Below are 54,434 nucleotides of genomic sequence, written 5' to 3'. Positions count from 1 at the left end.
TGTTGAAAGCCACGCATCAGCATGGCAGGCAACATGTGCGGACGTAGCTCAGCTGGTAGAGCACCACCTTGCCAAGGTGGATGTCGCGAGTTCGAATCTCGTCGTCCGCTCCACATAAAGAAGCAGCTCTTCGGAGCTGCTTTTTTTGTGCCAATTTTTCGTTGAATTCCCATTCATCATTTGAAGTAACCGATACACCTCAGAAGAAGTCGCTTTATCTAATGTGATTGGGCTCGCATAATGTACTGCGAGCTCATCACCGTTCCACGCCAACCGGCAGGAGTACCCCCATGAACCAACTGACGGCATCCAAGTCCGTCCTGAGGCGCAAGCCCATTGACGATATCGAAGAAGAAAGCAAGCACAGCGGACTCTTTAAAAGTCTCGGCCTCTGGCAACTGACTGCCATCGGCGTCGGCGGAATTATCGGCGTCGGGATTTTCTCCCTGGCGGGCCTGGTGGCCCACGGCAGCGAGGGAAACCCGGGTGTCGGTCCTGCCGTCCTCTTTTCCTTCCTGATCGCCGGGCTGGCCTCGGGAGCGGCAGCGCTCTCCTACGCCGAATTCGCCGGCATGATTCCCCGCGCAGGCTCGGCCTACACGTACGGGTATGTAGCCCTCGGGGAGATCATCGGCTGGTTCATTGGCTGGGATCTTTTGCTTGAATACATTGCCATTGTGGCCGTTGTGGCCATCGGCATTTCCGGCTACTTCGACGCCTTCCTTTCGGGCATCGGAATCCACATGCCCACGTGGATGACCTCCACTGCAGACGAAGGCAAGGGCGGAATCATCAACCTGCCGGCCATCCTCGTCTGCCTCCTCGTCACCTGGATCCTGAGCCGGGGAACCAAGGCGTTCGGCAGGTTCGAGCTCGTGGCGGTCGCCATCAAGGTGATCCTGATCCTGTTCATCATCGGCCTGGGCATCTTCTACGTGAACACCGAGAACTACAACCCGTTCATGCCCAGTGGCTTCGGACCGGTCGTTGCGGGCGCCGCGACCGTCTTCTTCGCGGTGTTCGGCTACGACGCCATGAGTACCGCCGCTGAGGAGGCCAAGGACGGCAAGAAGCACATGCCCAAGGCCATCATCCTGTCCCTGATCATCGCCATGCTGCTCTACGTGGCCGCAACCCTGGTCCTCACGGGCATGCAGAACTACAAGGACATCAACCCCACGGCCGGCTTTGCCTCCGCCTTCACCGGCGTGGGACTTCCGGTCATCGCAACCATCATCTCGGTGTTCGCTGTCCTGTCAATCCTGACCGTGATGCTGACCTTCCTCCTTGGCGTCACCCGCGTGTGGTTCTCCATGAGCCGCGACGGACTGCTGCCCGGATGGTTCGCCAAGACCGACCGGAACGGCACTCCCCAGCGTGTTACCTGGATTGCCGGCATCGCCTCGGCATTCCTGGCTGGCGTCTTCCCCATCAAGGAAGTCGCCGACCTCACCAACATCGGCATCCTGGCCGCCTTCGTGGTGGTCTGCGTTTCGGTGATCGTGTTCCGCTACACCAAGCCGAATGCACCCCGTACGTTCCGTCTGCCGCTGATGCCCCTCGTCCCGGCATTCGGCGTCCTGGCTTCGGCCTTCCTGATGTTCCAGCTCCACTGGGAAACCTGGGTTCGGTTTGGGGTGTGGCTGGTCATCGGCTTGGTGATCTACTTCTCCTACGGCCGTAAGCACTCACTCATGAACCCGGACAGCCCCCGCCACAAGACGGTAACTACGCCCTCGGCGTAGTTTGTCCACAGGCCTGCGTTGAAGCCTTGGCACCTCTGTCAACTGGTGTTAGGGTCGGACGCGGAGGAGCGAACTGGCTCCGCGAAGGAAGGGAGGTGCCCGTGGGTTTAATTGACGACCTGAAGGGCAAGGCTCAGGGTCTCATTCAAGGCAACGAGGAAGCCATCAAGAATGGCATCGAGAAAGCCGGGGACTTCATCGACGAGAAGACAGGCGGCAAGTTCGCCGGTCAGGTCGATTCGGTCCAGAATGCCGCTTCCGACTTCGTGGCTAAAAATGACGGCGAGCCACAGGCTCCCGTCGCGGATGAGCCGAAGCAGCCGTAGCTGCCTGAGCCGCCGTACCAGATACGTCAAGGGGGCACCGGTCCCGCCGAGAGGCGCCACCGGTGCCCTTGGCGTTTAATAACTCCGATGGTCGGGTATTTTTGTGCCTATGCCTTCCCCTTCCCCGACGACCACTGAACGCCATGTCCGCAAGGAGGCCTTGGGACCGCCGGTGACCGCAGGAATTGTCACGGCACTGGTTGGTTTCACCTCATCATTTGCCGTCGTCCTGGCAGGGTTGAAAGCCGTCGGCGCCAACCAGGGGCAAGCGTCCAGTGGTCTGCTGGCGCTGACACTGACTTTTGGGCTCGGTATCCTGTGGCTCTCCTGGCGGTCCAAAATGCCGGTCACCCTTGCCTGGTCCACGCCCGGAGCAGCGCTTCTCGCCTCCGCTGGGATGGTCGACGGCGGCTGGCCGGCAGCCGTGGGAGCGTTCCTGCTGGTGGGGGTGCTGATCCTCCTGACCGGACTGCTCCCTGTCCTTGGCAGGATCATGGCAAAGATCCCCACGGCTCTGGCACAGGCCATGCTGGCCGGCGTTCTGCTTCCCCTCTGCCTGGCCCCGTTCAAGTCCCTAGGCTCGGCGCCACTGCTGGTCGCCCCGGTGCTCCTGTGCTGGATCGTCCTGATGAAATTTGCACCCCGCTGGTCTGTTCCAGGGTCGCTGCTGGTGGCCTTGGCCGTCATCGGCATCCACATCGCCTCCAGCGGTGCCAACATCCCCGCTGAGGGCCTCCTCCCCCGGCTTGAGTGGACAACGCCCGCGTTCACCGTGGAAGCTGCCGTGGGGCTGGCCCTGCCACTCTTCATCGTGACCATGGCCTCACAGAACATCCCGGGGGTGGCCGTCCTGAAATCGTTCGGCTACACCACGCCGTGGCGGCCGTCCATGCTGGTGACGGGGGCCGGAACCGTTGTTGGAGCCCCTTTCGGTGGCCATGCCATCAACCTGGCAGCCCTCAGCGCGGCACTGGCAGCCGGCGAGGAAGCCGGAAAGGACCACGATCGGCGCTGGGTCGCGGCCTTTGTCTCGGGACTGGCCTACCTGGCTTTGGCAGCTGGTTCTGCCGCACTCGTCACGATCGTGGCAGCGGCCCCGCCCGGACTGCTTGAAGCGGTGGCAGGGCTTGCGCTCCTGGGCACGCTTGCCTCCTCGATTTCTTCGGCACTGGCCGCAGCTGAGGAACGCATACCGGCGTGCATCACGTTCCTGCTCGCAGCGTCAGGCTTGAGTTTCGCGGGTGTGGGCGCCGCGTTCTGGGCACTGGCCGGTGGCATCCTGGTGCGGTGGATGCTGAAGAGCCGGACGCGGCTTCCGAAGGACTGACTCAGGCAGGTTCGTGGTTTTGTGCCTCACGGGCCAGCGCCGTGAGCCTGGAGACCGCCCGGAAGTACTTCTTCATGTAACCGCCGGTCATCATCTCTTCCGTAAAGAGCTGATCGAACGGGACTCCGCTGGCGAGAATCGGAACATCCTTATCGTAGAGACGGTCCGCGAGCACCACGAACCGCAGTGCAACGGCCTGCTCCGTGATGGTTTCGACATCGCTCCACACCACTGCCTCCACCCCGGAAAGCAACTGGCGGTACCGGCTCGGGTGGACCGCGGCCAGGTGGTTGACCAGGGTGCGGAAATCGTCGACAGCCACTGTCTTGCCGTCGAATTCGGCACGCATGCGGCGCTTGAGCTCTTCGGTCTTCAGGGGAGCAGGTGCCGCAGGAAGGCCGCGGTGGCGGAAGTCCTCGCCGTCGATCCTGACGACGTCGAACTGGTCGGCGAGCACCTGGATCTCGCGCTGGAAGTCGACGGCGGCAAAACGGCCTTCGCCCAGGGAACCGGGCAAGGTGTTCGACGTAGCCGCGAGCTTGACGCCGGCGTCCGCCAGTTCACGCATAAGGCGCGACATCAAGACGGTGTCGCCCGGATCGTCGAGTTCGAATTCGTCGATGCAGACCAGTTTGTAGCTGCTCAGCGCTTCCACGGTCTTGCGGAACGAAAGAGCGCCAACAAGGTTGGTGTACTCCACAAAGGTTCCGAAAGCCTTAGGCCCCGGTGAGCGGTGCCACAGCGACGCCAAGAGGTGTGTCTTGCCAACACCGAATCCGCCATCAAGGTAGATGCCCGCCCTGGTGGCAGGGGCCTTTTTGGCGAACAACTTCTTGAAAAGCCCACCACTATCGTCCGAGCCCACGCCATCGGCGAAGGCGGACAGCAGTTTCACGGCGTTGGCTTGGCTCGGCTGCGAAGGGTCCGGCCGGTAGCTGTCGAACGATACCTCTCCGAATCGCGGAGAGGGGTAGAAACCCTTGAGGAGTTCCTCCACGGAGACTGCCGGTGTGCGGGCAGCCAATTGTTCGATCTGTACCACTGTGATCCGTTCCTTCGGTTGTGGGTCCCCAGCAAGAATACCGGCATAAGGAACGGCAGAACGGCCACGTGACCAAAGCCATGTTTCACCATGTGACCGCTGGGGAAGCAATCGCACCGGGCCGTGGTTAGTGTTGGAAAGGCCGGGCGGCCACCTGATGAACCAAGGCCCGGCTCCGTCCGTTGTCAGTGAAAGGCCATCAAATGTCCTACCCCGTTGAACAGAATGAAAAGTTCGCCGCCTACGCGAACCCTGAACGCCTCGTCTCCACTGAGTGGCTTGCGGCAGCACTTGCCGATGGCGCCATCGCCGACGGCAAACTGGTAGTCGTGGAGTCTGATGAAGACGTCCTGCTGTACGAAACCGGACACATCCCGGGCGCAGTGAAGATCGACTGGCACACAGACCTGAATGATGAAGTCACCCGCGACTACGTCGACGGTGCCGCTTTCGCCGCCCTCGCCGCGTCCAAGGGCATCTCCCGCGACAGCACCGTTGTCATTTACGGTGACAAGTCCAACTGGTGGGCCGCCTACGCGCTGTGGGTCTTCACCCTTTTCGGCCACAGCGACGTCCGCCTCCTCGACGGCGGCCGTGACAAGTGGATCGCCGAGGGCCGCGAGCTGACCACCGATGCATCGCAGCCGGCCCCAGGCGAGTACCCCGAAGTCGAACGCAACGATGCTCCCATCCGCGCCTTCAAGGAAGACGTCCTGGCGCACCTGGGCAACCCGCTGATCGATGTCCGCTCCCCCGAGGAATACACCGGCCAGCGCACCCACATGCCCGCCTACCCGGAAGAGGGAGCCCTGCGCGGCGGCCACATTCCTACTGCTGCTTCGATTCCCTGGGCACGTGCCGCAGCCGAAGACGGCACCTACCGCAGCCGCGAAGAGCTCGAAGCACTTTACCTTGGCGAGGCCGGCCTTGAACCCGGTGACGACGTCGTGGCCTACTGCCGCATCGGCGAGCGGTCCAGCCACACCTGGTTCGCCCTGAAATACCTCCTGGGCTTCGACACCGTACGCAACTATGACGGCTCCTGGACTGAGTGGGGCAACGCCGTCCGCGTCCCCATCGCCAAAGGCTCCGAACGCGGTTCGGTTCCAGCGGCACTGGCCCGCAACTAGCGGCATCCCATGGCCCCCGTAGTGTTCCGGCCGGCACGATGCATTTGCCGTTGTTGTGCGTAAGCTGGAAGGGATGAGTACCCATACCTTGCCCGCCGCGCTGGCGGAAATCGTCGATGACTTCCAGGCCCTGACGGAGCCTGACCGCCTGCAACTGCTCCTTGAGTTCTCCAGGGGTTTGCCGGAGCTTCCTGAGCGCCTGAAAGACCACCCGGAGCTGCTGGAGCAGGTAGTCGAGTGCCAGTCCCCCTTGTTCCTGACCATTGAGTCGGAGAAGAACGGGGAAAACCCTGGCGGCCCCCGCGCCTACCGGTTGTTCTTCAAGGCTCCGCAGGAAGCACCCACAACGCGCGGCTTCGCTGGCGTGCTCCATGAAGGCCTGGACGGACTGACTGCCGAGGAGATCCTTGCGGTTCCGGATGACATGCCGGAGCTTCTCGGGTTGACGCGGGCCATCACGCCCCTGCGCATGCGCGGAATGACTGCCATGCTCGGCCGGATCAAGCGGAAGGTCTCGGCGGCGCACCGCCTGGAACACTGAAAGGCACCCTCACACGGTATGGCCAAGAAAATGGCTTCACAGGGGACGCCGGCCACTGCAGCGCTTGCTGCGGCCGGCGTCCCTTTTGTCCTGCACCCGTACGCGCATGATCCGTCCGCCTCCAGTTATGGACTGGAAGCGGCCGAAGTCCTGGGGATCGATCCCGCACGTGTCTTCAAAACACTCATGGTGGAGGTCGAGGGGCGTTTGGCGGTCGCCATTGTCCCGGTGTCCGGAAACCTTGACCTGAAGTCCGTAGCCGCCTCCCTGGGCTCCAAGAAGGCAGCAATGGCGGACCCCAAAGCGGCCGAACGCCGCACAGGCTACGTTCTCGGCGGCATTTCGCCGTTGGGTCAGCGCCAGCCCTCCCCCACTGTCCTTGACGACTCAGCCTTGGCTTTCGAGACCATCCTGGTTTCAGGGGGCCGAAGGGGTTTGGACATCGAACTTTCACCCGCTGACCTGGTCAGCCTGACCCAGGCCATTACCGCATCGATCGGCACGGGCAAGTAGCCGGGTTCAGTCGACCGGCCCTGGAACGGAGCCGTGCTCTGTTGAACCGCTCCGGCCGGGGTTGTTCCGGGGTGCCAGTTGCCGTCGCAGCCAGGACCGGACCAGCCGCTCCCAGCGTTCCGGATCAACGTTCCACTCCTTGGTGTGCCTGGCACCGTCAAAAGGCTCGAAGGTGACCATTTCCGGGTTCTTCTCGGCAAGGCTGGCTGATGGTCCGAAGGGAACGTAGTCGTCGTCGACGCTGTGGATGAGCAGGGTGGGCGTGCGCAGCTCAACGGCGCGTGCCTCCCAGTCCATCGCTTTCAGGTCCACCGGGGCCGCCAGTCCGGTGAGCCGGCGGCCCAGGGGGTGGGTCAACATCATCTGGCCGTAACGTCCCACGCTGTAGGGGATCCTGTTCATCTCGGCGTGGTGGGCCATCACATTTACCCAATTGATGACCGGTGCATCCAGCACCATCGCCCGGATAGCCAGGCGATGCTTGGACAGATCCGCGGTTTGCAGGCTGATGGCACCGCCCATGGACCAGCCGAACAAAACAATTTCACGTGCGCCGTTCTCCAGGGCATAGTCGATGGCGGCCTCCACATCGCGCCATTCCGTGGATCCCAGGCCATACCGTCCGTCCAGCGCCGAGGGAGCAAGCCCGTCGTTTCGATAGGAAATCACCAGGCTGTCCATTCCAAGTTCCCGTGCAACGGGCACCGCACGAAGTCCTTCAATGCGGGTGGCACCCCTGCCGTGGACCATGATGGCCCAGACCGGTGCCGGCACCGAGGCTTCGGCGCGGATCAACCACGCAGGCGCCTTGCCGCCGTCGATCTCTATGTCCACATTTTCGGCCTCAAGGCCCATGGCAGCCGGGTCCGGATAGGTAGCACCGCTCCACCAGGCCCGGCGGGCTTCGGAAAGCTCGCCGCTGTAGACTTCCTCGACTTCCCGCAGCACGGTTTGTTCGGCGGGCGAATACGAGACGATCCGCCCAATCCTCGCGTGCCCTGCACCCCCTGAAAAGAAGAGGCTGTAGGTGCCGTCGATGATGCTGTCCGGGGTGGCCGCAAGGATGACTTGGGGCCCGTCGTCACCGCGGATGACGGCCAGGACTTCCTGGTCTTCGTGACGTGCTGCGGGGGTAATGACCCGACGGGCAAAGTAGACGGCGAGCGCCGAGGAGCCTGCCCCCAGCAAGCCAGCAACGGTCCCGCCTGCCAGGAAGCCGCCAATGGCCCATTTGGTGCGGGGGGACAGTTTCTTCTCTGCAGCGTCGCTCGCTGACCGGGATGTCGATGCCATGGTTCCATTGTTGCCTTTTCAGGGCACCGTCCAGTGCAGGCAAGGACCGCGCGGCGTCCTGTTCGGGATGTTGGGCGCCGAAAGCCTGCGGGTCAGGTTGCCCGGGACTACGCTGTAGCCATGAGCGATCCCATAGTCATCCTGACGGAAGAGCCCCTTGGCCCCGAAGACCGTGTAAATATTTCCAAACTGCTCGACGGCGGTGACTCGCCATTGGTTGTGTTGGTCCCTTCCAATACCGAACGGCATCTCCTGGTGGACTTCCTGGAGAACCTCTCGTTGCTTGATATCGCCAAGGCGTTCCGCGACCTCACTGCGCAGTCGCCTGACCCCGAGGTGGAGCGGGCGGAGGCTTCGGAGACATTAGCGGCCTCTCTGGCGGCCTTGGCCGGCTTGGGCGGTGGCGTGACCGGGGAGGTAATCGACGGCGATGCCGTGGCCGGCTTGGTGTCGAAGGTGCGTTCGGTGAACGCTGCCCAGGCCGTTGTCGTGACGCGGCCGCATGCCATTGCGGACACCTTCCACACGGACTGGGCCAACAAAGCACAGGATCAGCTGGGCCTCCCCGTATTGCACCTGTACGCAGGTTCGGGATTTATCGGCGACTCGTGAGCGTTGGAGAAGACATGAACACTCCTGAGAACACCAGCAAGACATCATCTGCGGCCGTGGAGAAGACCGACGCCCAGTGGCGTGAGGAGTTGACGCCGGAGGAATTCCGGGTCCTGCGGCAGGCGGGTACCGAACGCCCCTACACCGGCGAGTACTGGGATACGCATACCGAAGGCGTCTATCAGTGCCGGGCGTGTGGCAGCCAGTTGTTTACCAGCAAGGAAAAGTTCGATTCCCACTGTGGCTGGCCGTCCTTCTGGGCCCCGTTGGCTGAGGGCACTGTCCGGTATCTCCATGATCGGACCATGGGGATGGACCGGGTGGAAGTACGCTGCGCCACGTGCGATTCCCATTTGGGGCACGTTTTCGATGGCGAGGGTTACGACACCCCTACGGACCAGCGCTTCTGCATCAACTCCATCTCGCTCCGCCTGGTAAATCCGGAAGAGAGCTGACCGGGCTCCGGACGGATCGCCGCGGCGGTCCGTCCGGAACTTCACTGGCCGGTTTCAACTCTTGTGTCCTTGATCTCAAATGCCTTTCACGGATGTCATGACCAAGAGTTTCTTACGCTCAGCCCATTTTTGAATTAGCAATACTTTTCGCTTGCTACGCTCGGCCCAGAAGCAATCACTACTTCGAAAGGGCCGAGTTCCATGACGATTACCGCCACCCCCACCCTCCCGCGTGTCACCGCCGACAACGCCGAGTGGACTTCACTCAAGGCTGCGGCCACCGCCCTGCAGGCGCACCAGGAACAGGACGGCTCCATTGCCGATCCTGCAGCCCACGGCGAAGCCGGCCGCCTCGTAGCCACGATCTCGGAGGCCATCACCGCACTGGCCCCACACTTTCCCCATGACGCCCGATACCTCCAACTGCTGGTCGAAGACTTCGGCCGGTGGGCAGCCGAAGGTTTCGGCGTACCGGACTTCCTGGACTCACTCCAGGCCTTCCAGCCGCAGGAGCAGCGCGTTGACGGCCTGCAGCACCTGGTGGTCTTCCCCATGTACACGCAGAACGGCAGCACCAACCGGCTGGTCGAAGCAGTCCTGATCGATGTCATTTGGCCGGAGTTCATTGGCGGCCTGGAAGCAGGCGACTACTCGAACAAGCTCTTCGTCCCCATCCGCTTCGTGGACTTCACCCCGGGCTACGACACCAACTCGGCGGTCCTCTTCCCCGAGACCGTCGCCGTCCGCGAGACGCCCACCTTCACATGGGGGGCCATTTTCGCCGACCGCGAGGCCGCCCGCTTCCGCCGCGTGCTCAAAGCCGCTGCCGAGACCACGTCCCTGGAATTGCCGGCTGACGCAGCCCAGCTGATCTCCGACCAGGAGCTCACCCAGCGGACGTTCGTGATGTGGGACCTGATCCACGACCGCACGCACATGCGCGGCGACCTGCCCTTCGACCCGTTCATGATCAAGCAGCGGATGCCTTTCTTCCTCTACTCGCTCGAGGAACTGCGCTGCGACCTCACCGCGTTCCGGGAATCCGTCCGCATAGAAAAGGACGAGACCGCCGATCCCGATGCCCGCAAGCACGCAAAGCTTGTCCAGTACGCCGTGATTTTCGACCGGATCTTCCGCTTCGCCATCACCGGCAGCCGTGTACGCAATTACGACGGACTCGGCGGCCAGCTCCTGTTTGCCTGGATGCACCAGCACCGGGTCCTGCACTGGACGGACAGCAAGCTCAGCATTGACTGGGACGAAGCAGCCGCCGTCGTAGTGGAGCTTGGCGCACAGATCGAGGAACTATACTGGCGTTCCATTGACCGTCCCAAGGCAGCGCACTGGCTGGCCGCTTACGAGCTCATTTCGAGCACCGTGACCCCGCACCCGGCGTCCGTTTGGGCGAAGGGCCCGGACGCCCTTCCCCTGGATGGAGCGCCGCGTGGCCTCACGGACCAGGTCCTGGACGATGAATTCCCGCTGTCCATGTTCTACGAAGCACTGGAGAAGAAAATGCGCCCCGTGATCGAATCCACCACCGGCATCACCGGTTCGACGGCGGCCTGATGACCGCATTGACCATTTTGGTGACGGGCGGCAGCAGCGCTTCGGGCGTTGCCGCCGCCCGTGCGCTAGCTGCAGCAGGGCACCGTGTCATCACGGTGGGATCGGATGAAGCCCGCATCAAGGCCGCCGCGGCTGAAACCGGCCAGGACGTCACCCCCTTGGTGTGCGACCTCGCCAGCCTTGAGGCGGTTCGCGAACTGAACTCCGATCTCGAAAAGCTGCACATTGGGGGCGTCGACGGAGTGATCCACCTCGTCGGCGGTTGGCGCGGCGCAAAGGGTATCGAGGATCAAAGCGACGACGACTGGGACACGATGGAACGCAATGCCGTCACGACCCTGCGCAACGTCTCCAGGGTCTTCTACGGCCAACTCGAAGCATCTGCGCACGGACGGCTTGCAATGGTGTCATCCACAAGCGCCTCGGCCCCAACCGCTTCAGCCGCCAGCTACGCTGCCGCGAAAGCTGCAGCGGAAGCCTGGACCCTGGCGGTAGCCGATGGTTTCCGCCGCGAACAGTCGGGCAACAAGGACGCTCCCACCGAGCAACACAGCGCCGCGGTGGTCTTCGTGGTGAAGGCCCTCGTCGACGCCGGCATGCGGGAGGCGCATCCCGAACGGCGATTCCCCGGGTACACGGACGTCGAAGACCTGGCTGCTGCCGCCGTCGGCCTTTTTGAACAAGCTGCCAGCGAACTGAACGGCCAGCGCATCCTGCTGGCCAAATAGACTTGAAAGCGTGAACGAACCAGTGACAAGCACAACAGAGGCAATCCTCAGCGCGCCCGGCACGGCCGGGCCGGTACAACTGCACGATCCGGCGGTCCGTGGATTTGCATCGGATAACTATTCCGGCGTGCACCCCGAAATTCTTGCTGCCTTGGCCGCCGCCAATGGCGGACACCAGGTTTCCTACGGCGAGGACGTGTACACGGCCAGGCTCCAGGAGGTCCTGGAGCAGCAGTTCGGGCCTGGTATCGAGAGCTTCCCCGTCTTCAACGGCACGGGCGCCAACGTCCTGTCCCTGCAGTCCCTGCTCCCACGGTGGGGCGCTGTTATCTGTGCATCCACCGCGCACATCAACATGGATGAGAATGGGGCTCCGGAGCGCATCGGTGGAATCAAGCTCCTTCAGGTGCCTACGGACGACGGCAAGCTCACTCCTGAGCTGATTGACCGCGAAGCATGGGGTTGGGGCGATGAGCACCGCGCCCAGCCCCTGGTCGTCTCCATCACCCAAACCACTGAGCTGGGTACCTGCTACACGCCCGAGGAAGTACGCGCCATTGCCGACCACGCCCACTCCAAGGGCATGAAATTGCATATGGATGGAGCCCGGCTGGCCAACGCAGCGGCTCACCTTGGGGTGCCCCTGCGCGCATTCACCCGCGACGCCGGCGTGGACATCCTCTCCTTTGGTGGCACCAAGAACGGGCTGCTCTTCGGTGAGGTCGTGGTGGCATTGAACCCCGAGGCAGCGGACGGCCTGAAGTTCCTGCGCAAGATGAACATGCAACTCGCATCCAAGATGCGCTTCATCTCCGCCCAGTTCATCGCCTTGCTCGAAGATGGACTCTGGCTGCGCTCCGCTGAACACGCCAATGCCATGGCGGCCCGCCTCCGCGCCGCCGTGGAAGAGATCGACGGCGTTGAACCTACCCAGGCGACGCAGTCCAACGGGGTCTTCGCCATCCTCCCCGAGGGCGTAGCCGACCGGCTTCGGAAGTCATTCGCGTTTTATGACTGGGACGCCGCCCGGCGCGAAGTCCGGTGGATGTGCTCCTTCGACACCACGCCAGAGGACATCGATGCCTTCGTTGAAGGGATCCGGCGCGAGCTTGGGTCCAAGTAACCCTTGCGCTTCGGGGCGGCGAGCCTGCACAGAATCGCCGCCCCGGACGCATAATCTGCGAGGGTGAACGCCCTCGCACAGGTTCCCGCGGATTTTCTCTTCGCCCTGGGAACGCTACGCAAAGCACAATGCCGCAGCGAATTGCGGCTTGAGGAGATCCCTGCCCCGGCCCGGCTGGCGCCCTATGCCGTGGCCTTGGGCGCGGAAGTGTTCAGTCCCACCGCGGCCACCCGGCAGGTTCCAGTCCACGGGCCAGCCGCCAAAGCTTTCGCCCAAAGCCACGCCAACAGTCCGTCCACGGACGACGACGACGAACTCGCCACGGGCCGCTTCATCCTCCTGCACGACCCCGACGGGTCCGCAGTTTGGGAGGGCGAGTTCCGCATTGTCACGTACATCCGGGCCCAAATGGACGCCGAAATGGGCAATGATGCCATGCTGGGCTCCGTAGCGTGGACGTGGCTGGTGGATGCGCTCGAGAACCATGCGGCTCCCCATCGTGCGGCCGGAGGCACGGCCACCAGGATTCTTTCCGAGAGCTTTGGCACCTTGGCAGAACGACCGGACACCATCGATATCGAACTCCGCGCCTCCTGGACGCCGGCCAGCGCCGACGTCCAGGCCCATCTGGAAGCCTGGTCCGACATGGTCTGCACCTTCGCGGGACTGCCGCCCCTGCCCCCGGGGGTTACCGGACTACCCAACAGGAGGCTCAATTGACCCCGGAACATTCCACTGGCCACCTCACCGGCGCCCGCGAAGCATACCGTTGTGACGGGAATCGGTAAGCTTAAGCCACCATGACCCCTGAAAATCCGGAAAACACCACAGCCGGCGATCCGGCTGCTGAAACCACCACCCACATCAAGGTCGACGGCTTCGACAGCCACGTCCCCGAAATCATTGATCTTGACACCCCGCGCGAAGGCGTGCCCCTGGTCATCGACACCCCGGCGGGATTGGAGCGGTGCGCCGCTGCAATCGCCGCGGGCACTGGACCGGCAGGAGTGGACGCGGAGCGCGCCTCAGGCTTCCGCTACGGCCAGCGCGCCTTCCTGGTCCAGATCCGGCGTGAAGGCGCCGGTACCTGGCTGATCGACCCCGAGCCCTTTGACGACCTGGCGATCATCAACGACGCCCTCCGGGGCGTCGAATGGATCCTGCACGCTGCCACCCAGGACCTGCCCTGCCTGTCTGAGCTGGGCATGTGGCCTGACAAACTTTTTGACACAGAACTGGCTGCCCGCCTGGCAGGCCTCCCCCGCGTCGGGCTCGCCGCAGTGATCGAGCAACTCCTCGGGTTCGGCCTCGCCAAGGAGCACTCCGCTGCTGACTGGTCCACCCGCCCCTTGCCCGAACCGTGGCTGCGATACGCCGCCCTGGACGTCGAGGTCCTCGCCGAACTCCGCGAAGAACTGATCGAACTCCTCGAAGCGGACGGCAAGCTCGAGTACGCCGAACAGGAATTCGCCGGGATCCTCGCTGCCGGTATTTCCCCGCCGCGGGTCGACCCATGGCGCAAGACCTCCGGCCTCCACCAGATCCGGGACCGCCGCCAACTGGCCGCAGTCCGTGAACTCTGGCTGGAACGCGACCAGCTGGCCCGCAAGCGCGACGTCGCACCCGGCAGGCTGATCCCGGACTCCGCCCTCGTGGCCGCCGCCAAGGCCATGCCCACCACCGTCCCCCAACTGCTTGCCACCAAGGGATTCCATGGCCGCTCCGCCCAACGCGAGGCACCCCGCTGGCTGCGGTGCATCACCACCGCCAGGACCCTCACGGACCTCCCTCCCCTGCACCTGCCCACCAACGCACCCCCGCCCCCCAGGGTGTGGGTGGACCGGGATCCTGAGGCGGCCGCACGCTTGGCTACCGCGCGGCCCGCACTGCAGGCCCTGGCAGAGGAACTTAATCTTCCTGTCGAGAACCTCCTGACCCCCGACTACCTACGCCGGATCACCTGGCGTCCACCGGCGGACGTTTCGCTCGAATCGGTCTCCTCTGAGTTGCGGACCCTTGGCGCACGGGAGTGGCAAATCTCCTTGACTGCCCCGATCCTTACCGCCGCGTGCTTGAATCCGGATCCGCTTCCAGCCAAGGAATCAAAACCTAAGGACGCCAGCTGATCGTGCCGCTGAAAGGCCCGCCACCCGAACCACCGTTCGGGTGGCGGGCCTTTCGTTTTCCGACCTATCTTCGAGCAGCCTTGCAAGCTAAGTTACCCACGAGTAACATTGCCATCAATGCCAACCGGATGTCCGCAGCGCGGGCTCCGGCGCCATGTCTCAACGAGGAGTTAATACATGAGTCCAGCACGCAGCGCCCAGAGGAACATCCGCGACGTCGTTTTCGTCGACGGAGTCCGCACCCCCTTCGGCAAGGCCGGGGACAAGGGCATCTATGCAGGAACCCGCGCCGATGACCTCGTGGTGAAATGCATCCGTGAACTGATGCGGCGCAATCCGTCGTTGCCCGCCGACCGTGTGGACGAGGTCGCCATAGCGGCAACCACCCAGACCGGGGACCAGGGACTTACCATCGGCCGCACTGCCGCCCTGCTGGCCGGACTCCCCCGCACAGTTCCCGGTTTTGCGATCGACCGCATGTGCGCAGGAGCCATGACAGCAGTCACGACGACGGCGAGTGGCATCGGCTTCGGTGCCTACGACGTCGTCATCGCAGGCGGCGTCGAACATATGGGAAACCACCCCATGGGGGCTGGGGCAGACCCCAATCCGCGGTTCATGTCCGAGCGCCTCGTGGACCCGGCGGCCCTGAACATGGGAAACACTGCCGAGAACCTGCACGACCGCTTCCCCGCCATTACCAAGGAGCGGACCGACGCCTACGCCGCCGGATCCCAGGCGAAGCTCGCAGCCGCCTACTCCAACGGCCAAATCCAGCACGACCTGGTACCCGTCGCGACCATGAAACCCGGACAGGGCTGGGCCCTCCACACCACCGACGAGCCCCCGCGCCCCGGGACCACGGTTGAGGACCTTGCAGGGCTCCGCACACCATTCCGCGCGCATGGGCGGGTCACCGCAGGCAACGCCGCAGGGCTCAACGACGGCGCCACGGCCGCGGTGCTCGCCTCGGCCGATGCGGCCGAAGAACTGGGGCTCCCGGTCAAGATGCGCCTCGTCTCCTACGCCTTTGCCGGCGTCGAGCCTGAAGTCATGGGCATCGGCCCGGTTCCCGCAACGGAGAAAGCACTCCGGAACGCCGGCCTCGGCATCGAAGACATCGGATTGTTCGAAATCAACGAAGCGTTCGCCGTCCAGGTCCTGAGTTTCCTTGACCACTTCGGCATTGCCGACGACGATCCCCGGGTCAACCGCTACGGTGGCGCGATCGCCGTCGGCCATCCGCTGGCTTCCTCGGGCGTTCGGTTAATGAACCAGCTCGCACGCCAGTTCGAGGAAGACCCGTCGGTCCGCTACGGCATCACCACCATGTGCATCGGACTGGGCATGGGTGCCGCCGTCATTTGGGAAAACCCGCACCACGCCGAGTACGAATCTTTTGCCACCGACCAGGCCACCACTGCCACCACCGAAGGAGCCGCAGCATGAGCGCCGCCGAATTCCAGAAGCTCGCCGCCCTCTTCCCCGACGAAGTCGTCACACATTCCTACGTCCAGGACATCGACCTCCCGGGCGGCGTGGGAACGTTCGCCCTGATCACCTTGGACAACGGGTTGGACCACTCCAAGCCCACCACTTTGGGTCCCAACACACTGGTTGAGCTCGGCGGCGTCCTGGACGGCCTCAAGGATCGGGCATCCAAGGGCGAAATCGTGGGCGTGGGCGTAACCGGCAAGCCTTACTTCCTGGTGGCAGGTGCGGACCTTTCAGCTGTGAAGACGCTGAAGGAGCGCGAACATGGACTATGGATGGCCCAGCTCGGCCACGCCGTCTACGCCACCCTCGCCGACCTCGGCGTTCCAAGCTTCGCCTTCATCAACGGCCTCGCCTTGGGCGGCGGGCTCGAGATCGCACTGCAGTCCACCTACCGCACAGTCTCCACCGGCGCTGGTGCCCTTGCCCTTCCTGAGGCCTTCATCGGACTGGTCCCCGGCTGGGGCGGCGTGTACATCCTCCCGCGCCTCATCGGTCCGGAGAACGCCGTCAAGGTGATGATCGAGAACCCCCTGAGCAACAACAAGACGCTCACCGGACCTCAGGCCTTCGAGCTCGGAGTTGCCGACGCGATCTTCGAACCTGCCGACTTCGTTGAACAGTCGCTGGCATGGGCGGCGCGCGTTATCTCCGGCGAGGTCACGCCTGAGCGGAAAAACTCGGTGGACGCCACCGAAGAAAGCGTTGCCACCCGGTGGGCGGCGTCGGTCGCAGCAGGACGTGCCTTCGTCGAGGCAAAGACCTCCAATGCCTCCCCCGCGCCGGCCAAGGTCCTGGACGTCATGGAAGCCAACCGCACCATGACGCAGGCCGAGTCCGCCGCACTCGAATGTGAGACACTCGCCGGACTCATGCAGACCGACGAGTTCCGTTCCACGGTGTACGCGTTCCTGGATCTGGTGCAGAAGCGCTCCAAGCGTCCTGCCGGTGCCCCGGACCGTAAGCTCGCCCGTCCTGTGACCAAGATCGGCGTGGTCGGCGCCGGACTGATGGCCAGCCAACTCGCATTGCTCTTCGCCCGGCAGCTCAAGGTGCCCGTGGTGATGACCGACATCGACCAGACCCGCGTGGACAAGGGCGTGGCGTACGTCCACGCCGAGGTCGACAAGATGCTGGCCAAGAAGCGCATCAAGCCCGACGCCGCCAACAGGACCAAGGCACTGGTGACCGGCTCCGTTTCCAAGGAAGCCTTCGCCGACGCCGACTTCGTCATTGAAGCCGTTTTCGAAGAACTCCACATCAAGAAGCAGGTCTTCGCCGAGGTGGAGGAGATCGTCTCCCCCGAGTGCATCCTCGCCACGAACACGTCTTCTCTGTCCGTGACCGCCATGGCCGAAGACCTGAAGCACCCTGAGCGCCTGGTGGGCTTCCACTTCTTCAACCCCGTGGCCGTGATGCCGCTCCTGGAGATCGTGCGGGCACCCAAGACCGACGACGCCGTCCTGGCCACTGCTTTCGAACTCGCCAAGGGGCTGAAGAAGACCGCTGTCCTGGTCAAGGATGCTGCCGCTTTTGTGGTGAACCGGATCCTCCTGCGCCTCATGGGCGAGGTCATCGCGGCGTTCGACGAAGGAACCCCGGCAGAGGTGGCCGACACGGCGCTGCGGCCGATGGGCCTGCCCATGTCACCGTTCACCCTGAGCGCCATGGTGGGCCTGCCAGTGGCCCAGCACGTCCAGGAGTCCCTGCATGCCGCCTTCGGCGACCGTTTCCCCGTATCGCAGAACCTGCAGAAGCTCATCGACAACGGCGTGAAGTCCCTGTGGGTCACTGGCCCCGATGGAACCCCCTCCATCCCAGCCGAGACCCTCGCCATCATGTCCTTTGGAAACACCCCGTCCACGGGTGAAGAAGTCCTGCGACGTACCCAGGACGCCTTGGCCGAAGAGATCGGGCTCATGCTGGCAGAAGGTGTCGTCGCTGGCCCCGAGGACATTGACCTCTGCGTGATCATGGGCGCAGGTTGGCCGATGTTCCTGGGCGGGATCACCCCGTACCTGGACCGCGTTGGCGCCTCGGAGCGAGTCAACGGCAAGCGCTTCCTTGCTCCGGGAGTTGCTTCAGCCCCCGCCTAAAACAGAACGCTCCGGCAATCCCGAGGCAAAAAACGGAACGCTCCCTCACCACGGTGAGGGAGCGTTCTGCTTTTAGGGCTGTTTTGTGAGCGAGGGATGCAATATAGCGGGCGGGACGTGAGCGAGGGCTAGAAGAGGGCGACCTTCGGGGCCTTCGGAAAGATGTCGTCCAGTTCGGTCCGGTCTTCCTGAGTGGGGACCCAGCGTACGGCTTCGGCGTTCTGGCGGATCTGCTCGGGACGCGTGGCCCCGGCGATGACGCTGCTGACACCAGGCTGGGCGGCCAGCCAGGAGAATGCGAGCTGAAGTTCGGTGATGTCCCGCTCCTTGGCGAACTGGCCGAAGCGACCCAGCTGCTCCCAGTCCGCGTCGTGGACCAGGTTGGTGCGGGTATGGCTCAGCCGCGAGCCCTCGGGCGCCTTCCCCGCCGAGTATTTTCCGGTGAGCAGCCCGTTGGCCAACGGGAAGTACGGCAGGACACCCAGGGAGAAAGCTCCGGCCGCGGGTAGGACTTCGAGCTCGGCACGCCGGTCCAGCAGGTTGTAGTGGTTCTGCGTGGAAATGAAGCGGGTTCCGCCGGCTTGGCGGGCAACATACTCTGCCTGGGCGATCTGCCAGCCGGCAAAGTTGGAATGGCCAATGTAACGGACCTTGCCGCTGGAAACCAGGTCATCCAAAGCAGCCAACGTTTCGTCGATGGGGGTCCGGGGGTCCGGGGTGTGGAACTGGTAGAGGTCGATCCAATCCGTGTCCAGCCGGCGAAGCGATGCCTCGGCGGCCTTCACGATGTACCGGCGCGAACCGCGGGCGCCAAAATCGTTGCCGTTGACTCCGCCCATGTCCATGCCGAACTTGGTGCCGATTACGACGTCGTCGCGGCGGCCCTTCAAAGCCGTGCCCAGCATGGTCTCACTCAGGCCAGGCTCACGGCCGTAAACGTCGGCAACATCGAAGAACGTCACCCCGGCGTCGAGGGCGGCGTGGACCACGGCGTCCGTGCCTTCCTGTGACTCCGTGGGGGTGTTGGCGCGGCCGAGGTTGTTACAGCCCAGCCCAACTACTGAGACGGTCAATCCGGAATGGCCAAGGCGTCGGTATTCAGTCATGGGTTTAGCCTATATCGGCGGTCCAAGCAGCTAGTAACCCCAGGCAACAAACACTTCCGCCCCTTAGCTGCGGCCGTAGGTGATTCCCGATTCCTCCATGGCGTCCTCAAGCTGGGCAATGGCCACGGGCCCCATCCCATGGAGTTTGGTGGCTTTCAACTCGCCGAATTCGGCCAGCTGCTCCAGTGTCTCGATCCCCTCGTGGGCCAGCGCACGCTTGGCCGGCGCTGCGAGGCCTTTGGGCAAGGGGGTATGGCCGGGCCAATTGCTTTTGGACGACATGGAGTGATCCCTTCTGGGCGCAATGGTGCTTACTTAGAGAGTAAAGCCCACACCTTGCTTCGGCGAGTGCTTAATCTTGAAAGCGCTCGGGTCACTGTGCGGGGCCGCAGCGATGGTGAGCTTGGTGAAATCCAGGTCTTCACCGCGGACACAGATCTTGATGGCGTTCACGGCTTTGTTGACGTCCGGGCAGAGGCAGAAGATGTTCAGCCGGGAGTTGCCGATTTCCGAACGGTCCACCACACCAAGGCCCCGCCACGCCAGTTCGGCGGTCAGCGCAGTCTTGGCCTTTCGTTCGAGGTGGCGGTCCCGCTCGGTACCCTCCTTGGTCTTGAGGGCCAGCTGTGCCACCACCCAGAACTGTTCGGATTCGGGAATTTCCGCATAGCCGTCTTCTTCGCATTGCGCGGCAAAGGCCGCCATGAGACCTTCCACGGAGGAATCGTCGTCGACGGCGGTTTCATCGGTGCTGCTCTGGTGGCCGACCACTCCGTGATTGATGACGAACTGCTGGTCCTCGTCGTCGTACCAGGCTTCCCGGAAGTGAAGAACCCCGTCGTCGCGCTTGTACGTGCGGATAATGCCGCTCATGCTCGTCCTTTCCTGAACCACTCTGCGCTGGTGCTGCCGGCACCGGCCATGTCGAAGGGGGCTTCCATTTGTTGTACCGCCTGGAAAAGGGCAGCGCATTCCGCCCGCATGGCCGCAACCGTGGTTTCCGGGTACGCCATATCGGTCCGATGCTGTTCGAATTCGTCTTCGTCATCCACGAAAACGCCGTGCTTGGTGGACCGGATGACGTCCAGGTCCATGTCGATCATATGAAACTCGGTGACGCCGGGCTTCAGTTGATTCCAGGCATGGGCAGTGGCGAGATCGACGTAGATCCGGAAGTCGCCCGGGTAGCTGTCGTCATAGAAGGTCGCCACGTACTCCCCCGTGCGCGGGATGAGCAGGACAGCGTCCGACGCCGTATAGAAGGCCGCGCCCGGACGGGAACAGAATTCCCCAGCACCTTGGAAGACCCACCAGCCGTGGATGTCCTCGCCCAGGTAGGTTCCCGGGACCACCCAGTGGGCCTTGCCGTTCCATTTCCGGTTCCTCGACACCACGAGGTCGCCGGGCTGCAGTGAGCCCGGCCCGCGGTCCCCACTCACAGGGTGGGCATACTTCCGGTGGTGGGGTGCTCCTGGCCCGGCAACGGCCGGGCAAACGGGACCTTTGTCCCCAAAACCTGGGCTACGACGTCGTGGGTTATTTTCTGGGCAGTGAGTCCCACCCGCTCCAGGACCTGACTGCGCGATCCGTGCACCAGGAACTCGACAGGCAGGCCGACCTCGTTGAGGGCGGTATCGACGCCCGCGGCGCGCATTTCCTGCCTGATCCGGGAACCGACGCCCCCGGCCCGGACACCGTCTTCAATACAGATGACCAAGCGGTGGCGGGCGGCCAAGGCAATGATGGACTTACGGACGGGCAGGACCCACCGGGGGTCAACCACCGTGGAACTGATACCTTGGGCTCCCAGGCGATCGGCGACGTCGAGAGCGATTTCCGACATGGCGCCAACGCTGACGATCAGGACGTCGTTCTCGGTTGAACCCTCGGGTCGTCGGGCCAGGACGTCCACGCCGTCATGCAGGCGCTCAATGGCCTCGACTTCAGAACCGACGCTGCCCTTGGAGAAACGGACCACGGTGGGCGCGTCGTTTATGGCCACGGCTTCGCGGAGTTCCTCACGGAGCCGGGAAGCGTCGCGCGGAGCAGCCAAGTGAAGTCCGGGCACGATCTGGACCATAGCCATATCCCACATGCCGTGATGGCTGGGGCCGTCCGGGCCGGTGACCCCGGCCCGGTCCAGGACGATGGTGACGCCGGCTTTGTGCAGCGCCACGTCCATGAGGAGCTGGTCGAAGGCCCGGTTGAGGAAGGTGGCGTACACCGCCACGACGGGGTGGAGACCGCCAAAGGCCATGCCCGCGGCGGAAGTCAGTGCGTGCTGCTCCGCGATACCGACGTCGATGACGCGCTCCGGATGGCGCTCAGCGAACTTGTGCAGGCCGACCGGAATGAGCATGGCGCCGGTGATACCTACGATGTCGGAGCGTTCGTCGGCGATGTCGGCGATTTCCTCAGCGAACACCGACGTCCAGGACCTGGCACCGGGCATCTCAGTGGATTCGCCCGTCTCGGGGTCGATGATGCCCACCGCGTGGAATTGGTCAGCCTCGTTGGCGAGGGCCGGCGCGTAGCCGTGGCCCTTCTCCGTCATGGCGTGCACGATCACAGGGCCACCGTAAGCCTTCGCCGTGCTGAGCGCGTGTTCCATGGCCTGGAGGTTGTGCCCGTCGACAGGACCGATGTATTTCATGCCCAGGTCTTCGAACATGCCCTGCGGGGCCCACCAGTCCTTGATGCCCTTTTTCATGGCGTGCAGGCTCTTGTAGGTGAACTGGCCTGCGGGGCCACCGTTCTGCAGCCTCTTCTTCCACCAATCCAGCATGCCCTCATATGCCGGGGCTGTTCGCAACGAGTCGATGGTGGGGCGCAGGGACGCCAGGTAGTCGGCGAAACCGCCCACCGTGGGAGCGTAGGATCGTCCGTTGTCGTTGACGACAATGACCACCCGACGCCGCTTGTCCGCGGCAATGTTGTTGATGGCCTCCCACGTCATGCCGCCGGTCAACGCGCCGTCGCCCACTACCGCGACGACGAACCGGTCACCTTCGCCGGTCAGCTGGCGGGCGCGAGAAATACCATCAGCCCACGACAGGGACGAGGAAGCGTGCGAGCTTTCAACGATGTCGTGTTCCGATTCGGCGCGTTCCGGATAGCCCGAGAGTCCGCCTTGCTGGCGGAGCGTGCTGAAGTCCTGCCGGCCGGTGAGGAGCTTGTGCACGTAGGACTGGTGACCGGTGTCAAAAACAATGCTGTCCCGCGGGGACTCAAAGATCCTGTGGATAGCGAGCGTCAGTTCCACAACGCCCAGGTTGGGTCCCAGGTGTCCACCTGTGGCGGCTACGTTGGTGATCAGGAATGCCCTGATTTCTCCGGCCAGTTGTTCCAGCTCGGTGCCGGACAGTTTGGCCAGGTCCTGTGGATCCTTGACGGCTTCCAAAAGTCCCAACGGCCCTCCTTAGGGTGTATGACGTGCTTGTTAACTTTAGCGCGTGCCCGGCTTCCGCGCGTTTCACGCGCAGGCGGCTCGCGGACGGGTGTGTTCCGGACGCCAACAGCCCCGGCTGGTCAGGCGACCGGCCGGGGCTGTCTGGCACTCGGAATCAGCTGGAAACCAGCGTGTTCCTTATGCGGAGATCTGGCGGAGGACGTACTGCAGGATGCCTCCGTTGCGGTAGTAGTCCGCTTCGCCCGGGGTATCGATACGCAGTACGGCATCGAAGGACTTGGCGGAACCATCTTCAGCCGTGGCCGTCACCTTGAGCGTCTTCGGCGTGGTGCCGTTGTTCAGCTCGGTGACGCCTTCGACGGCGAACGTTTCCGTACCGGTCAGGCCCAGCGTTGCTGCCGACTCGCCAGCGGGGAACTGGAGCGGGAGGACACCCATACCGATCAGGTTGGAACGGTGGATGCGCTCGTAGCTTTCGGCGATGACAGCCTTGACACCCAGGAGCGCGGTACCCTTGGCTGCCCAGTCGCGGGACGAACCGGAGCCATATTCCTTACCTGCCAGCACTACCAGCGGAATGCCGGCTGCCTGGTAGTTCTGGGCTGCGTCGTAGACGTAGGCCTGCGGCGCGCCTTCCTGGCTGAAGTCGCGGGTGAACCCACCCTCAACACCGTCCAGGAGCTGGTTCTTGATGCGGATGTTGGCGAACGTACCGCGGATCATGACCTCGTGGTTGCCACGGCGTGAGCCGTAGGAGTTGAAGTCCTTGCGCTCCACGCCGTTGGCCAGCAGGTACTGACCAGCCGGGGTGTCCGACTTGAAGGAGCCGGCCGGGGAGATGTGGTCCGTGGTGACGGAGTCGCCAAGCTTCAGGAGCACGCGGGCGCCCGAGATGTCCTGGACGGGATCCGGCTGAGCCTTCATGCCCTCGAAGTATGGGGGCTTCCGCACGTACGTGGAGTCCTCGGCCCAGGCGAAGGTGTCACCGGCAGGGGTGTCCAGTGCCTTCCAACGGTCGTCGCCGTCGAAGACGCCTTCGTAACCCTTGGCGAACATGGCCTCGTCGATGGAGGAGTCGATGACTTCCTGCACCTCGGTGGGGTTCGGCCAGATGTCCTTGAGGAAGACCTCGTTGCCCTCGGAGTCGGTACCCAGGGAATCGGTGTCGAAGTCGAAGTCCATGGAACCGGCCAGGGCATAGGCGATGACCAGCGGCGGCGAAGCCAGGTAGTTCATCTTTACGTCCGGGTTGATACGGCCTTCGAAGTTGCGGTTGCCCGAGAGCACTGCCGTAACGGAGAGGTCGTTGGCCTGGATGGCTTCGGAGATTTCCGGCTCCAGCGGGCCGGAGTTACCGATGCAGGTAGCGCAGCCATAACCAACGATGTAGAAGCCGAGCTTCTCCAGGTACGGCGTGAGGCCGGACTTCTCGTAGTAGTCCGTGACGACCTTCGAGCCCGGGGCAACGGAGGTCTTTACCCACGGCTTGGACGTCAGGCCCTTGTCCACGGCGTTGCGGGCCAGGAGGGCAGCCGCAAGCATGACGGAAGGGTTGGACGTGTTGGTGCAGGATGTGATCGAAGCGATCGACACCGCACCGTGGTCCAGTTCGAACTCGCGGCCGTCTGCGGTGGTGACCTTGACGGGTGAGGACGGACGGCCGTGGGCACCGTTGGCGGCGGACGCTACGCGCGCCGTCTCCGTGGTGTGCGAATCGGCGTGCGTAAACGACGGTGCGTCCGATGCCGGGAAGGACTCGTCCAAGGACTCGTCAACACTGCCGTCCTCGATGGCGACGTAGTTGTGGATGTCCTTGCGGAACTGTTCCTTGGCATCCGTAAGCTCGATGCGGTCCTGGGGACGCTTGGGGCCCGAGATGGACGGAACCACGGTGGACAGGTCCAGCTCGAGGAACTCGGAGAAACGGAGTTCGCGGGAAGGATCGTGCCAGAGGCCCTGTTCCTTGGCGTATGCCTCCACGAGCGCGACGTTCTCTTCTGAGCGGCCGGTCAGGCGCAGGTAGTCCAGAGTGACGTCGTCGATCGGGAACATGGCAGCCGTGGAACCGAATTCCGGGCTCATGTTGCCAATGGTGGCGCGGTTGGCCAACGGCACAGCTGCGACGCCTTCGCCGTAGAACTCGACGAACTTGCCCACGACGCCGTGCTTGCGCAGCATTTCGGTGATGGTCAGGACGACGTCAGTAGCGGTGGCGCCTGCGGGGATGCTGCCGTTGAGCTTGAAGCCTACAACGCGGGGAATCAGCATGGAGACGGGCTGGCCGAGCATCGCTGCCTCGGCTTCGATGCCGCCAACGCCCCAGCCCAGGATGCCCAGGCCGTTGACCATGGTGGTGTGCGAGTCCGTACCGACGCAGGTGTCGGGGTAGGCGCGGAGGACTCCGTCGACCTCACGGGTCATGACGGTGCGTGCCAAGTACTCGATGTTGACCTGGTGGACGATGCCGGTTCCAGGGGGAACGACCTTGAAGTCGTTGAAGGCGGTCTGGCCCCAGCGAAGGAACTGGTAGCGCTCACCATTGCGCTGGTATTCGATCTCCATGTTGCGCTCCAGTGCGCCGGAGTTACCGAAGGCGTCGATCTGGACGGAGTGGTCGATGACCATTTCTGCGGGCGCCAGCGGGTTGACGCGCTTCGGATCCCCACCGAGCTCCTTGACGGCTTCGCGCATGGTGGCGAGGTCGACGATGCAGGGAACACCGGTGAAGTCCTGCATGATGACTCGTGCCGGGGTGAACTGGATTTCCGTGTCGGGCTCCGCATTGGGATCCCAACCGGCCAGGGCGCGGACATGGTCGGCCGTAATGTTGGCCCCATCCTCAGTCCGCAGGAGGTTTTCAAGCAATACCTTAAGGCTGAACGGAAGGCTGTCAGCGCCCTCTACGGAGTTCAACCGGAAAATTTCATAATCGGTGCCGGCTACATTCAGTACGCCTTTGGAACCGAAGCTGTCCACAGTGCTCATGGCAGGACTCCTCTCGCAACAGTTTCATCTTTGTCGCGTGGTTGGCCGCTAGCCAGTTAGGCGGACCTTACTTAGCCGGGCGGCATCATTGTTGGTCATCCCGGTCCGCCGCCGTGTTTCCAGCGGAGCGGGACTACTAAGCCCATCGTAGTGGCATAAATCCCGCCAGGGGCAGGTGCCCGGACAAAGCCGGTTCCGCCCGCACTGATCCAGCAGGCGGGCGGCATCCGGGCTTACTGTGCAGGAACGATAAGTCCCACGGTCTCCAGGTGGTGGGTGTTGGGATAGAGGTCGAAGGCCCGCAACGACTCGAGCCGCCACCCACCCTGCTGGAAGTAACCCAGATCACGCGCAAAGGAGGCTGGATCGCAGGACACATAGGCGATCGCACGGGGTCCGGAGGCCATGAGTTGCTTGACCACGGCTTTGCCGGCTCCGGCGCGGGGCGGATCCAGCACCAGGGAATCGAAACTGCGTGGACGCTTGTGCAGCACCCGCTCTACCCGCCCCTGGACGATCTCCACCTGCGGTTGGCCATGCAGGTTCTTTCGGGCGTCGCGGCTTGTTCCGGGCGATCCTTCCACCGAGAGTACCGATCCGGTGACCCCGACGGCGTCGGCCAGCGGGGCGGTAAACAGCCCTGCACCGGCATAGAGGTCTGCAACGGTGGAGCCAGGTTGCAGGTATCCCCCGCCGGAGAGGAAGTCCGTCACAGCACCTACCAGGGTCTCCGGAGCGTCCTTGTGGATCTGCCAGAAACCCTCGCCGGATACCCGGTACTCGTGACCTGCCGCGCTTTCCTGCACCCACGTCCGCCCCCGCAACTGCAGGACATCGCCCTTGCCGGGATCGAAACTGGCGACCGAGACGTCGTGGGGCAACTGCGAAATGATGCTGTGCAGCCGCTTGGGACCAGTTCCCTCCTCCGGGGCAAGGAGGATCAGGGGCCGCGACCCGTTGGCAGGCACCGCGACTTCGACGCGGGCGATGCCTGACAAGTCCACATCCCACAGCCGGAGTTCGTTAATTCCGTGAAGAGCCAGCGGCATCTCCTTGACGGGGACCACCACATCGGAGCGGTGCGCATGCATGCCCAACCGTCCTTTGGAGGTCACCGCAAAGCCGGCGCGCGTACGCCAGCCGAGTCCGCCGTCGTCGTTCCGGCCGACCGCCTCCACCTCGGTGGTGATGTCCATACCGGCCAGCCGCTTGAGCTGTTCGGCCAGCACCTCCGATTTAAGTGCGCGCTGCCGCGGAAGCGATATATGGCCCAGTTCGGCGCCACCCACGGGAGGACCGCCCCGTCGCCAGGAACCCAGGGAATCGGCCGGCTTCCAGAAGTGCGGAACGCGGTCCGGCGAAGCCTCCAGGACCTCGACGACGTCGGCGCGCCAGAAGCGCGACGAGTCGCCGGAGTCGGTCAGCCGGACCCGGACTTTCTCGCCGGGGATCCCGTGGCGGACAAAGATGACACGACCTTCGTGGCGCGCAATGAAGTGGCCGCCGTGGGCGATGGGGCCCACGTCCACCACGAGTTCAGGTCCGGGCCCTGCCTGTTCCTTGCTGTCCTGGTCATGCGGGGAATTGCTGTGGGACGTCATTTAGGTATCCTGCAGTGCCTTTGCTTCTTCGGACGACTTCAGCTGCCACGGAACGCTGGCAACCATGACTCCGGGTTCAAAGTGGAGCCGCGTCTTGATTCTGAGTGCTGTCTGGTTATGGACCAGTTGTTCCCACCATTTACCCACGACGTACTCCGGGATGTAGACCACGATCAGGTCCCGGGGCGAATCGCGGCGCATGTTCTTGATGTAGTCCATGATGGGGGTCACGGTTTCACGGTAGGGGCTCGCGAGAACGGTCAGTGGAACCGGAATTTCAAGCTTTTCCCAGTCCCGGACCGTGTGTTCCGTCTCCTCGGAGTTGATGTCAACGGTGATGGCGTCCAGGCGCGATGGCCGTGACGCGCGGGCGTACGCCAATGCGCGCAGCACCGGCTTGCGCACATGCGAGACGAGGAGGACAGCGTGCACCCTGGTGGGAAGCGCCCGTGGTGAGGAGTCTTCGTCCACCGCGAGTTCCTTGGCCACATTGTCATAGTGGGCCCTGATGCTCCACATGATCAGGAACAGGATGAACATGGCGAGCAGCGCGATCCAGGCGCCCTGTTCGAATTTGGTGATCAGGACGATCACCAGCACCAAACCCGTCATGCCGAAGCCCACCATGTTAATGGTGCGGGACTTGATGATACGGCGGCGGATGGCCTTGTCTCGGGCAAGTTTGAGCTCGCGCCCCCAGTGCCGGATCATGCCAAGCTGGCTGGCAGTGAAGGAGATGAAGACCCCGACGATATACAGCTGGATCAGCTTGGTGACATCTGCGTTGAAGGAAAGAATCAGCACCAGCGCTCCGGCAGCCAGGGCCAGGACACCGTTGCTGAACGCGAGCCTGTCGCCGCGGGTCCGGAGCTGGCGGGGAAGATAGCCGTCCTGGGCCAGGATGGAGCCCAGTACGGGGAACCCGTTGAATGCCGTGTTGGAGGCGAAAACCAGGATCACACCGGTGGCAGCAACCACGATGTAGAACGGAATGGAGCCTGCACCAAAAATGGTGTCCGCGATCTGGCTGATGGCGGGATTCTGGATGTATCCCTCCGGCAGCGGCTTGCCATCAACCAGGAACTCGGTGGCGGGGTCCAACACAATGTGGACCTTGGTGGCGTTGGCCAGGAAAAGGATGCCGGCGAGCATCGCCGCCGCGATGGCACCGAGCAGCAGCAAGGTAGTGGCTGCGTTCTTGCTCTTGGGCTTCTGGAAGTTGGGCACGCCGTTGCTGATGGCCTCGACGCCGGTCAAGGCTGCGGCGCCCGAGGAAAACGCCCTCAGCAGGAGGAATGCTCCGGCCAGGCCCACCAGGCCTTCGTCAAAGCCGGATTGCGGGACGATGGTGAAGTTCGCTGACTGCGCTTCTCCCAGCTGCCCGGTAACAAACTGGAAAATGCCCACGGCTGTCATGCCCAGGATTGAGGCCATGAAGATATAGGTGGGGACGGCGAAAACCGAGCCGGCTTCCTTGATTCCCCGCAGGTTGACCAACGCCAGGATGACCACGCCCACGGTCGCGATGAGGGCTTGCTGGCCGTGCAACGAGGGGATGGCGGTGGTGACATAGGCGGCGGCGGATGACATAGACACCGCCACGGTCAGGACATAGTCCACCAGCAGCGCCGAAGCCACCGTCAGTCCCGCATACTTGCCAAGGTTGACGTTGGCGATTTCGTAGTCGCCGCCACCTGAAGGGTAAGCGTGGACATTTTGGCGGTAGGACGCCACCACTGTGAGCAAGACCACCATGACGGCGAGGCCCACCAGCGGGGAAAACGCTACTGCGCTGACCCCGGCAAGGGCCAGCGTCAGCAGGATTTCATCCGGGGCGTAAGCCACCGAGGACAAGGCGTCCGAGGCGAAGATCGGCAAAGCAATGCGTTTGGGCAACAAGGTGTGGGACAGTCGATCGTTCCGGACCGGCCTGCCCACCAACACCCGCTTCGCGGCATTCAAAATTGTCAGCACTCCGCAAAGCTACTCTGAATCCCCAGGGATGTCATGACGGTCGTAGCGGGCTTAGCCCCGTCTCGGCGGTAAAGTCATACCGAGCGGCACGGACAACACACATAAGGAGACATGGTGGCTCACTTCGTGATCATGGGTTGCGGGCGTGTTGGCGCAACCCTGGCACATACTTTGGAGGATGCCGGCCACTCAGTGGCCATCATCGATCAGGATGAGCGGGCCTTCCGCCGGTTGCGCCACACTTTCGGCGGCCGGAAGGTCACCGGCGTTGGCTTCGACCGGGACACCCTCAAGCAGGCGGGCGTGGAAGACGCGTACGCTTTCGCAGCGGTTTCCAGCGGCGACAACTCGAACATCCTGGCTACCCGGGTGGCCAGGGAGACGTTCCATGTGGCCCACGTCGTGGCACGTATCTACGATCCCGGCCGCGCCGAAATCTACCAGCGGCTGGGCATCCCCACCGTTGCTGCCGTGCGCTGGAGCGCGGACCAGGTGTTGCGCAGGATACTTCCCGAGCAGCACTTGGCCGGCGACTACCGCGAACCTTCCGGCCGGCTCATCCTGGCCGAAGTGGACCTGCACGAGGCCTGGATCGGACACAGCCTGTCCTCCATCGAGGCCGCTTCGGGAATCCGCATCGCCTTCCTGACGCGCTTTGGCGAAGGCCTCCTCCCCCACCCAGGTACGGCTTACCAGGAAGGCGACACCGTCCACGCCATGGTGAGCCTGGACCGAACATCCGAGATCACCCGGATCCTCGCCAAAGCACCCGCCAAGGAGTCTTAGTGAAAGTTGTCATTGTTGGCGCAGGCAGCGTCGGCTCATCCATTGCCCGTGAGCTCCTGTCCCACAAGCACCAGATCCTGCTCATTGACCTCAAGCCCGAGGTTATCGGCCGCAGCGGGCTCCGGGGTGCGCGTTGGCTGGTGGGTGATGCTTGCGAACTCAGCACGTTGCAGGACGCCAAACTGGAGGATGCCGACGTCGTGGTTTCCGCCACGGGTGACGACAAAGTGAACCTGGTGGTCTCCTTGCTCGCCAAGACCGAATTCGGCGTCGGGCGCACAGTGGGACGGGTTAACAACCCGAAGAACGACTGGATGTTCAACGATTCCTGGGGCGTCGACGTCGCAGTGAACACCCCGCAACTGATGACCGCACTGGTGGAAGAAGCGGTGGAGATCGGCGACATCGTGCGCCTGCTGACCCTCCAGACCGGCGTTGCGTCAATCGTCGAGTTCACCGTTCCGCATGACTCCCACGTCATTGGAAGCACCGTGGGCGACATCGACTGGCCGGATGACTCCACTTTGGTGGCCATCCTGCGCGACCAGGCCCCCATCACACCCACCCGCGACGACGTCCTTGACGGCGGCGACGAACTGTTCTTCGTCACCACCATCGCTGCGGAGGATGGCCTGCGCGCCCTCCTGTCACCGGGCTCGGAGCTCGGCGGCCAGGACGGCAACGGCGTGCTGGATCAGTCCGCCGACGACGACGGCTTCGACGGCTGAGTTGCCGGCTTGGTGACCAGCCAGGCTACCCAAAGGCCGAGGATATACAGCGGCGCACCCATCAGGAGCCGGGTGGTGGCCAATGCCGTCAGGCCTGCTTCGCCCATGAAGTAGAGGGGCACCTGGACCACGAGGCGCAGTGCCAGCACTGCTGCCACGATCCAGGTTCCCAGTTTGTAGGCACGAAGCCGTTCCGGGTCCTTGCGCCAGTCCAGGCCCTCGTTGCGCACGAAGCCGAAGAGCAGGCCAGCCACCGGCCACTTGATGGCGATCGACACCATCATGGCCGCAATGTAGGCGATGTTGGTGAAGAAACCAAGAACGTAGAAGTCTTCAGCTTTGCCGGTGGTGTTGGCCAGCCAGGCCGAAATACCGACGCCGACGATGCCGGCAACGGCCTGCGTCAGGGGGCGCCGTTGAACCAGCCGAACCACGGTGAAAATCGCTGCCGACGCCAGGGCGGCGATGAGGGAAGGACCCAGGTCCCGCGTGATGGTGAACACCACCAGGAAGACCAGTCCGGGCAGAATGCTCTCGGCGATCCCTTGGATTCCTCCGGCGGACTTGAGCATGTCCACGTGGCCCGCACTGTTTCGCTGGAGGCCCGCTTTTCCCGCGTAGCCTGCAGCGAGGTCGGACATGCTGGGCCGGTTGTCGGGGGTCAAGGCCGGCGTTTCATCGCCGCGCGGCGTCGCCCCTGCGTTGTCCTTTGGCTCTGAACCGTTGGCCACGGTCATAGGTGCTCCTGACGGGAGAGAATTTCGTAGCGTGGATTGAACATTGCCGGCAGGCCGTCGAGCTGGGTCACCATGCCGTTCAGGCGAAGCCGTACACCGGCCTCGATCCCGGGAACACGCGTCCTGCCCAACCAAATGACCCGGAGTCGGTCAAACGGCCTCCGGGCGCCCTTGGACAGGAGCAAGGACTCGCTTCCATGTTCCAGTGCGTCCACGACCACTGCCGAGAAGAAGGGCTGTTCGCTGGGTGGCTGGTGCGTAACCGACTCGATGTAACCCGTACAGGTTGCCCTGCCGCGGGTGGGCAGGTCCCGTACGCCCTCCCCCAGCGGCGATCGATCTGCAAACCCGTTTCGGGTGGGCCTGTCAGCCAATCTGGGTAATCTCCGGACCACGTTCGGGTTGCTGCAGGCCGGGTGCGCCCTGCGGAGCCCCGGGCTGCCCGGCAGCGGTTGCGTCCTTGGGCAGGCGAAGCTGCAGCAACTCACGTGGGGGCATAGGGTTGTCGCCCCGGACTACGACAACACGCCGGAAAAGCTCTTCAAGGCCAGCCGCTGCGTCGCGGTCCAGGGCCGCTTCTCCCCCGAGCACTCCCCGGAGGAACCAGCGGGGTCCGTCGACTCCCATGAAACGGGCCGCCCGGAACCCGTGGCTGCCGTCAGTGGCTTGCGCCGGAAGCTTCGCGACCAGTTCCGTGCCGAACGCACCGGAGATCTCCTCGGTTTCGCCGCCCTGGCTGACGACGGATTGGGTGATCTGCTCACGGATTTCATCCCACAGGCCCTCTGACCGCGGGGCGGCAAAAGCCTGGAGCTGCAGGCTGGACCCGGCAAGGTCCATGGTGACGGCGACGACGCGCTGGGTGGCTTCTTCCACCTCGAGCCGCAGCTGCAGCCCTTCGGCAGGGGCGATCAGCAACGCGCCCAGGTCCACATAACCGTCACGGTCCTCGATTTCATCGATATCCAATGGACCCTTGCCGAGCCGGAAGTCGCCGGGGGTGCCAGGCTCCGCGCTTTCTTCTGCCGTACCGGATTCATCGACGGCGGCAGCGGATTCCGCTTGCTCGTCCTTGGACTTCTTGCCGCGCCCAAAAAGCATGGGGTTTTCTCCTTAGTAGTGGTCTATCCCCAAGTAAACCGCAACCACGTAAAACAACTGCAATGCGGCGGGATTCAGATGCCAGCGCTTGCCAGGGTCAGTGGTTTGCAGGGGTGGTCGGTGCGTTGAAGCCGCCGGTGGATCCGAAACCGCCGGTACCCCGAACGGAATCAGAGAGCTGGTCGACAGCCACGAACCGCGCATATTCGACGCGTTGAATCACCATTTGTGCAATTCTATCGCCGCGCTTGAGGTCGATGGCGTGGTTCTGGTCGGTATTGAGCAGGGTCACGGCGATTTCGCCGCGGTAGCCCGCGTCCACCGTTCCAGGAGCGTTAACGACTGTCAGTCCGTGCTTGGTGGCGAGGCCCGAGCGCGGGTGGATAAGGGCCACGAATCCGTCCGGCAGCGCAATGGACACGCCCGTCGGCACAAGCTTCCGCTCACCGGGGGCCAAGTGCACGTCCTCGCGGGACCGCAGGTCGGCTCCCGCGTCTCCGGGGTGGGCGTACGAGGGTGCTTCCAACCCGGCGTCGAGCATTTTAAGCTGCACCTCCAAAGTGGGGGCGCCGTAGGAAGGGGCGGTGTTGCCGCTGTCCGCGTTGACGGAGGCGGCGTCTGAACTGAATACTGCGGTCTCGTTGCTCACAGTCGTCCATTCTACGGGGACCGGGCCCCGCGGGAAGCTCCCCGTCCATGGCCACCGTTGCCTGTGAACCCGCTGGGAGTCGATCGCCCGATAAGCTGGTCCCATGCCTACGCCTGACCAGTCTTCACCCGTGCCTGCCCGGAACACCCCCTCATCTTCCGGGGTCCTGTACAGCGAAAAGCTGTGGCCGTCACCGTGGATCTGGATTGTCGTTGTTGGCCTTTCCAGCGCAGGCCTTCTCATGTTCGGCCCCATCAGCGTGGCGACCGGAATCATCGCAGCGATCGCACTCCTGGCCATCATGACCGTGATGCTGGTGCTCTCGACCCCCACCATCACCGTTACCGCGGACACCGTGCGCGTAGGCCGGGCAAGCATCGACCGCAGGTTCGTCGGCACCGTAGAGGCCTTCAGGAAGGGCGAAGCGACGGCGGAACGCGGCCCGCGGCTCAACGGCCTGGCGTACATGTGCTTCCGCGGCTGGATCGACCCCGTGGTCAAGATCGAGATCACGGATCCCGCAGACCGCACCCCCTACTGGCTCGCCTCGTCCCGCAGGCCGGAGGAACTGGTTTCTGCCCTCACGGCGCGCCAGTCCTGAGAAACGGGCGGCCGGCCCCTCAGCTTTCGCACTCCGTGCAGTAAAGGTGGCCGCCCCGTTCTGCGGCAATTTGCGACCTGTGCTTGACCAGGAAGCAGTTGAAGCACGTAAATTCGTCAGCCTGGGGAGGCATGACCTGAATCAGGAGCTCTTCCCCCGACAGATCGGCTCCCGGGAGCTCGAAGCCATCGGCGAGCTCGGCCTCGTCGACGTCGACCGCTGAGGATTGCTTCCCTGACTGGCGCGTCTTGAGCTCCTCAAGGGAGTCCTCGCTGGCGTCTTCCTCGGTCTTGCGAGGGGCATCATAATCCGTTGCCATGGTCCTGCTTCATCCTCCGTACCTGCTCCGGTTGGGTTCCCGGTCGGGCGGATCAGTCCCCGCCGCCGGTAACGATGCAACGCCGGACGCCTGGGTTTTGTGCCCGATATCGGGCAGATTTTCCTCCCCCCACCACTGAATGTCCAGAGGTCCGGCCTTGGGCCAACCTCTTCGCCGGGGCCGATTCAAGGGAATATCACGGCACGCCCTTTGTCCTAGTAGGAAAAGAGCGTGACGGGTGGCAGAGTTTCGAATGTCAGTTATGCCATGTGGTGGAGGGTGTTATGCAGGATCTACGACTGGTAGGAGTCCACGACGACGGCGGGCATCTCCTGCTCAGCGGCCCCGGTGGGGCGATGTTCCAGCTTCCGATCGACGAGGCCCTCCGGGCCGCGGCGAGCCGGACCCCTGCCCAGGTAGCGGCGCGGGCCTCGAATACCCCCATTGCCATGTCCCCCCGGGATATCCAGGCCAGGATCCGGAGCGGGGCCACGGCAGCGGAGGTCGCCGAACTCTCCGGGCTCCCCCTGGCGAACGTACAGCGTTACGAAGGCCCCGTCCTTGCCGAGCGTGAGTACGTGGTCCGCCAGGCACGCGGAATCGAAGTCGCTTCGCCCGCCCCCGGTCACGACATGTACCGCTCGGTTTTTGGCGACCAACCGGCCACCCTTGGCGACATGGTGGATCACCGGCTGTCCGCCCACGGCATTGACTCGGCCACGGTCGAATGGGACTCCTGGCGCCGTCCGGACGGATCCTGGACCGTCGTCGCGCGTTTTGAAACGGTCCCTGGAACCCACGGAAACATCGGCGAAGAGCCGCCCGCCATGTGGACCTTCAGCCCCCAACGCAAGTCACTCCAGAACGCCAACCGTTGGGCCCAGCAGCTCAGCGAGCTCGAGCCCCTGGACGGACCGGTTCCTGCCCGGCGCCTGGCCGCGGTTTCGGACCGGCCCTTCGATTTTGAGAACGACGCCGATTCCGCAGCGCGTGCCTCCGCCAAGGAATCAGACAGCCTGCTGGAGATGCTCCGCTCACGCCGTGGGCAGCGGTTGGGCGTGGACGAAGACGGCGATGACGCCCTCGCAGTCCTCCTGAGCAATGTTCCGGCGGCCCACCCGCGGCCAGGCGAAGAAGTTGAGGAAGTCCTCGCAGAAGCCGCCGAAGATTCCCCTGAACCGGTCCCTGCAACCCCGGAAGAACCTGCCCGCAAGGACGGCCGCCCTTCCATGCTTTCCCGTCTGAGCCTGGCGCCACGGCATGCTGGTTCCGAGGATGACGACGATGTCCTGAAGCTCCACCAGGGCGTCAGCACTGACACCCGTGAGATCACGGTTGTGGCCAGTCCCCTGCGCCCTGTCACGTCCTTGACGGCACGCAAGCCCGCTGGGCTGTACGAACTGTTGGGCGGCAGCACCCAGGCCGCTTCAAGGAGCGATGAGGGGTCCACCGGCGATGAGGCGGAAGGCAGCCTTGTGCAGCCGGCACCGGCTGACGACGCCAAGGACCGTGAGGGCGGCAAGGACGTTGAGGCTCCTGCTGAACGCCAGCCGTCACGACCCAAGAGGTCCAGCATCCCGAGTTGGGACGAGATCGTCTTTGGAGCCCGGGGAGACTGACTCCGCAGGCGCCTACGGCCGCGGAAGCTCCCCGGCCCCGGGCCACAGGCAGGCGTCGACGTCGAACGGAAGCGGCTGGTCCCCTCCCGCCATCAGGTTGGCACCGTGCGCTGTGACGCGCCGCATGTAGTGGCGGCGGCACAAGGTTTCGTAGCCCACGACGCCCGCGAAAGGTGCATCGTCAGCGGCAGCAACGTCACCCACCATCACCTGCTCACCTTCGACCACCATGATCCCGTTCACGGTGCGTGCGTTTTGGGTTGCCCGGCGGCCGCACCAGCACAACGCTTCGACCTGCAGGACCTGCACTTTGTCGGCAAGCTCTATGAGCCGCTGTGAACCGGGAAACAAGCGGGTGCGGAAGTCGGACGTGATTCCGAAAGCGAAAACGTCCACATCCATCTCGTCAACAACGCGCGCCAGTTGCTCAACCTGGGAGGGTGAGTAGAACTGCGCCTCGTCACAGATGAGATAGTCGACGCGGAGTCCGCTGGTACGCCGGACCACCACTTCGTCCCAAAAATCCGTACCGCTTTCCACCTCCACGGCATCGGTACGCAGTCCCAGGCGGCTGGAAATCGTGGAGTCGCCGGCACGGTCATTGCAGCTGAAGCGAATGCCGCCCCGGCCGCGTGCGCGGTGGTTGTGATCCATTTGCAGTGCGAGCGTTGACTTTCCACAGTCCATGGTTCCCGAGAAGAAGACCAGCTCAGCCACGCTTGCCCTTCCTGCCGGCGGCGGTAAAGCACAGCAGTGGCACTTCCCGCTCCGTTTTGGTCAGCGATCCATGCTGGCCTACGACTTCAAGGGACGCGGGGCGGACTCTGCTGGTGTCGTACAGGGCCAGGGTGTCGCGGGCCGCGATCATCACATCACCGATGCGGGGAGCGACGTCCGGACGCACTGCACCGAACAAACCGGCATCCACTGCCTGTTCCCTGGTGAAAGCCCAGATACGCTCGCCAAACCGCTTCCGCCAGGCGGCAAGGAGCGCGTCCCGGTGGGCTTCGGTGGCGTCGGGTTCGAGGTAGAGATGCACCATGCGGGGTTCACCGGCTGTGTGCCGGACACCAGCCACCAGCGACTCGTCGGCAGAGTAGTCGATCCGTTGGGATTCGGGAACGTCCAGCATGCCGTGGTCACCGGTGAGCAGGATGGTGGTACCTGCAGGAAGAGTTGCGGAGAGCCTTTTCACGGTGGAGTCGAGTTCTTCGAGCTGATGCTCCCAGCGGTCCGACTGGCAACCATAGCGGTGTCCGGCCTTGTCGAGCTCGTTGAGGTAGAAGTACATCAACGACTTTCCACCTCCGGCCATGGCTTCCGCCGCGGCGGCAGTCCGGGCATGCAGGGTGGTGCCGCCCACGAAGCGGCTGCCACGGAGTGCCGCCTGGGTCATGGGAGAATTGCCAAACTGTGGCAGGCTGACGGTCACGACGTCCAGCTCGGACGCCAAGCGCTCAAAAACGGTGGGGTTGGGCTGCCACTGCCCCGGATCCACCTGGGCATCCCAATTGCCCAGGAGATTGACCACTTTGTCCTGTGCGGGGTCAAGGACGTCGTAGCCCACCATCCCGTGCTGACCCGCGGGCAACCCTGTACCAAGGCTCGCCAGGGAGGCCGCCGTGGTACTGGGGAACGCGGAGTCGATCCATTGCGGGACATTGCGCTGGCCCCCGGCAATGACGGACCGGAGAAAGGGAGTGTGGGAGGCCTTCTGCTTCAACAGGCTCCGGCCCAATCCGTCGGCGAGGACGACGCAGACCCGCTGTGAGGCCGGCAATTGAAGCTGGTTGGTGAAGCCCGGCAAGCCAAGCGCAGCGGCGGAACTGGTGAGAACCTCGGCTATCGACTTGGTCCCGAACAAGGGGGGTGCGGGAATGTCGATGGATCGGCCTGTCTGTGCCGTTTCGCTCAACGCTGGTGTCCGCGGCTCAAGCGGTTGCTGAAGACCCCTGAACGGGGCCTCGGAGCGGGGATGGTGGCGTGCTGGACGGGAGCAGGGTTGCCGGTGTTCACTGCGCGCAGGGCACGGGCAAAGAGCTTGGCGTCCTGGACTGCCTGCAGGCCATCGGCTTCGGCGCTGATGCGCAGGACGATGTCCTCCTGGGCGATGGTTCCGCTGTAGCCGTGATCAGCCTCGCACTGTGGATCCCCGCAGCTGGCGGGTCCCATGTCGAGCCTTTGTCCGCCTGACCAGGCAATGGAGACGGTCAGTTCACGGACGGGGTCCGAGGACTTGTAGTTCTGCGGCTGGGAGTACATGTAACTGAGGACCACAGAGCGGATCTGGGCTACGGGCACGGACTCGGTGGAGATCTGGGCTACGATCTGCTCCCCCGCTTCGTCCAGTTGCTGATCGTCAACATGCGTGATGACCAGCATGTCCTCGGTCAGCACCAGGACGGTGATGTGGCGGCGGACCTCGGCCCGGTCGAAGTGAGTTTCCAGGTGAACCAGATGGGACAGGCACTCACGGCCGTCCAGGGCGTCATCAACGACGTCGGCCACCAACCGCGGATAGAACCCCGCCTGCTGCAACGCCTGGTCCAGGCTTTGTCCCTGCGTGGCGTGGTTGTGCGCGGCAGGGTTCCCGGTGGTGGACGGGCGGGATTGAGGCGTCGGAGACTGGGTGCTCATACCCCCATTTTCACAGATCGCCGGGTGACTTCCTAACCGCGATGGCCGTCCCTGTGGCTAACCCCGCATGGCCCGCCGGGCACTGTCCGTGCGCTGGGCCGCGTTGCCTATCCACACATCGGCAGCCAGGATCGTGGCCCCTGACGGCCCGGCCAGCACCGGATTGAACTCAACCAGCGCAATGCCCGGGTGGTCGTCCTTGAGCTTGGCCAGGCGGGCGGCAACGTCCTCCAACGCTTCAACGTCCACTGCCGGCAGCCCCTGGTAACCGAAGAGTTTCCGGGACGCGCGTGGTGAACGGATCACGTCATGCAGGTCCGCCGCGGAAAGAGGTGGGACCCTGTGTGCCCAATCGTCCAGCAGGTTCACGGCATCACCGGCCAGTCCAAAGGAGAGCACCGGGCCAAGCAGGGGGTCTTCCATGGCACGGAAAGTGCACGCCTGCCCCACCGGTGCCATGGCCTGCACTTCCAGCGCCGGTGAGCCGTAGGGTTCGAGCGCGCGACGCATCTGGGCAATGTTTTGCCGCAGCGATTCAGGGTCCTGGATGTCAAGCCGGACGCCGCCCAGGTCCAGCCGATGCCGCAGGGCTGGATCCGTGGTCTTCAGGACCACAGGCCATCCGGCCTTGTCTGCTGCGGCTACGGCCTCGTCCGGCGTACCGAAACCGAAGGTGGGGACCACCTTGATGCCGTAGCCGCCCAGCAACGCCGCGGCCGCACCGGCGTCGAGCTTCCGCAGTTTCTCGCCGGTCACTCCGGCGAGCATCGCTGCGAGGGTCTCGCGCGTGCCATCCACGTCGCAGCCAACAGGTTCGACGAAAAGCCCCTGGTCACGGTCACGCCATTGCGCATACCGGACGATAGCCGCCAAGGCAGCGACGGCGGCGCCGGCATTGGAGAAGCACGGCAGCGCCGGTTTCCCCGACAAGCCCACCATGCCCTCCACATGGACCGAAAAATCCAGGATCCCCGTGAAGGCCGCCACCACCGGCTTGCCTGCCTCGGCGCTGCATTCGGCCAGCACCCCCGCCAAGGCCTCCACTGTGAGGCCACGGGCCGGGAGGAGGGCTGCGACCACTGCGTGGACGGACTCGTCAGCCAAGCTCTCCTGGAGGCTGGCCCGCAGGGCCGGCAACGCCAGCGACATGCCGGCGTCAAGATCGACGTCGGTCACCAGGCGGTTGACGTCCAGTCCGAGCGGAACCGCGGTGTCGGCCACCACTTTGCCGAGCGCCACGGAATTCGAATACACAGCAAGTCCCGGACCTTTGGGCAGCGCCTGCGTGGACACAATCTGGGCGATGTCCATGAGCTGCTCGATGGTCTCGACGCGTATGACGCCCGCCTGCCGCATCATGGCGTCCACCGCCGCTCCCGGGGCCTGCGTGGTCCGGACCTCGTGGCCCGGCGGCAAGCTGAGCCCGGTGACGTCGGACTTGGCCACGATGACCGGTTTGCTGCGGGACAGGCGCCGTGCCAGGCGGGAGAACTTGCGGGGGTTGCCGATCGATTCAAGGTAGAGGCCCACAGCGGAGGTATCGGCGTCGTCTTCCCAATATTGCATGGCGTCGTTGCCCGAAACGTCCGCGCGGTTGCCGGCGGAGAGGAAGGAGGACAACCCGAGCCGGCGGCGGCTCGCGGCAGCGTAGACCGCCACTCCGACCGCTGCCGATTGGCTGAACAAGCCCAGGCTGCCCCTGGGCGGCATGGTCGGGGCCATGGAAGCGTTCAGCGACACGGACGGGTGGGTGTTCAGGATCCCCAGGGACTCCGGACCGATGACGCGCATGCCATTGGCCCGGGCGCGCCGGACCAACTCGTGCTGGCGGAGGAGCCCGCGCTCACCGTCATCGGCATAGCCGGCCGTTGCCACCACAATGCCCTTCACGCCCGCTGCGGCGCAGTCGTCCACCACCTTGGGTACCTCGTCATAGGGAACGGCGATGATGGCCAACTGCACCGGGTCGGGGATCTCGGACAACTTGGCATAGGACATCATGCCGGCCAGTTCCAGCGCTTCCGGGTTAACGGCGTATACCGGCCCCGTGAAGCCCCCTTCGATGATGTGTTCAAGCAGCTGGTAGCCCACCGTCCCCCACTTGCGGCTGGCACCAATAACTGCAACCGACGACGGCGACAAAAGGTCGCGCACGCTGCGCGCCTCGGCGCGGTGCTCACGGGCCTCCATGACGGCGCGGGATTTCTCCGTGGGGTCGATGTTGAATTCGACGCTGACCACGCCGTCGTCGAATTGCCTCTTCAGGTCGTAGCCGGCGTCCGCGAACACCATGAGCATCTTCCGGTTGTCCGGGAGGACCTCGGCGGTGAAGCGGCGGATGCCGTTTTCGCGGGCGGCTACGGCCAGGTGTTCCAGGAGGATCGAGCCAATGCCCCGGCCCTGGTGTGCGTCGGAAATGTTGAAGGCGACTTCGGCTTCGGCCGGATCGTCCAGCCGGTCGTACCGGCCAATGCCCATGATTTCGCCACCGATGGTGATCACGAATGCCACCCGGTTGATGTGGTCCACTTCGGTGAACCGCCGCACTTCCTTGCCGGAGAGCCTGGGCTTGAAGGAAAAGAACCGCATGTAGATGGACGCCTGGGACTGGCCGGCGTGAAATGCCTGCAGGGCATCGGCGTCCTCGGGGCGTATCGGCCGCAGATGCGCCGTACCGCCGTCGCGCAGGACGACATCGGCCTCCCAATATTCCGGATAAATGCCGACGCCGGGCTGATCCACCATAGGCTTAGCCTAGCTAAAACATCCGCAGTACGACTTTCAAGGATCCACCAACCACATGGCCCGCAGCCAAACTCCCGCACGCAAAGGCGAGCCCCTCGGCGATTTCACCGAGAACATCGTCGATATCGACGTCACTTCCGAGATGGAAGGCTCCTTCCTGGAGTATGCCTACTCGGTGATTTATTCGCGCGCCCTCCCTGACGCACGCGACGGATTGAAGCCTGTTCAACGGCGCATCCTGTACATGATGGCGGACATGGGTTTGCGCCCTGACCGCGGGCACGTCAAGAGCGCACGCGTGGTGGGCGAAGTCATGGGCAAGCTCCACCCGCACGGCGACGCAGCGATCTACGACGCCATGGTGCGCATGGCACAGGACTTTTCCCTGCGCCTGCCGCTGATCGATGGTCACGGCAACTTCGGCTCGCTCGACGACGGTCCAGCCGCCCCGCGTTACACGGAGGCCCGGCTCGCGGCCGCTGCGCTGACCATGACCGACCACCTCGACGAAGACGTGGTGGACTTCGTCCCCAACTACGACAACCAGTTGACGCAGCCGGACGTCCTCCCGGCAGCGTTCCCCAACCTGCTGGTCAACGGCACCACCGGTATCGCTGTAGGCATGGCCACCAACATGGCTCCCCACAACCTGGTGGAGGTCATCGCCGCTGCGCGTCACCTGATTGCCAATCCCGATGCCACGCTCGAGGACATCATGCGTTTCGTCCCCGGACCTGACCTCCCCACGGGCGGCCGGATCGTGGGCCTGGACGGAATCCGTGACGCCTACGCAACGGGGCGGGGTTCCTTCAAGACCCGCGCCAAGGTGGAAGTGGAACAGCTCTCCGCCCGCCGCACCGGGCTTGTGGTCACCGAGCTCCCGTACATGGTGGGCCCGGAAAAGGTCATCGAGAAGATCAAGGACGCCGTCAACGCCAAGAAGTTGACTGGTATCAGCGATGTGGTGGACCTGACGGACCGGAACCATGGGCTCCGCCTGGTCATCGAGTTGAAGAACGGCTTCAACCCCAACGCCGTCCTCCAGCAGCTGTACCGCTATTCGCCCATGGAAGATTCCTTCGGCATCAACAATGTGACCCTGGTGGACGGCCAGCCGCAGACGCTTGGCCTGCTGCAGTTGCTCCAGGTGTACGTTGAGCACCGCCTGAATGTGGTGCGCCGCCGGACCTCGTTCCGCCTGGGCAAGAAGAAGGACCGCCTCCACCTGGTGGAGGGCCTGTTGATCGCGATCGTGGACATCGACGAGGTCATCCAGATCATCCGTTCCTCCGACGAGGCCTCGGCTGCGCGCGAGCGGCTGATGTCCATCTACGACCTCACCGAAATCCAGGCGAACTACATCCTGGAACTTCGCCTGCGTCAGCTGACCAAGTACTCACGGCTGGAACTGGAGAAGGAACAGGACGAACTGCGCCGCGAAATCGAAGCACTCGAGGCTATCCTCGCCTCCGACGAGCTGCTCAGGGACCTTGTGTCCGGCGAGCTCGGAGTGATCGCCGAGAAGTACGGCACTCCCCGGCGCACCGTACTCCTTGAATCCGAAGCTGTCTCGCCCACAGTGGCCGCCGCACTCGCGGCCACGGCACCGGGACCCAAGGGCAAGGGCGCGGCACTTCCACTGGAGATCCCGGATGACCCCTGCTGGGCTTTGCTCAGTGTCTCCGGCCAGATCGCCAGGACTTCCAACCAGGAACCGTTGGCGGAGGCCGGACCACGGGCGAAGCACGATGTGTTCCGTTCGGTCGTGAAGACCACCGCCCGCGGTGAAATAGGTGCCGTCACTTCCCAGGGCCGGATGCTCCGGCTGCAGGTGATGGACATGCCTGCCCTGCCGCCGGTCTCCGGCCTGCCCAACCTGGCGGGGGGCGTACCGGCAAAGGACTTCATCACCTTGACCAAGGGCGAGACCTTGGTTGCGTTTGTGCCCTTGGACTCCGTCCTTGCGATCGGAACGGTCCAGGGCGTCGTCAAGCGCGTACAGCCCGATTACCCGCTTAACCGCGAGGATTGGGAAATCATCGCGCTGAAGGAAAAAGACTCGGTACTTGCCGTGGAGCCTGCGCAGGAGGACGACGTCGATCTCGTCTTCGTGACCAGGCAAGCCCAATTGCTGCGGTTCAGTGCCTCCAACGTCCGCCCGCAGGGAAGGACGGCAGGGGGCATGGCAGGTATCAAGCTCGCACCGGGCGACCAGGTCATCCACTTCGGTACTGTGCGCGCCAACGATCCTGCCGCCGTCGTGGTGACCATTGCCGGCACTACTGGCGCCCTTCCCGGAACGGCACCGGGAACTGCCAAGGTGACGGCGTTCGAAGAGTATCCCGCGAAGGGCCGCGCCACCGGCGGCGTCCGTGTCCACCGCTTCCTCAAGGGTGAAGACACGCTGCTGCTGGCCTGGGCTGGCCATGGCCCGGCCAAGGCGTCCTCCGCTGCCGGTGTGGCCAGGGCACTGCCCCACGAACATGGGCGCCGGGACGGTTCGGGAGTTCCGTTGTCACAGCCTGTGGAAGCAATCGGGCCGAGCATGGCTTGGCCGGAAGAAGGCAGCACAGAGGCATAAACAAGGGCCGGCGGTGACTAACCGCCGGCCCTCATTTATCTGCCAAGCTAACCGTTTCCACCCATTTGGTTCAGGCTCAGTATGTTCCCCTCGGTGTCCAGGAACCACGCGGCGGCGCTTCCGTCGGGCATGGTGGCGATGCCGTTTTCCGTCTTGAGGCCAGGGAAGTCGTAGTCTTCGAAGGCCACTCCCTTCCCGCGCAGCTCCTCGACGGTGGCTGCGACGTCATCGACCATCCAACCCATTTGGGTATTCCGTGCGGTCCCCGCGTTCGGGGTCTCGTACAGAAGGAACCCGGTGCCATCACCGCACCTGTACTGGAGGTTGTCATCCGCGTCCGGATTCTCTGGCTCGAGTCCGAGTTTCTCACTGTAGAACCCGCGGGCCCGCTTCAGATCCTGCGCCGGTAAAACGGCAGCCACTTGCTGATCTTTGAGCATGATTCTCTCTTTCCGGCTCTCCTCCCGGAACGAACTTTACTCCTGGCCGTGACGGGAAGTAATTGGAAACCGACCCCGTTTTTTGCTTTTGGCCGGGACGTCCGCGCGGTTCAGCTTAGACTGGCGACATGCCGATCATCCCTGATGAAAAAGACTGGACCTGGGTGCTCTCAGAGCCCTGCAATGAGTGCGGTTTCGATCCCGCTACGGTGACCCCGTCGACAGTGCCGGGCACCGTCCTGAACATGCTGCCGAGGTGGAGGGCTGTGCTGCGCCGCGAGGACGTTGCGGTACGTCCCAACGACCACACGTGGTCCACCTTGGAATATGCGTGCCATGTGCGCGATGTTTTTAGCCTGTTTGACCAGCGGTTGAACCTGATGCTGAGCGAGGACGACGCACAGTTCGCCAATTGGAACCAGGACCAGGCCGCCATCGACGGCGAGTACGGCTCCGCGGACCCCCGGACGGTGGCCGACGAACTGGAAGCCGAGGGCGCCACCATCGCCGAGTCCTTTGCCCGGGTCCGGGAGGAAGACTGGGAGCGGACAGGGACGCGCAGCAACGGCTCGGCCTTCACCGTGCTGACGTTCTCGCAGTACTTCCTGCATGACGTCGTCCACCACCTGCACGACGTGGACGGCTAGAGCATTTCTCCCACGTCATGCTGCGGTTGACCGGCTCGTAGCCCATGCCAAGATAGAGCTCCAAGGCGCCGGTCGGGTTGGCCGAGTCAACGTCAAGGGAGGCGACATCCATACCGGCCAGCGAGTATCGCCGCATGGCGTCTGCCAGCAGGGCCTGGGCGATTCCCCTGCCCCGGTAGGCTCGTCGAACCCCCAGGAGTTCGGTGTAGCCCTCCTTGAAACCGCGGTCACGTGCCGCGTCCGGGTCGTGGCTGGCCAGTTGGTAACCCACAACGTCACCCGTGGCCTGGTCGAGCACCACGGTGCTCAGATCATGCCTGGCGGTGGGTTCTTCGATAGTGAACCTCCATGCTTCCTTGTCCCTGGGTTCGCTCCCCCAATGGTCACGGAAAGCATCGTTGTGGGCCTGCCGCACCGATTCGAACAGGGGTGGTTCGAGCGTCCGCAGTTCGAGCCCGCTTCCCAGGGGAGCATGTGGCAGTTCAGTTGCCAACGTCCGGTGCATCTCATTGAACCAGCGCACCGCTCCATAGCCGTGCCCCATCAGCAGAGCGGCTTGGTGTTCGTGTTGCTCTTCAGTGCGGATGCGAAGCCTTGGCGGCGCCGTCGTGTGCCCCGCCTCCTGGTCCTCGTGGAAGCGCTGGCGTACTTGCGCTTCCTGCCACAGCAGGATGGTGGAGCCTATGCCGCGCTGCTGCCAGCCCGGGTCAACGCACGCCATTCCCGTGGCTTTGTCGCCCTCCGGGTTCTTGGTGATGCGCCCGTAAGCCCGCGCCACGCCGCCGGCGTCGAGGCCCAGGAGCGTACTGGCCTGCGGAGGATTCCTGCTGGACTCGAGGACATGGATCAGGTCCCCCTGCTTTTCGTACCAGGCAGGATGTTCGACGGCGGCTGTCCTGGCGATCAGTCCGGCCCAATTGTCCAGGTCCTCCATGGAGGCAGGCCGCCAATGGAGGCCTGTCATGGCGGCGTCGGGCATGGCTTGGCGTGCTGCTTCGAAAGGCATGCCAACAGGCTACTGAGGGGTAGTCCTTCCCACCAGCTCCGCCGCGCCCGCGCCGGGGCCTACAGCAGGACCCACGGCAACTACCGACGAGCCCAGCTCCAGGCGGGCGTCCGAGGGATCGATATCCTCGGGATTGTGGGTGACAAGGACTACCGTGACGTCCTTGAGTCCTGCCCGGAGGATCGCCATCATTTCGCGGGCTGCGCCGGCATCCAGGTGCGCCGTTGGCTCGTCCAGAAGCAAAATGGAGGCACCGGTCAGCAAAGTCCTTGCCATCGCGAGCCGCTGCCGTTCGCCGCCGCTGAGGAAGGACCCTTCGGGTCCTATCCGTGCGTCGAGCCCGCCGGGCATGGTCTCCACCAAAACGTCCAGCCCAACATCGGCCAGCGCCTTGTGCATGTCCGCCTCCGTCGGTTTCGCCGCCGCGGGCCGGCTCAGCAGGAGGTTCCCACGGATGGTGGAATCGAAAAGGTGCGCCTCCTGCGGGCACCAGGCCGCCGTCCCCGTCATTTTCGCCGTTCCCTGCGTGAGTGGCAGGAAGCCCAGCAGCACCGACAGGAGAGTGGATTTTCCTGCCCCGGAAGGCCCTGTCACGGAGAGCCAGCGGCCGGGTCCGGCTTCCACCGTGAGGCCAGCGAACACGTTCGGACCCCCGGGCCATGCTGCGGCCGCGTCCCTCAATTCCAGTCCCGCTTGGCCGTCGCGTTCAGTCAGTGGCCGCGGGCCGCCGTCGGGGTCTTCCGAAGCGGTCCCGGATGCGGCGTCCAGGGCCCCGGACGCGGCAACGCGGCCCAGGACGGCTGCGAGCGCCGGGGCTTGGCGCACCGAGGAGACGATGCCCCCGAAGGGTTCAACCAGCGCCAGCAACATCAGGACGATCACGGCTACGAGTTCGGGTGCTGCGGAGCCGTCGGCGACAGAGGGAGCGCCGAGGACACCCGCCCACAGGGCTGCCAGCGAGCAGGCCAGGACGATCACAGCTTGCCCGAGCCCCTCGGCCCACGCCGAACGCTGGGCGGAGACGGTGGCTGCGCGGTCCTTGTTGCGGAGCTCCCGAAGGACGGGCTCACCCACTCCGTTGGCAGCGAGGTCTGCCCGTGCGTCCAATGCCGCAGCGACTCCCTTCAGTACCACGGAGCGCATCTGCTGTTCTGATGTTGCGGCGTTCCTGTCGGCCAGGACGGCGAGGAACGGAGCAATTGCCAGGCCGATGACAGACGCCAGCACCACGGCGGGAACTGCTGCGGGTATGACCAGCGCAGTGGCGATGATGGCTGCTGCGCTTACTCCCACTGCGGTGACCGGAGGCAGTGCAACGCGGGGCAGGAGGTCGCGGAGGGTGTCGACGTCGTCCACCACCGACCCCAGGACGTTGCCGCCTTGAAGGAGTCGGCGAAGGGACAGCGCCCTCCGGCTCAGTGTTGCCCACAGTGCGCCCCGGAGGCGCGTCATGGCAGCGAAAACGGCGTCGTGGGTCAGCAGGCGCTCGCAGTACCGCAGGACTGCCCTGCCAATACCGAAGAACCGGACCCCCACTATTGCGCCGAGCAGGTAGAGGATGGGCGGCTGTTCGCTGGCCCTGATGATCAACCATGCTGACAACCCTGAAAGGGCTACGGCGAACAAAGCGGCAAGGACTGCTACGGCACCCGCGGCGGCGAACTTCCAGCGGACGGGCTTCAGGACCCCCAGCAGGCGTCGCAGGCTTCCGGTCCGGTGCATGGCCGGAACGATGCCGTCCGGCCGTGCGGAAGTACCCGCGACGGTTCCACGCATGGATTCCTCGTGGTTCCCAACGACGGCGGGGCGCACGGGGCCCTCCCCCGCCCGTGGTGCCGGCAAGGGGTGCTTGCGCCCCACGGACACCACGTGGTCGGCGAGCGCCCGGGTGGCGGCGTCGTGGGCCACCAGGATCACCGTGACCGAACCGCGGAGTGATTCCATGGCGTTTCGCACGACGCTGGCAGAGTAGTGGTCCAGGTGTGCGGTGGGTTCGTCGAGCAGCAGCACGGTGGCTCCGGCTTCCACGCGCGCGAGCCCGCGGGCGAGGGCTACACGGCGCAGTTCGCCGGGGCTCAGCTCAGCGGGGTGTTTGTCGGCGAGATGGTCCGCCGCGGTCCGTTTCAGGACACGTGCCACAGCTGCGTCACTGTTGCCGGTGTATCCCTCCAGGTAAAGCTCGATCTCCTGCTGGACGGTTTCCGCTGCCATGACAGGATGCTGCGGCACCCATGCCACAGTCCCTTGTCCTGCTCCCCTGATGTGCCCAGTGACTGCGGTACCCGCCCCCGGACCGACCAGCCCGGCCAGGACAGCCAGGACTGTGCTCTTCCCGGTCCCGCTGTCCCCGTCCAGCGCGGTGATCCTGCCTTGGGTTGCAATGAAGCTGAGGGGTCCGACGGCGGCCGCTGACCTGCCGCTGTACGTCACCGAAAGATCGGTCACCACGGTGTCTTCCGGCCCGGGAAGGGCGGGAGTTTCCTGCAGTCGCTGGTGCGCGGGTGCTTCCAGCACGGCCTGGGTGGTTTCGAGAGCGGCACGGCCGTCGTCGCTGGCGTGGTGGGCCGTACCCAGTTCCCGGAGCGGCAGGTAGCAGTCGGGGGCAAGGATCAATGCCAACAAGCCTGCTTCCAATGCCATGTCCCCGGCCACAAGCCTGACACCGATGAACACGGCCACAACGGCTACGGAGATCGTGGCTATAAGTTCCAGGGCAAGTGCCGAAAGGAAGGCTGTGCGGAGGGTTCCCATGGTGCGGCTGCGGTATTGCTCGGAGATATCCTCCAAGGCTGCGCGTTGCTCACTGGCGCGGCCCAGGCCCACCAGGACCGGCAGGCCTTTGGCGAGTTCAAGAATGTGCCCGGACAGTTTCCGCAGGGTGGTCTGCGCGTCGCGGACACTGTCCTCGGTGTGCCGGCCAATCAGCACCATGAACAGTGGAACCAGGGGCACGGTCAGGACGATCACCAGTGCGCTGACCCAGTCGGCGAACAGGATACGGGCGCCGATCAACAAAGGCACCGTTGCGCAGTTCACCAACGCCGGCAGGTATTGCGTGTAGTAATCGTCCAGGGCGTCCAGTCCCCGCGTCGTGAGGATCGCCAGGCCGCCGTCGTTCATTCCCTCCACCGGCGAGGCGGCGCCGTCTCCCAGTGATCGCCGCAGCAGGCTGGCGCGCAGCTCCTCTTTGACGCCCAAGGCGGCCCGGCGGGAGGCAATGCCCTGCCCCCACACCGTCAGCGAGCGAAGGACAGCTCCCACGGCGCCCCAGATGACTCCGCTGTTCCAATCCCCGGACCCGGAAGCCAGGCCTGCCAGCATCACCGCCACGGCCTGCGCCATCAGCACCAAGGACAGGGCCTTGAGGGCGGACAGCAGCCCGATCGCGTAGAGGGCGGATCGGGTAACCGGGCCGGAAGGGAACACGGGCTTCATCGGCGTTCAGACTCCCGGGTGGGTTGGCTTGCCGGACGGGGTACCGTCCGAACCCGGTTCCTTGGAAACCAGGACTTTTGCGGCGATCGCAGGCAAGAACCCGTGCGCCTCGGGGATGTGCGCTGCACTGACGCGACGCCGGAATACCCAGTACGTCCAGGATTGGTAGGCAATGACCAGCGGCAGCCCTACGGCGGCAACAATACTCATCAGGCCCAACGTGTAGTCCGAAGACGAGGCGTTGGAAATGGTCAGGTTGAAGGCGGGATCGATCGTGGAAGGAATGACCACCGGGAACGCCGCACCGAAGATCGAGGCCGTGGCGCAGACAATGAAAGCGCCGAGGGCACCGAATGCCCGCCCCTCGGATCCTGCCCGGGCCAACTGCCAGGCCAGGACTACGGCCACCACCGCGGCTGCCACCAAGGCCCAGGTCCACGGCTTCCCGCTCAGGAACTGCACCGCCAGCATCCAGCCGAACATCGGCAGCACGGCAACCGGGACCAGCCGCACAAACCAGCGGCGCGCACGGTGCCGCACATCGCCGTCGGTCTTCAGCGCCAGGAAGGCCAGGGCGTGAACCAGGGCGAACGCCACAACACCGAACCCGCCGAGGAGCGCATACCCGCTGAACCAGGACATGGGGCCACCCACGCGGTCCCCGTTGGCGTTCAACGGCAGGCCCGTTGTTGTCAGCGCCAAGGCGGCGCCGATCCCAAAGGCGGCAACGAAGGAGCCGACGGCGATGGCCCAGTCCCAGCGGTTGCGCCAACGGACGGAGTCAACCTTGCCCCGGTACTCGAAGGCGACCGCACGGAAGATCAGAGCCGCGAGGACGCACAGCAACGGCAGGTACAACGCCGAGAACAAGGATGCGTACCAGAGGGGGAATGCAGCGAAGGTTGCACCTGCCGCAGTGAGCAGCCACACCTCATTGCCGTCCCACACCGGACCAATCGTGTTCAACAGAACGCGGCGGTCGGTGTTGTTGCGTGCGAACAGCTTCATGAGCATGCCGACGCCGAGGTCAAAGCCCTCCAGGAAGAGGTAGCCGGTCCACAGAACGGCGATGGCCACGAACCAGATAGTTGGCAACAGTTCCATTGTCAGTTTCCCTTGGCTTCTAGTAGGCGAATGCCAGGACGTCGTCGCCGGACTTGTCCGGGCCGTCGTCGCTCTTGTCGTGCTTGTCTGTCTCCTTGGCATGGGCAAGTTCAGGCATCGCCGACGCCACTCCGCCGCGGATGTACTTGACCAGCAGCTTCACTTCAACCACCAGAAGCACGGCGTAGATGGCGGTGAGGACCACCAGCGAGGTCATGAGCTCACCCGCACTGACCCCCGGAGAGACAGCTGCCGCTGTAAACATGAAGACCTGGTCGATCCCGTTCATGTCAGGATTCGGGGCCACCACGAACGGCTGGCGTCCCATCTCCGTGAAGATCCACCCGGCCGCATTGGCACCGAAGGGAGCAAGAATCCCGAAGACCGCCAGGCGCATGAGCCACCTGGACTGGGGCACCACACCCTTGCGGGTGACCCACAGGGCCAGCAGGGCCGCGAGGGCTGCGATGCCCCCAAAGCCGATCATCATGCGGAAGCCCCAGTACGTCACTTCCATCACGGGAACATAGTGGATCTCCTGGCCGGCGCGCTCGCCGTACAGCGGGTTGTCGGGCAGGTGGGTGCCGTACTTTTCCTTGTATTCACCGAGCAGGCTGTTGACGCCCTTGACCTCGGTGGTGAAATCGCCCTTGGCCAGGAAGGACAGGATCCCCGGGACTTCGATGACCGCCACAATGTCATCGCAGTTCGAAGCACCGAGGTTGCCCACGCTGAGCACCGAGAAGCCAGTGCCATCGTGGCAGGCGGCTTCCGCAGCGGCCATCTTCATGGGCTGCTGTTCAAACATCAGCTTGCCTTGGAGGTCGCCAGTAATGGCGGTCCCCGCGAAGGAAATCATGGCCACTACGGCACCGATCCTCAGTGATCTCATCCATACCGTGTAATCAGCCTTGTCGCGGCCTGGAATTGCAGCCTCACCCGGAATCAGCTTGCCATCGGCACCCACCACGTCTATCCCGTCGTGGCGCCTGCGCCACAGGTGGTACCAGGCGATTCCCAGCAGGAAGGCACCCGCAACGGCCAGTGCGCCGAACAGGGTGTGCGGCACTGCGACCAATGCTGTGTTGTTGGTAAAGACTGCCCACGCATCTGTCATAACGGGACGGCCATCCACCATCTCCACACCAACAGGGTGCTGCATCCAGGAGTTCGCCACGATGATGAAGTAGGCGGAAAAGACCGATCCGATCACTGCGATCCATAGGCAGGCCAGGTGCACGCCACGCTTGAGCTGCTTCCAGCCGAAGATCCACAGTCCCAGGAACGTGGACTCCACGAAGAAGGCAAGCAGCGCCTCAAGGGCCAGCGGAGCGCCGAAGACGTCGCCCACGAACCGGCTGTACTCACTCCAGGCCATCCCGAACTGGAATTCCTGCACGATTCCGGTTGCCACGCCCATGATGAAGTTGATGAGGAACAGCTTTCCCCAGAACTTGGTCATGCGCAGGTACTCGGCCTTACCCGTGCGGTACCAAAGGGTCTGGATGATGGCTACCACCATGCCAAGGCCAATAGTGAGCGGCACCATCATGAAGTGGTAGACGGTAGTGATGCCGAATTGCCAGCGTGCGATTTCCAAAGCGTCCATGGCTGTCCTTTGTGCGGTGGACCGAAGTGCAATGACGGTACTTCTACGTTCTGTAGAAAACGTGTCTTCTACACAGTGTAGAACAAATGGCGGCAGACCAAACCCATTCTTCAAGTGGCGTTACGCACGCGCAAGGCCCTCCTCCGGCCCGCGGCGCGCCGATAGTTCTACCTGACGTAGAATGGAGAGTTGAAAAGCGGTAAATTAGTGAATGAATGTTGGATCGTCGCACCGGGCGGCAGAAGTGCTGTTGTTGGGATGCGGAAGGTAGGGACGTATTGATGGCAAGTCTTGGGGAACTGGAACGGGCAGTCATGGATCTGCTCTGGGCAGGCCAGGAGGCTGCAACTGCCAACACCCTGCGCGATCTCCTCGCGCAGGATTCCGAAGCCGGCGATGGCTCGGCAGGGCACCAGGGCAAGGACCTGGCCGTGACCACGGTTCTTACTGTCCTCTCCCGGTTGGAAAAGAAGGGCCTTGTGGAGCGTGAGCGCGGAACCCGCCCGCACCGCTACCAGGCCGTTTCCAGCCGCGCAGACCACACCGCCGAGCTCATGCACGAAGTCCTTGGCTCCGCTCCGGACCGGGAAGCCGTCCTCGCCCGATTCATTGGCTCCGTCACTGAAAGCGAAGCCGCAACACTGCGCAAACTGCTCGGCTACAATTAGCCACTATGTTCTGGACCTCATACCTGCTTGCGGTCCTGGCATTGATCCTGGCATGGCCCGTGCCCGTTCTGCTGTCGCGAGCACAGTGGCCTGCACGCTCCCCCTTCACAGCCATGGTGCTGTGGCAGGCGATCGCCCTGGCCGGTGGGCTTTCCATGATTGGCGCCATGCTTGTGTATGGCCTGGAACCCGTGGGCGACAACCTCCTCGCCGGCCTCCGGAGCCTGGCAGGAATGGTCTTCTACAACGAACCCACCACAGCGCTGGGATTCTGGCATCTCTTCGCCCTGTCGGCAGCTGCCCTGCTGACAGCCCACTTGGTCTTCACTCTCCTGCTGACCTACTACAAGATTGAACGCCAGCGGCGCCGGCACCGCGAACTACTGGCCCTGCTGGCATCACCCTCCGACGACGGACCGGGAACCGTGGTAATCAACCATGACTCGCCAGTGGCGTACTGCCTGCCCGGCGGCGCCCGCTCAGTGACCGTGCTCTCCGATGGCCTCATGGCAGCCCTTGAACCCGCCGAACTCAGGGCCGTCCTCATTCACGAGAATGCACACCTTTCCCAACGCCACGACCTTCTGCTGTGGGCCTTCGCCGCCTGGCGGCAGGCCTTACCGTGGTTTCCCACCACCCGGCTCGCCCAGACCGCCGTGAACTCCCTGATCGAGATGCTGGCCGACGACGTCGCCCTCCGAACGGAAAGCAAAGGGACACTCATCAAGGCAATCGCCATTGTCGCCAGCGGTTCGTCCCAGCCGACCATTGGAACCCACGCCTTCACCACAGGAGGCGCGGTGGTGGAGGGCAATTCAGTCAGCGCTACCGGCGGCGCCGATTCTCCACGTACGACGGCGTCCCGCGTCAGCCGCCTCCTCTCGCCGCTGCCTCCGCTCACCAGAGGCCTGCGGATCCTGGTCCTCGCGGCCTCAATCCTCCTGCTGGCCGTACCGACAGCCCTGCTGATCGTTCCCGGACTCCTGGGCTAGTGTCGGGACCGGCACGTGGCTACTGCTGCAGTGTGACTTCATAGACCCTTGAGGCATAGCGCTCAAGGGCGGTCCCGCACCGCGCAAGATGGTCGGCTGCTTCTCCCGCCTGTGGAAGATGCAGGACATCGCGGGACTTCAATTCGCGGAACCAGCGCCTCAGGCGTTCCAGGCTCTGTTCCTCCTCCTCCAGCTCGGCGAACGTAAACTTTTCGTGGGCAACTTCCTTCACGATTTCCTGTTCGAACTTGCCACAGTCCGCCATGAACTCGGACCACTCCTCCAGTCGGGCAGCTTCATACGCACTCCGGAAGGTGTCCACGCCCTGGTTACGGGGAGAGGCGTCCACCAACGTCCAGGAGCCACCGCCGTTGGCAACCAGTTCTTCGGCCCGGGCCAATCCGGCGTCGAAGGACGGATGGACGGGAAGCAACCAGGTCCCCGGCGACAGCGGTACCGCGCCAATCCGGCGAAGTTCACGCCAGACCGCCACCCTGTGCCTGGACGGCTGCGAAGGTACCTGGACGAGGATCAGTAGCCAACGTTGATCAATCACAATTCTGAATGTAGCAGCTGTTACATTTGTTCCGTGAATGCCTCAGAACCCTCCGACTCAGCGCGCCTGGTCGCGGCCCAACGATGGCCCCTCTATGCAGCAGGATTTACCACCGCGTTCGGAGCCCACGCCGTCGCCGCAGGGCTGGGGGCCGAAAGCGCGGACATCGGGCTCAGCCTCCTGGGGCTGGGCATCCTGCTGGCCCTTTACGACATCGCAGAGGTGTTCCTCAAACCGGTTTTTGGCGCCCTCAGCGACCGCATCGGCCCCAAGCCGGTG

General features: G+C 64.0%; 49 protein-coding genes and 1 tRNA gene (1 of these 50 only partly in view). 25 read left to right on the top strand and 25 right to left on the bottom strand.

Features of this window, described 5'->3' with window-relative positions:
* Positions 1-37 precede the first annotated feature (37 nt).
* From ACNQOP_RS18760 to ACNQOP_RS18745, 4 genes are all read left to right on the top strand, one after another.
* Positions 38-113: transfer RNA gene (locus ACNQOP_RS18760), tRNA-Gly, on the top strand.
* Positions 114-290: 177 nt separating this feature from the next.
* Positions 291-1,745: an amino acid permease gene (locus tag ACNQOP_RS18755; protein ID WP_235520521.1), complete on the top strand. Its 1,455-nt coding sequence runs from the start codon at positions 291-293 to the stop codon at positions 1,743-1,745.
* Between the two features lie 95 nt (positions 1,746-1,840).
* Positions 1,841-2,071, top strand: coding sequence for an antitoxin (locus tag ACNQOP_RS18750; protein WP_257368346.1), 231 nt, complete (start codon positions 1,841-1,843; stop codon positions 2,069-2,071).
* Positions 2,072-2,180: 109 nt separating this feature from the next.
* Positions 2,181-3,398, top strand: coding sequence for a benzoate/H(+) symporter BenE family transporter (locus tag ACNQOP_RS18745; protein WP_416405416.1), 1,218 nt, complete (start codon positions 2,181-2,183; stop codon positions 3,396-3,398).
* 1 nt (position 3,399) lies between these two features.
* Here the strand turns inward: ACNQOP_RS18745 and zapE are convergent, their stop codons facing one another.
* Entirely contained in the window at positions 3,400-4,440 is a 1,041-nt protein-coding gene (gene zapE / locus ACNQOP_RS18740) for a cell division protein ZapE (protein WP_416405415.1), read from the bottom strand.
* A gap of 203 nt (positions 4,441-4,643) precedes the next feature.
* Here zapE and ACNQOP_RS18735 point away from each other — a divergent pair, with 203 nt between their 5' ends.
* From ACNQOP_RS18735 to ybaK, 3 genes are all read left to right on the top strand, one after another.
* The gene (locus ACNQOP_RS18735) at positions 4,644-5,570 is read left to right on the top strand and encodes a sulfurtransferase (RefSeq protein WP_416405414.1); all 927 of its coding nucleotides are present in this window, start codon (positions 4,644-4,646) and stop codon (positions 5,568-5,570) included.
* Positions 5,571-5,643: 73 nt separating this feature from the next.
* Positions 5,644-6,111: a SufE family protein gene (locus ACNQOP_RS18730; RefSeq protein ID WP_235520516.1), complete on the top strand. Its 468-nt coding sequence runs from the start codon at positions 5,644-5,646 to the stop codon at positions 6,109-6,111.
* A gap of 18 nt (positions 6,112-6,129) precedes the next feature.
* Positions 6,130-6,624: a Cys-tRNA(Pro) deacylase gene (ybaK, locus tag ACNQOP_RS18725; RefSeq protein WP_257368351.1), complete on the top strand. Its 495-nt coding sequence runs from the start codon at positions 6,130-6,132 to the stop codon at positions 6,622-6,624.
* A gap of 6 nt (positions 6,625-6,630) precedes the next feature.
* Here ybaK and ACNQOP_RS18720 read toward each other — a convergent pair whose 3' ends face one another.
* A complete protein-coding gene (locus ACNQOP_RS18720) occupies positions 6,631-7,917 on the bottom strand; it encodes an alpha/beta hydrolase family protein (protein ID WP_416405413.1) in 1,287 nt (428 codons plus the stop codon).
* Between the two features lie 120 nt (positions 7,918-8,037).
* Here ACNQOP_RS18720 and ACNQOP_RS18715 point away from each other — a divergent pair, with 120 nt between their 5' ends.
* From ACNQOP_RS18715 to ACNQOP_RS18675, 9 genes are all read left to right on the top strand, one after another.
* Positions 8,038-8,529: a hypothetical protein gene (locus ACNQOP_RS18715; protein ID WP_416405412.1), complete on the top strand. Its 492-nt coding sequence runs from the start codon at positions 8,038-8,040 to the stop codon at positions 8,527-8,529.
* A 14-nt stretch (positions 8,530-8,543) separates the two neighbouring features.
* Positions 8,544-8,984, top strand: coding sequence for a peptide-methionine (R)-S-oxide reductase MsrB (gene msrB / locus ACNQOP_RS18710; protein WP_257368355.1), 441 nt, complete (start codon positions 8,544-8,546; stop codon positions 8,982-8,984).
* Between the two features lie 201 nt (positions 8,985-9,185).
* Positions 9,186-10,553: a DUF6421 family protein gene (locus ACNQOP_RS18705; RefSeq protein WP_416405411.1), complete on the top strand. Its 1,368-nt coding sequence runs from the start codon at positions 9,186-9,188 to the stop codon at positions 10,551-10,553.
* Positions 10,553-11,281, top strand: a complete 729-nt coding sequence (locus ACNQOP_RS18700; protein WP_416405410.1) for an SDR family NAD(P)-dependent oxidoreductase — start codon at positions 10,553-10,555, stop codon at positions 11,279-11,281. Before ACNQOP_RS18705 ends, ACNQOP_RS18700 begins: the two co-directional genes overlap by 1 nt.
* A 10-nt stretch (positions 11,282-11,291) precedes the next feature.
* On the top strand, positions 11,292-12,404 hold the full coding sequence (locus tag ACNQOP_RS18695) for a threonine aldolase family protein (RefSeq protein ID WP_374111504.1): 1,113 nt from the start codon (positions 11,292-11,294) through the stop codon (positions 12,402-12,404).
* Positions 12,405-12,467: 63 nt separating this feature from the next.
* Complete coding sequence (locus tag ACNQOP_RS18690; protein ID WP_211714097.1) at positions 12,468-13,124, top strand: DUF3000 domain-containing protein; 657 nt, start codon at positions 12,468-12,470, stop codon at positions 13,122-13,124.
* An 80-nt stretch (positions 13,125-13,204) separates the two neighbouring features.
* Positions 13,205-14,530 (top strand): HRDC domain-containing protein, encoded by a 1,326-nt coding sequence (locus ACNQOP_RS18685; protein ID WP_257368363.1) that lies wholly within the window; start codon positions 13,205-13,207, stop codon positions 14,528-14,530.
* A gap of 177 nt (positions 14,531-14,707) precedes the next feature.
* Entirely contained in the window at positions 14,708-15,979 is a 1,272-nt protein-coding gene (locus ACNQOP_RS18680; RefSeq protein ID WP_416405409.1) for a thiolase family protein, read from the top strand.
* Positions 15,976-18,120 (top strand): 3-hydroxyacyl-CoA dehydrogenase NAD-binding domain-containing protein, encoded by a 2,145-nt coding sequence (locus tag ACNQOP_RS18675; protein ID WP_284987294.1) that lies wholly within the window; start codon positions 15,976-15,978, stop codon positions 18,118-18,120. Before ACNQOP_RS18680 ends, ACNQOP_RS18675 begins: the two co-directional genes overlap by 4 nt.
* A 128-nt stretch (positions 18,121-18,248) precedes the next feature.
* Here ACNQOP_RS18675 and ACNQOP_RS18670 read toward each other — a convergent pair whose 3' ends face one another.
* From ACNQOP_RS18670 to ACNQOP_RS18635, 8 genes are all read right to left on the bottom strand, one after another.
* Entirely contained in the window at positions 18,249-19,226 is a 978-nt protein-coding gene (locus tag ACNQOP_RS18670) for an aldo/keto reductase (protein ID WP_416405408.1), read from the bottom strand.
* A gap of 63 nt (positions 19,227-19,289) precedes the next feature.
* Positions 19,290-19,508: a hypothetical protein gene (locus ACNQOP_RS18665; RefSeq protein ID WP_211714092.1), complete on the bottom strand. Its 219-nt coding sequence runs from the start codon at positions 19,506-19,508 to the stop codon at positions 19,290-19,292.
* 33 nt (positions 19,509-19,541) lie between these two features.
* Complete coding sequence (locus ACNQOP_RS18660; RefSeq protein WP_416405407.1) at positions 19,542-20,099, bottom strand: hypothetical protein; 558 nt, start codon at positions 20,097-20,099, stop codon at positions 19,542-19,544.
* Positions 20,096-20,665, bottom strand: a complete 570-nt coding sequence (locus ACNQOP_RS18655) for a DUF402 domain-containing protein (protein ID WP_416405406.1) — start codon at positions 20,663-20,665, stop codon at positions 20,096-20,098. Before ACNQOP_RS18655 ends, ACNQOP_RS18660 begins: the two co-directional genes overlap by 4 nt.
* Positions 20,662-22,635, bottom strand: coding sequence for a 1-deoxy-D-xylulose-5-phosphate synthase (gene dxs, locus ACNQOP_RS18650; protein ID WP_416405405.1), 1,974 nt, complete (start codon positions 22,633-22,635; stop codon positions 20,662-20,664). The genes ACNQOP_RS18655 and dxs overlap by 4 nt, the downstream gene beginning before the upstream one ends.
* Before the next feature lie 177 nt (positions 22,636-22,812).
* Positions 22,813-25,620, bottom strand: coding sequence for an aconitate hydratase AcnA (acnA, locus tag ACNQOP_RS18645; protein ID WP_284987290.1), 2,808 nt, complete (start codon positions 25,618-25,620; stop codon positions 22,813-22,815).
* 233 nt (positions 25,621-25,853) lie between these two features.
* A complete protein-coding gene (locus ACNQOP_RS18640) occupies positions 25,854-27,221 on the bottom strand; it encodes a class I SAM-dependent RNA methyltransferase (RefSeq protein ID WP_416405404.1) in 1,368 nt (455 codons plus the stop codon).
* On the bottom strand, positions 27,222-29,195 hold the full coding sequence (locus tag ACNQOP_RS18635) for an APC family permease (RefSeq protein ID WP_416405403.1): 1,974 nt from the start codon (positions 29,193-29,195) through the stop codon (positions 27,222-27,224). It abuts the gene before it with no gap.
* Positions 29,196-29,309: 114 nt separating this feature from the next.
* Here ACNQOP_RS18635 and ACNQOP_RS18630 point away from each other — a divergent pair, with 114 nt between their 5' ends.
* Both ACNQOP_RS18630 and ACNQOP_RS18625 read left to right on the top strand, forming a co-directional pair.
* Positions 29,310-29,981 (top strand): potassium channel family protein, encoded by a 672-nt coding sequence (locus tag ACNQOP_RS18630; RefSeq protein ID WP_235520547.1) that lies wholly within the window; start codon positions 29,310-29,312, stop codon positions 29,979-29,981.
* A complete protein-coding gene (locus tag ACNQOP_RS18625) occupies positions 29,981-30,709 on the top strand; it encodes a potassium channel family protein (protein WP_257368375.1) in 729 nt (242 codons plus the stop codon). Before ACNQOP_RS18630 ends, ACNQOP_RS18625 begins: the two co-directional genes overlap by 1 nt.
* Here the strand turns inward: ACNQOP_RS18625 and ACNQOP_RS18620 are convergent.
* The 4 genes from ACNQOP_RS18620 to dut form a co-directional block, all read right to left on the bottom strand.
* Positions 30,676-31,446, bottom strand: a complete 771-nt coding sequence (locus tag ACNQOP_RS18620) for a DUF3159 domain-containing protein (RefSeq protein WP_416405402.1) — start codon at positions 31,444-31,446, stop codon at positions 30,676-30,678. The genes ACNQOP_RS18625 and ACNQOP_RS18620 overlap by 34 nt on opposite strands.
* On the bottom strand, positions 31,443-31,820 hold the full coding sequence (locus tag ACNQOP_RS18615; protein WP_416405401.1) for a hypothetical protein: 378 nt from the start codon (positions 31,818-31,820) through the stop codon (positions 31,443-31,445). The genes ACNQOP_RS18620 and ACNQOP_RS18615 overlap by 4 nt, the downstream gene beginning before the upstream one ends.
* Positions 31,813-32,547 carry a DUF3710 domain-containing protein gene (locus ACNQOP_RS18610; protein ID WP_416405400.1) on the bottom strand — a complete coding sequence of 245 codons (735 nt, stop codon included), beginning with the start codon at positions 32,545-32,547 and terminating at the stop codon, positions 31,813-31,815. The genes ACNQOP_RS18615 and ACNQOP_RS18610 overlap by 8 nt, the downstream gene beginning before the upstream one ends.
* 97 nt (positions 32,548-32,644) lie before the next feature.
* Positions 32,645-33,196: a dUTP diphosphatase gene (gene dut, locus ACNQOP_RS18605; RefSeq protein ID WP_257368380.1), complete on the bottom strand. Its 552-nt coding sequence runs from the start codon at positions 33,194-33,196 to the stop codon at positions 32,645-32,647.
* 103 nt (positions 33,197-33,299) lie between these two features.
* On the opposite strand from dut, the gene ACNQOP_RS18600 reads away from it, so the two are divergent.
* On the top strand, positions 33,300-33,797 hold the full coding sequence (locus tag ACNQOP_RS18600; protein WP_257368382.1) for a DUF3093 domain-containing protein: 498 nt from the start codon (positions 33,300-33,302) through the stop codon (positions 33,795-33,797).
* Between the two features lie 19 nt (positions 33,798-33,816).
* Here the strand turns inward: ACNQOP_RS18600 and ACNQOP_RS18595 are convergent, their stop codons facing one another.
* Positions 33,817-34,116: a DUF4193 domain-containing protein gene (locus ACNQOP_RS18595; protein WP_235520493.1), complete on the bottom strand. Its 300-nt coding sequence runs from the start codon at positions 34,114-34,116 to the stop codon at positions 33,817-33,819.
* 284 nt (positions 34,117-34,400) lie between these two features.
* Between ACNQOP_RS18595 and sepH the strand changes: the two genes are divergently transcribed.
* Positions 34,401-35,735, top strand: a complete 1,335-nt coding sequence (gene sepH, locus ACNQOP_RS18590) for a septation protein SepH (protein WP_416405399.1) — start codon at positions 34,401-34,403, stop codon at positions 35,733-35,735.
* A gap of 12 nt (positions 35,736-35,747) precedes the next feature.
* On the opposite strand, the gene ACNQOP_RS18585 is transcribed toward sepH, so the two are convergent.
* Genes ACNQOP_RS18585 through ACNQOP_RS18570 form a run of 4 tightly spaced genes read right to left on the bottom strand, consistent with a single transcriptional unit; the run spans position 35,748 to position 41,117 of the window.
* A complete protein-coding gene (locus ACNQOP_RS18585) occupies positions 35,748-36,452 on the bottom strand; it encodes a thymidine kinase (RefSeq protein ID WP_284987286.1) in 705 nt (234 codons plus the stop codon).
* A complete protein-coding gene (locus ACNQOP_RS18580) occupies positions 36,445-37,650 on the bottom strand; it encodes an alkaline phosphatase family protein (protein WP_416405398.1) in 1,206 nt (401 codons plus the stop codon). The genes ACNQOP_RS18585 and ACNQOP_RS18580 overlap by 8 nt, the downstream gene beginning before the upstream one ends.
* Complete coding sequence (locus tag ACNQOP_RS18575) at positions 37,647-38,372, bottom strand: DUF5998 family protein (protein WP_235520489.1); 726 nt, start codon at positions 38,370-38,372, stop codon at positions 37,647-37,649. The genes ACNQOP_RS18580 and ACNQOP_RS18575 overlap by 4 nt, the downstream gene beginning before the upstream one ends.
* 57 nt (positions 38,373-38,429) lie before the next feature.
* Entirely contained in the window at positions 38,430-41,117 is a 2,688-nt protein-coding gene (locus ACNQOP_RS18570) for a GNAT family N-acetyltransferase (protein WP_416405397.1), read from the bottom strand.
* A 55-nt stretch (positions 41,118-41,172) separates the two neighbouring features.
* Here ACNQOP_RS18570 and ACNQOP_RS18565 point away from each other — a divergent pair, with 55 nt between their 5' ends.
* On the top strand, positions 41,173-43,698 hold the full coding sequence (locus tag ACNQOP_RS18565) for a DNA gyrase/topoisomerase IV subunit A (protein ID WP_257368389.1): 2,526 nt from the start codon (positions 41,173-41,175) through the stop codon (positions 43,696-43,698).
* Between the two features lie 47 nt (positions 43,699-43,745).
* Here the strand turns inward: ACNQOP_RS18565 and ACNQOP_RS18560 are convergent, their stop codons facing one another.
* The gene (locus ACNQOP_RS18560) at positions 43,746-44,138 is read right to left on the bottom strand and encodes a VOC family protein (protein ID WP_257368390.1); all 393 of its coding nucleotides are present in this window, start codon (positions 44,136-44,138) and stop codon (positions 43,746-43,748) included.
* Between the two features lie 128 nt (positions 44,139-44,266).
* Between ACNQOP_RS18560 and ACNQOP_RS18555 the strand changes: the two genes are divergently transcribed.
* A complete protein-coding gene (locus tag ACNQOP_RS18555; RefSeq protein ID WP_257368392.1) occupies positions 44,267-44,785 on the top strand; it encodes a DinB family protein in 519 nt (172 codons plus the stop codon).
* On the opposite strand, the gene ACNQOP_RS18550 is transcribed toward ACNQOP_RS18555, so the two are convergent.
* Genes ACNQOP_RS18550 through ACNQOP_RS18535 form a run of 4 tightly spaced genes read right to left on the bottom strand, consistent with a single transcriptional unit; the run spans position 44,715 to position 51,939 of the window.
* Positions 44,715-45,791 carry a GNAT family N-acetyltransferase gene (locus ACNQOP_RS18550; protein WP_416405396.1) on the bottom strand — a complete coding sequence of 359 codons (1,077 nt, stop codon included), beginning with the start codon at positions 45,789-45,791 and terminating at the stop codon, positions 44,715-44,717. The two genes, ACNQOP_RS18555 and ACNQOP_RS18550, sit on opposite strands and share 71 nt — an antisense overlap.
* 9 nt (positions 45,792-45,800) lie before the next feature.
* Entirely contained in the window at positions 45,801-49,226 is a 3,426-nt protein-coding gene (cydD, locus tag ACNQOP_RS18545) for a thiol reductant ABC exporter subunit CydD (RefSeq protein ID WP_416405395.1), read from the bottom strand.
* 6 nt (positions 49,227-49,232) lie between these two features.
* On the bottom strand, positions 49,233-50,330 hold the full coding sequence (gene cydB, locus ACNQOP_RS18540) for a cytochrome d ubiquinol oxidase subunit II (RefSeq protein WP_416405394.1): 1,098 nt from the start codon (positions 50,328-50,330) through the stop codon (positions 49,233-49,235).
* 19 nt (positions 50,331-50,349) lie between these two features.
* The gene (locus tag ACNQOP_RS18535; RefSeq protein ID WP_416405393.1) at positions 50,350-51,939 is read right to left on the bottom strand and encodes a cytochrome ubiquinol oxidase subunit I; all 1,590 of its coding nucleotides are present in this window, start codon (positions 51,937-51,939) and stop codon (positions 50,350-50,352) included.
* Between the two features lie 281 nt (positions 51,940-52,220).
* Between ACNQOP_RS18535 and ACNQOP_RS18530 the strand changes: the two genes are divergently transcribed.
* Both ACNQOP_RS18530 and ACNQOP_RS18525 read left to right on the top strand, forming a co-directional pair.
* Positions 52,221-52,607 carry a BlaI/MecI/CopY family transcriptional regulator gene (locus ACNQOP_RS18530; RefSeq protein WP_211714067.1) on the top strand — a complete coding sequence of 129 codons (387 nt, stop codon included), beginning with the start codon at positions 52,221-52,223 and terminating at the stop codon, positions 52,605-52,607.
* A gap of 5 nt (positions 52,608-52,612) precedes the next feature.
* Positions 52,613-53,599, top strand: coding sequence for a M56 family metallopeptidase (locus ACNQOP_RS18525; protein ID WP_257368398.1), 987 nt, complete (start codon positions 52,613-52,615; stop codon positions 53,597-53,599).
* A gap of 19 nt (positions 53,600-53,618) precedes the next feature.
* On the opposite strand, the gene ACNQOP_RS18520 is transcribed toward ACNQOP_RS18525, so the two are convergent.
* On the bottom strand, positions 53,619-54,155 hold the full coding sequence (locus tag ACNQOP_RS18520; protein ID WP_257368399.1) for a Chromate resistance protein ChrB: 537 nt from the start codon (positions 54,153-54,155) through the stop codon (positions 53,619-53,621).
* A 33-nt stretch (positions 54,156-54,188) separates the two neighbouring features.
* Here ACNQOP_RS18520 and ACNQOP_RS18515 point away from each other — a divergent pair, with 33 nt between their 5' ends.
* Positions 54,189-54,434 carry the 5' portion of an MFS transporter gene (locus ACNQOP_RS18515; RefSeq protein ID WP_416405392.1) on the top strand. The gene runs 963 nt beyond the window's last position, so 246 of the gene's 1,209 nt are visible here — the first part of the coding sequence; the start codon lies at positions 54,189-54,191; its stop codon lies off the right edge, out of view.

It is taken from the genome of Arthrobacter sp. LFS091, assembly GCF_047977885.1.
GTDB lineage: Bacteria > Actinomycetota > Actinomycetes > Actinomycetales > Micrococcaceae > Arthrobacter.
The sequence above is the reverse complement of the archived record's forward strand: the minus strand, read 5'-3'. Positions and strand labels throughout refer to the sequence as shown.

Bases quoted from the DNA above. Each gene is read 5' to 3' on its own strand.
- cydB (WP_416405394.1), bottom strand. From the start codon at position 50,330: ATGGAACTGTTGCCAACTATCTGGTTCGTGGCCATCGCCGTTCTGTGG.
- msrB (WP_257368355.1), top strand. From the start codon at position 8,544: ATGAACACTCCTGAGAACACCAGCAAGACATCATCTGCGGCCGTGGAG.
- ACNQOP_RS18610 (WP_416405400.1), bottom strand. From the start codon at position 32,547: ATGCTTTTTGGGCGCGGCAAGAAGTCCAAGGACGAGCAAGCGGAATCC.
- ACNQOP_RS18530 (WP_211714067.1), top strand. From the start codon at position 52,221: ATGGCAAGTCTTGGGGAACTGGAACGGGCAGTCATGGATCTGCTCTGG.
- ACNQOP_RS18685 (WP_257368363.1), top strand. From the start codon at position 13,205: ATGACCCCTGAAAATCCGGAAAACACCACAGCCGGCGATCCGGCTGCT.
- ybaK (WP_257368351.1), top strand. From the start codon at position 6,130: ATGGCCAAGAAAATGGCTTCACAGGGGACGCCGGCCACTGCAGCGCTT.
- ACNQOP_RS18555 (WP_257368392.1), top strand. From the start codon at position 44,267: ATGCCGATCATCCCTGATGAAAAAGACTGGACCTGGGTGCTCTCAGAG.
- ACNQOP_RS18680 (WP_416405409.1), top strand. From the start codon at position 14,708: ATGAGTCCAGCACGCAGCGCCCAGAGGAACATCCGCGACGTCGTTTTC.
- ACNQOP_RS18660 (WP_416405407.1), bottom strand. From the start codon at position 20,099: ATGAGCGGCATTATCCGCACGTACAAGCGCGACGACGGGGTTCTTCAC.
- ACNQOP_RS18755 (WP_235520521.1), top strand. From the start codon at position 291: ATGAACCAACTGACGGCATCCAAGTCCGTCCTGAGGCGCAAGCCCATT.
- ACNQOP_RS18565 (WP_257368389.1), top strand. From the start codon at position 41,173: ATGGCCCGCAGCCAAACTCCCGCACGCAAAGGCGAGCCCCTCGGCGAT.
- ACNQOP_RS18575 (WP_235520489.1), bottom strand. From the start codon at position 38,372: ATGAGCACCCAGTCTCCGACGCCTCAATCCCGCCCGTCCACCACCGGG.
- ACNQOP_RS18525 (WP_257368398.1), top strand. From the start codon at position 52,613: ATGTTCTGGACCTCATACCTGCTTGCGGTCCTGGCATTGATCCTGGCA.
- ACNQOP_RS18675 (WP_284987294.1), top strand. From the start codon at position 15,976: ATGAGCGCCGCCGAATTCCAGAAGCTCGCCGCCCTCTTCCCCGACGAA.
- ACNQOP_RS18700 (WP_416405410.1), top strand. From the start codon at position 10,553: ATGACCGCATTGACCATTTTGGTGACGGGCGGCAGCAGCGCTTCGGGC.
- cydD (WP_416405395.1), bottom strand. From the start codon at position 49,226: ATGAAGCCCGTGTTCCCTTCCGGCCCGGTTACCCGATCCGCCCTCTAC.
- ACNQOP_RS18735 (WP_416405414.1), top strand. From the start codon at position 4,644: ATGTCCTACCCCGTTGAACAGAATGAAAAGTTCGCCGCCTACGCGAAC.
- ACNQOP_RS18665 (WP_211714092.1), bottom strand. From the start codon at position 19,508: ATGTCGTCCAAAAGCAATTGGCCCGGCCATACCCCCTTGCCCAAAGGC.
- sepH (WP_416405399.1), top strand. From the start codon at position 34,401: ATGCAGGATCTACGACTGGTAGGAGTCCACGACGACGGCGGGCATCTC.
- ACNQOP_RS18535 (WP_416405393.1), bottom strand. From the start codon at position 51,939: ATGGACGCTTTGGAAATCGCACGCTGGCAATTCGGCATCACTACCGTC.
- ACNQOP_RS18670 (WP_416405408.1), bottom strand. From the start codon at position 19,226: ATGACTGAATACCGACGCCTTGGCCATTCCGGATTGACCGTCTCAGTA.
- ACNQOP_RS18640 (WP_416405404.1), bottom strand. From the start codon at position 27,221: ATGACGTCCCACAGCAATTCCCCGCATGACCAGGACAGCAAGGAACAG.
- ACNQOP_RS18715 (WP_416405412.1), top strand. From the start codon at position 8,038: ATGAGCGATCCCATAGTCATCCTGACGGAAGAGCCCCTTGGCCCCGAA.
- ACNQOP_RS18560 (WP_257368390.1), bottom strand. From the start codon at position 44,138: ATGCTCAAAGATCAGCAAGTGGCTGCCGTTTTACCGGCGCAGGATCTG.
- ACNQOP_RS18705 (WP_416405411.1), top strand. From the start codon at position 9,186: ATGACGATTACCGCCACCCCCACCCTCCCGCGTGTCACCGCCGACAAC.
- ACNQOP_RS18720 (WP_416405413.1), bottom strand. From the start codon at position 7,917: ATGGCATCGACATCCCGGTCAGCGAGCGACGCTGCAGAGAAGAAACTG.
- ACNQOP_RS18745 (WP_416405416.1), top strand. From the start codon at position 2,181: ATGCCTTCCCCTTCCCCGACGACCACTGAACGCCATGTCCGCAAGGAG.
- ACNQOP_RS18570 (WP_416405397.1), bottom strand. From the start codon at position 41,117: ATGGTGGATCAGCCCGGCGTCGGCATTTATCCGGAATATTGGGAGGCC.
- acnA (WP_284987290.1), bottom strand. From the start codon at position 25,620: ATGAGCACTGTGGACAGCTTCGGTTCCAAAGGCGTACTGAATGTAGCC.
- ACNQOP_RS18595 (WP_235520493.1), bottom strand. From the start codon at position 34,116: ATGGCAACGGATTATGATGCCCCTCGCAAGACCGAGGAAGACGCCAGC.
- ACNQOP_RS18600 (WP_257368382.1), top strand. From the start codon at position 33,300: ATGCCTACGCCTGACCAGTCTTCACCCGTGCCTGCCCGGAACACCCCC.
- ACNQOP_RS18730 (WP_235520516.1), top strand. From the start codon at position 5,644: ATGAGTACCCATACCTTGCCCGCCGCGCTGGCGGAAATCGTCGATGAC.
- ACNQOP_RS18620 (WP_416405402.1), bottom strand. From the start codon at position 31,446: ATGACCGTGGCCAACGGTTCAGAGCCAAAGGACAACGCAGGGGCGACG.
- ACNQOP_RS18550 (WP_416405396.1), bottom strand. From the start codon at position 45,791: ATGCCTTTCGAAGCAGCACGCCAAGCCATGCCCGACGCCGCCATGACA.